This is a genomic window from Vreelandella andesensis, from assembly GCF_003989795.1.
Taxonomy (GTDB): domain Bacteria; phylum Pseudomonadota; class Gammaproteobacteria; order Pseudomonadales; family Halomonadaceae; genus Vreelandella; species Vreelandella andesensis.
This window is the reverse complement of sequence record NZ_RZHG01000021.1, coordinates 115,343-173,013: the sequence shown is the minus strand read 5'-3', so window position 1 is coordinate 173,013 and position 57,671 is coordinate 115,343. Positions and strand designations below refer to the sequence as shown.

The following is a 57,671-nucleotide window of genomic DNA, read 5'->3' as shown; positions in this document are numbered from 1 at the left end:
TTTGATAGGCGCGTCCTACCAGTCCGCCCAGGTTGTCTCCAGTTCCATTCACTGCACCAGAAGCGTAAGAATTTTTGATCGTTACCGCTTCCGCGCTACCAAGGAGGCCGCCTAGAGCATTATTACCGTTGACCTGAGCCGAGCTGTAGCTGTCCGCTATGTGTATTCGCAACCCATCTTCTGAATAGGCTTCGCCAATCAAGCCACCAGCATAACCGTTAGTTGCATTTATATTGCCTGAGGAATAAGTGGATTTAATCGATATGTCATTGGAATTCCAATTGTACCTGCCATCGTCATTCCAAAGGTAACCTATTAAACCGCCTGAAAATTCATCAGCATTTATTTCTATATTGCTAATAGCGATATTTTCAAAATTTGAATATTCAGCAGAACCAACTAAGCCACCGACCCTATCGCCGGTTATTTTTGCATTCATTACTCCAATATTTTTTATAGTCGTCGTGGGCGTTTCAGAATTGTTACTTACATACCCGAAAAGTCCCGCATACGATTCATCTGGCCGATTAATGTTAAGACTCGAAACCGAGTGGCCAAGACCATCAAAGGTACCAATGAAGCTGTTATCAAAATCAATACCAATTGGCTCCCAACCTTCACCACTATTAGCTGAGGCGCTGGCCAGCCCGGCATAGCCGCTGGTGTTGGTGTCCAGGTCATTTTTCAGCGCGTAGTAGTACCCACCAGATAACACGTCTGTATTGTGATTGATGTTCTGCAACTGCTGCCAGTCGGTGAGGGTGAAGGGTTCGTCTTCCGTGCCAAAGCCGCCGTCAAACAGCAGGGTTTGATCGGGGATATCTTCATCGCGGGTGACATTGGTTAAATAGGGATGTGAAACGCCGTAGCCGGCGGAGTCTGCCCCTGCCCCAAACGACCAGATGTTTTCATCCCAGCCGGCATCGGTAAAGGTGGAGCCTTGTCGCATCTCGACGAGGGTTTTACCGCTGCCAACGTCGCTGGTGTAGTCATTATCAATGGCGTCGCCGTTGGTATCGGTGGTGGTGTAAAAACTGTGATCAACACTCCCGTCATAGTTATTAGCGCCCACCAGACCGCCGACTCGGGATGTGCCCACCACTTTGCCTGTAGCGTAAGCATTTAAAATTTGGTTTTTATTAGTGCCTACTAGCCCACCGATATTGTTTTCAGAACCGTTGACGTCACCGGTAGCATAAGCATTGGTGATACTTGCGTTAAAACCATTAGAACCAACCAGCCCTCCGGTTGACGATCTGCCGGCCACGCTTCCCATGGCATAGGCATTACTGATACTACCCCCGTTGTTATCACCGACCAGCCCGCCGACCCTGGAGACAGAGCCTTCGACATTACCAGTTGCATGCGAATTTTGGATAACCCCGTTGTTTCGTCCGATTAATCCGCCAACATCAGATTGGCCTTCGACCATAACCGAGGCATAGGCATTGTTCACCAGACCCTTATTCTCTCCAGCCAGTGCCCCGACGACGCTGTCTGTACTCGCCACACTCCCTGTTATCAGGCCGATATCGCGGACCACACCACTACTATCTATAGATGCAAAAAGACCAGATTCATTGCTCGTTGTGTCGATGGTCAGGTTGCGAATCTCATGCCCCAACCCCGAAAAGGTGCCTGAGAAGGTGTCAATCAGCGCATCGTCATAGGTGTTGCCGCTGGCATCCAGATCTTTTGCCAAAGCGTAGCGGTGACCTCCGCCGGTTGCCGTGTCGATATCACCCAGCTCTTCCATACTGTGGATCAGGGTGTAAGCGTTGCTATTAATGCTCAGGCTGGCATTGGTGCCACTCAGGGTAACCGGTGCGTTGACGTAGTAATCGCTGCCGCCGAAGTTGAGTTCCAGTCCGGCATTATCACCAGTAGCGGTAATAGCCGCATTTATCTCGATATCCTGCTGGGCATCGAGCGTAAGAGTGTTGTCGCTGCTCCAGGTGACTTCGTCATTAACGAAGATATCGCCATTGCCGTCTTCTCCGCCATCAACGCTTTCGATCGTGACGTTGTTATCGGCGAGGTTGCTGGAAAGATCGCTCCCGGTCATGTCGCCGCCTTCCGCGGCAATAGTGTAATCCTGCGGATCAATCAGCCATTCACCGGTCTCGCCGTTATCGGCGCGGGTGGTGACGGTGGCTTCGTCCATAATGCTGACCTTGGCCGCGCTGGTTTCCACAAAACCGCCGTCGCCGCCTTCAGGGTTGAGAGAAGAGGGCGCGGATGCATCCAGCGTGCCTGCTACCTGGGTTTCGCCGCTGTCCATGTCGCCCATCAGCCAGATTTCACCCTGCTCGTTTTCAGCGAGGGTTCTGGCTTGGGTCACGCCGGTGTGGTTGATCACGCTGGCGGCGAGGTCGCCTGCGGCCTTGGCAGTCAGGTAGACACGCCCGCCATCTGCCTTGATGGCACCGCCTTGTTCGATGTAGGTGTCCAGCAGCGCTTCTTCGACCTCGATTTTGATGGGGCCACCCATATCCAGGGTTACCCGGCTGCCTGCGCCCATCATCACATCACCACGCGGGGCTTCAATGTTGCCACGGTTGATAATTTCGGTGGCAATTAGGGCAACGTAGCCATCCTCTGCGGTACGAATATTGCCCTGGTTGATGATGGCGTTACTGCTGCCGCCTTCAAAGGTGAAGTCGCCCGCCATAAAGTCTTCCGGGCTGATATCCAGCGTCGATGCGACGAGCCCGCCTACATCCACCTGGGCAGTGTCGCCAAATACCACGCCATTGGGGTTGACCAGAAAGACTTGGCCATTGGCGTTAATCGCACCGCGAATCTGCGAGATCTGATCGCCTGTCACGCGGTTAAGTGCCGCCGCGTCACGGCTGGGCTGGTTAAAGTCAACGCGATGGCCTTCCTCCACGGAAAAGTCATCCCAGTCCATGGCCATACGGTCGGTGGTCTGGTTGATCCGCATGGTATTGCCGGACTGCTCAATAGTGCCGCTACCAGCGCGTATTTCACCGCCTGAAGGCAAGCCCCCGCCCAAGGCGCTAAGAGGCAGCAATAGCAAGCTACCAGTGGCCAGGGAAGCCACCGTGCCCACAGACCGTGATCGACGCGTGACGCGCTTACTCCGGCTTTTTGCAGCCTCAGAAGCAACTTGCCAACGGCCCTTGGCGGCGTTCCAAACGGTGCGAAATATCCGGTTCATGGCATACCCCTTGCGAATAGCGGTTTGTTAAACAGTGTGACCTATGAAAAAAAGGCTGACTTCCACTCAGCGCTACATGGGCATGGTTAATTGCGAATAGTTAATTGCGCGTGCGTTAATTATCGAGGGGACGGAATGATGTTGCGTGCCTCGCCAGGCGGAACGCCAAAACGTTGTTTGAAGGCGCGGTAAAACCAGGAGAGGTGGTTGAATCCGGTGTGAAAGGCAATATCGCTGACGGATCGTGGTGATGGCTGTCGGTTTGTCAGTGCATCAAACGCCAGTTGTAAGCGTTGCTCAAGCAGATAGTCGGTAAACGAGGTGCCTTCATTACTGAATAGCGCGCGAATATAACTGGGCGACACCTGATGCCGTAACGCCAGGTCCTTCAGGCTTAATGGGGTGCGCGCCAGCAGCTTGATATCGGCCTTGATGGCTTTCAGACGGGCCTCTCTCAAGCCGCCTTGCTGAGATCGAATGCTTGCATCATGGGTAGCGCCCAGTGCCAGGCAGGCCAAGTCCATCAGCTGGCTGCTAAGCTGGAGAGATGAATACTCATCCATGGCATCAGCGCGCTGGGTAAGCGCCAGGGCGATGCGGGTGAGATGTTGCAGAGGTTCCCCAGGTGGCAGCAAACTTTTGGGCAAGTGGTCAAGACCATTAACAAAAGGCGCTAACTGCGCGCGTGAAAACGCTACGCTGAGAAAATTGACCCGCTCGCCATGAAAATCAACGCTGCCTGATTGATGATTAAGTACGATACGCGCTCGGCCTGGCGTGCAAGCCAGGGTGTCATGTGCCTGCAGATGAGATAGCCAGCCGCCTTGGCCACCAGGGTGAATCAGGAACGTGATGTCATCGTTGCCGTCGATAACCTGAGGCGATTTGCGTGCGGCATGCAGCGATGATGCGGTGACATTGGCAATTGATACGCCCGGTAATAGCCTGATACGCGTCTCGACATGAGGCGTCTGGTTTTTAGGCGCATCAAGCTGCACCTGGGCTATCGCGCTGTAGATATCCTGGGCAGCTTCAAGACGTTCACCGGGAGCAAAGTGGCGAGTTGAAAATGAGAAAAATGCCATAGCAAGTCAGCATAATGGGGAGTAAAAGTTGTAAGTATGACTTCATTAATAAACATTAAGGACGTTGAAGGCAAGTAAGCCGAAAAAGTTAGATTTATTGAATTCAGTCACTGTGGGTTGCGTCCCTAGAAACATGGCTGGAAACATAGCTAGCGGACGTTTTAGTGCAAGGGAACAGGCTTTTTCGTTTGCGCTATTGCTTATATTCCAAAATAAGCTATGTTTATAACCATTGATAAATTTAGGCATCGTGCTGCTAAGCAACATGGCAGTAAAACAACGCGAGGAGAAAAGCATGCAAACACAGCCGTTAGAAAAGGGCGTTGATATTACCTCGCAGCTCACGGTAGAAGGGCTTGAGCAAGTAAAGGCTCGGGGCTTTAAAACGGTGATCTGTAACTGCAAACCTGGCGAAAGCGCTGAGTTTCCAGGTGAAGATGCTTACCGCCGCGAAGCAGAAGCACTTGGGCTTCATTGGGTGCACATTCCAGTCACGCCCGGTGAGTATAGCCACGCGGACGTGGCTGCCTTCGCCGCAGCGCTACAGCAGCATCCTCGGCCAATTTTGGCGTTTTGCCGCTCAGGTAAGCGCGCCACTCATCTTTGGGCTTATGCCAAGCGCCACAACGAAAAGTGCGATCTGGCGGAACTGTTTTCCGCTGCCAAAGCAGCCGGTTTTGATTTGGAAGAGCACCGCCAAGGTCTTGAAAATCACAGTGCATAGGTGGTGATGCCGCTAATTGTTTACGGCGTGATTGGCCGTGATTAGTTTCACTATGATAACGAGTAGACCAGATGATGATTGAGCGTTGGGTGCCTTTGGTTGGCTGGCTACGTCGCTATAACCGGGCTTTGCTATCTAAAGATGTGTTGGCAGCCGTTATCGTCACATTGATGCTGGTGCCCCAGGCGCTGGCTTATGCTTTGCTGGCTGGGCTGCCGCCGGAAATGGGCCTGTATGCCAGCATGTTGCCGCTGGTGCTTTATGCCATCTTTGGTACTAGCGCTAGCCTTGCGGTCGGGCCTGTGGCTGTGGCGGCGTTAATGACGGCATCTGCCCTGAGTGGTTTTGCTACCCCAGGCAGCCCCGAGTACATAGGGGCGGCGTTAGTGTTGGCAGCGCTTTCAGGACTTATATTGGTTGCCATGGGTGTGCTGCGGCTGGGCTTTTTGGTCAATTTTTTAAGCCATCCGGTTATTTCAGGGTTTATTACCGCGTCGGGCATTTTGATCGCCATCAGTCAGCTCAAGCATATTTTTGGCGTAGAGGCCGCAGGGCATAATGTTATTGAACTACTGAGCGCGCTGTTGAGCCAATGGCAACAGGTCAACCTGCTTACGCTGTTGATTGGCGTGGGTGTGTGGGGCTACCTGCTGGTTTGCCGCAAGCGGTTACACACATGGCTGACAGCCATAGGCATCTCAGCCAGTGCCTCCGGGTTAATGGTAAAAGCCGCGCCAATTTCAGCGGTGGTCGTCACTACCTTACTGGCTTGGCAACTTAATCTTGGGCAGCGTGGCGTGGACTTAGTCGGCTTTGTGCCCAGCGGTTTGCCCGCTATTGCGCTGCCTAGCCTAGATCAGTCGCTGTGGCTTGGCCTGTTGCCTGCGGCGTTATTGATTAGTTTGGTGGGCTTTGTGGAGTCGGTATCCGTGGCGCAAACGCTAGCAGCTAAGCGACGTCAGCGCATCGACCCTAATCAAGAACTCATTGCTCTAGGGATGGCTAATTTGGGCGCTGGTGTCAGCGGTGGTTCGCCGGTTTCTGGTGGTTTTTCACGCTCGGTAGTCAACTTTGAAGCGGGCGCGGCAACGCCGTTGGCTGGGGCATTTACCGCCTTGGGTATCGTGCTTTCTACCCTGTTGCTCACGGGGCTATTGGCATTTTTGCCGACGGCGACGTTGGCCGCGACCATTATCGTGGCCGTGGGAACATTGATTGATCTGCCAGCGGTAAAGCGCACTTGGCAGTACTCCCGCAGCGACGGTGTGGCGATGGTGGCGACCTTACTGCTGACACTGCTCCACAGTGTGGAGGTCGGCATTATCAGCGGCGTAGTGCTTTCCTTAGGGCTTCACCTTTACCGTACAAGCCAACCCCACAGTGCCGTGATAGGGCGGGTGCCGGGTACTGAACACTTTCGCAATGTGAAGCGACATGATGTTGAAACTGATGAGCACGTGGCCATGTTACGCATTGATGAAAGTCTTTACTTTGCGAATGCTCGCTACTTAGAAGATACCGTGATGGCGTTGGCTGCTCGTTCACCCGCGTTAAAACATATTGTACTCACTTGCCAAGCGGTGAACGTGATTGATGCGTCCGCACTTGAAAGCTTAGAAGCTATCAATGGGCGATTAAAAGATGCTGGCGCGATGCTGCATTTGGCGGAGGTAAAAGGGCCAGTGATGGATCGCTTAACCCACACAGCGCTTTACCGCGAGCTAACGGGGAAAGTGTTTTTCACTACCTTCGAAGCTTGGCAAGCGCTGGCTATTCCCACACAGAATGAAAAGCCACAACCCTGCACTTAATGGTTAGCGCTAATTGGAGAAAACGATGTGAACGCGTTAGGTTAGCCGCTAACGTATGTTGACGCTCGTTTTTTGACTATCCAGGGAATGGCCATGACCTCGCTATCACCGCAGCAAACGCTTAAAGAAGTGTTCGGATTTGATGATTTTCGCGGCGGCCAGCAGGCGGTGGTATCCAGCGTCTTGGACGGCCACTCAACCGCAGCGATTTTTGCCACTGGCGCGGGGAAATCGCTCTGTTATCAATTGCCAGCGCTTCACCTTCCGCACCTGATCCTGGTGGTATCGCCGCTGCTGGCGCTGATGCAGGATCAACTCGCTTTTCTGGCGCGTCATGGTGTTGCGGCGGCCAGTATTGATTCCACCCAGGATCGCGATACGACCCGTGATGTGATGGAACGCGCCAAAAGCGGTGAGTTGAAAATCCTGATGGTGTCGGTAGAGCGGCTCAAGAACGAGCGTTTTCGGCACTTTCTACGCCAGGTACCGATATCGCTGCTGGTCATTGATGAAGCGCATTGTCTCTCTGAGTGGGGGCATAACTTCCGCCCCGATTACCTCAAGCTGCCGGATTATCAACGCGATTTCGCTATTCCCCAAGTATTGCTGCTGACCGCTACGGCCACTGCCGCGGTGATTGCTGATATGCGAGAGAAGTTTGCCATTGCGCCTGAAAATGTCATTACCACGGGCTTTTACCGCGCTAACCTGGCACTTCTGGTGGCGCCCGCCATGGAAAATCGTCAGCAGCAGTTGATTGATTGGCTTAAACCACAAATGCCGCCTGGCAACGAAGCACCCACGATTATTTACGTCACCTTGCAGCAAACCGCTGAGCAGGTGGCAAGCGCGCTGGCGGCTCAGGGTATTGCTGCCCAGGCGTACCACGCGGGTCTGGATTCAGCCCGCCGCGACGAGATTCAGCGTCAGTTTATGAGCGGCGAATCACCCTGCATTGTGGCCACCATTGCCTTTGGCATGGGCATTGATAAAGCCAATATCCGCAACGTTGTGCACTTTGATCTGCCTAAATCGATTGAGAATTACAGCCAGGAAATTGGCCGGGCGGGGCGCGATGGGTTGCCCTCGACCTGTTTGACGATTGCCGGACGCGACGGACTGCGGGTGCTGGAGAACTTTGTTTACGGCGACACGCCTGAATATGCGGGTATTTTGCGTTTACTGGAAGAAATCTCATCAGCCGGGCAAGCGCCAGACCGCCAGTGGGAAGTGCTGCTCAACACGCTTTCCCGCGATATCAATATCCGCTTGCTACCATTGAAAACGCTGCTGGTGCGGCTGGAAATGCACGGTATTATTGCGCCGCGTTTTGCATTCTTAGCCGAGTATCGGCTGCGCTACCATGTTGAACCTACTGCCCTGGTGGGGCGTTTTGAAGGCGAGAGGGCAGCCTTTGTTCGATTGTTGATCGACAATATTGCTATTGCCCGCACCTGGGGAACGGTTGATTTTGAACGGCTGCATCAGGCAGGGCAAACGCAGCGCATTGATGCTTCTCGGGCCCGCGTGATTACCGCGCTGGAGTACTTCCAGGATAAAGGCTGGCTGACCCTGGAAGGCAAGCGCATGACCGACGTGTATGACATTTGTCAGCCGAGATTTTCGGTCGAGGCGCTAGCGAGCCAGCTGTATAACGAGTGCCTGAATCGGGAGCAAATTGAAATTGAACGGCTGGGTTCCATGTTGGCGCTGTTTGAATCGGACACCTGTCTGACCCGACGGTTAGCCGAGCACTTTGGTGATAACACTTTCAGCAATAACACGTTTGAATCGCCATCACTTCCCGAGCAAGGGCGATGCGGTCACTGCTCGGTGTGTTACGGCCACCCGGTTCGGTTGCCGGATACACCGCCACAGTCCGCGCTATTGGATAACGACTTCATCCGCTACGCGACCCCGTTTATACAGCGCCATACCGAGCAACTAGGCCTGCCGCCCAATGCCCAGCGGCTGGCGCACTTTTTATGTGGCTTAACCATGCCGATTTTTACCCCACTCAAGGCGCGTAGCATTAATGGTTTCGCGGTATTTGAGCAGCGCTCTTACCCCGAGGTACGCGAGTGGGTAGCGGGATATTTAGAACGCTAAAAGTACTGTTGTGACACGGAAGGCCGGTTCTTGACTACGCTTAAGCTCTTTCAAGTAGATTAAAGCAGGGAGCAGCCATGCTAAGCGGAAGCGGGGCGGTCGTAATTATTACGGCGATAGCGGTACTGGCCAGTGTGCTGGTGCATTTTGAAGTGGCCATTCGGGTGAGCCGCAAACTTGAGTGCTGGTCGCTAGCGTTAAGATGGCGTTTTTTAGTACTCATGTTTTCGCTGTTTGGAGCGCATGTTGCCGAAATTTGTCTGTTTGCTCTCGCGCTGGTGGGTCTTCAATACCTCCCTGAAACGGGGCAGCTTTCGGGCAGCGAAGCGGTGACGCTTTGGGATTATATCTATGTGTCGGCAACAAGCTATACCACCCTCGGTTTTGGTGACCTAACCCCCGAGGGTGGTATCCGATTGCTACTCAGCGCTGAAGGCCTGATCGGATTTATGCTGATTACCTGGTCGGCGTCGCTCACCTTCCTGCAAATGCAGCAGCACTGGGCAGTGGGGGGTAAATAGCTTATTGCTTACTCCCAAGCGGGGAAAGGATCGGGCAGCTGCTTCCATGCTTCCATGCCTTCTAGTAGTTCAGCTTCACTTAGCAAGCAGGCGTCTAACGCCTCACGCATGTTCGCTTGGTCTAAGTTCTGGCCGATAAACACTAGCTCTTGGCGCATATCACCAAACGGCTCCTGCCACTTTTCCATAATGAATTGGCGAGTTTCAGGGTCTTCCGGCCAGTTAGCTTCGGGGATAGCTTTCCAGAACACGCCTGCTGGGCCGTGATGGGCAATACCGCCCGCTTGGCTCCATTGGCCTGCATAGCGCGGGCGTGTGGCGAGCCAGAAAAAGCCTTTCGAGCGTAGCAGCCCTTTACCAAACCATTCTTCGTTGAGTAGGTCGTTGAATTTCTGCGGGTGGAAGGGGCGGCGGGCGTGGTAAGCAAAGCTGCCAATACCGTACTCTTCGGTTTCCGGCACGTGCTCGCCACGCATTTCTTTTAACCAGCCGGGTGCTTGCTGGGCGCGCTCAAAGTTGAATTTTCCCGTATCTAGCACTTTCTCTAATGGCACGCCGCCTTGCGTAATGGGCACCAGCTCCGCCTCGCGGTTCAGCGAGCGTAGAATGGCTTTCAGTGCGTCCAGCTCTTTTTCGCTAATCAGATCGGTCTTACTGATCAGCAGCACATCGCAAAACTCTATTTGATCGACCAGCAGATCAGCAACGTTGCGCTCGTCGTCTTCACTTAGGCTTTCACCCGCTTCTGCGAGACTCTGCGCTTCGCGATACTGCTCAAGAAAGTTGGCGCCATCAACCACGGTGACCAGCGTATCAAGGCGCGCAACGTGGGAAAGGCTCTGGCCGCTTTCGTCTTCAAAGGTGAACGTTTCCGCCACCGGGAGTGGCTCAGATATACCGGTGGACTCAATGACTAAATAATCGAACTTGCCTTCCCTGGCTAACTGGCTCACTTCTTCGAGCAGGTCTTCACGCAGGGTGCAGCAGATGCAGCCATTGCTCATCTCGACCAAACGCTCTTCAGAGCGGTTCAGCGCCACCTCGCCATCTAATGTTGATTCACCTGGGCCGCCGCGCACTAAGGCGCCATCGATATTCACTTCGCTCATATCGTTAACAATTACCGCCACGCGTCGACCTTCGCGGTTAGCCAAAATATGATTGAGTACGGTGGTTTTACCGGCACCAAGAAAGCCCGAGAGCACCGTTACGGGCAGGGGAGAAAATGTGGTCATTGCGGAGTCATCTCTAAACGGGTCTATGTTATGTAATAATATAACAATAAAGAGATGATTAAAAAGGCCCGGTTAGAAAATAGCCATCTATCGTTTTTCGTTACGTGTGGGGACTAACGCTTATATTGCGTGGGGCAGTAACCGCGAATCACATCGGGTGAGCGAAGAGCCTTATGCTTGGTGTTGCGCCCAGTGACTCGCTTGCGCCATAGCCGAAATGAGGCGGGCTTGAGCTGGTGACGCATTACCTCAATGACGTCTGGCTCCCCCAAGCCAAATAGTGTGTCAATTGCTTCAAACGGGGTGCGATCTTCCCAAGCCATTTCGATGACGCGGGACTGTTCTTCTTCGGGTAAACGACGGAAGCGTTTCACGGCAGCTTTAGGCATAAGGCACCTTACGTGTTGAGGAAGCGTGCAAGTAACAAAGTGTCGTTTATTATACAGGTGTTGGACGGATAAATGTCTACTGTATTGGTGTTATAAGAGAATGCGCAGGTGTGTTACTCAGGCTATTTTATCGCTAAAAATGCACGAAACAGGCCATTCATCAATACGGGTTCGTCGCGGCGGATGTTAAAGCCTGCCTGCTGCAACAGAGGCGTTGCTTGACGGGTGATGTCGGTCGCGATCAATGAGGTGATGGCATTTAGTGCCCGCCGACTAGGGCCGGCAGTGTGGGTGTCAGGTTGAAACTTATCCATAACACATAATTGGCCATCGTTTTTAAGAACGCGATACGCTTCGGCGAGCCCTTGTTCAGGGTTGGGCATCACCGCCAAAATGAGATGCATGACGACAACGTCAAAATGCTCATCTGGATAGTCCAATGCAGCAGCATCCATCACACGACATACCACGTCACGTTGTCCACGTTCGGCACGTTCACGTGCTCGCTTCACCATGGCGGGGGTAAGGTCGGTCAAATGAATTTCCAGTTCACGTGGCAAATAGGGCAAGTCTAAGCCGGTGCCTGCACCTACTAACAGCACACGCATACCGGGCTCCCAGTCCACTTGGCCAAGCGCATTCCTGCGGGGTTTACGAAACGCATTAGTCGCCACCAGATCATATATTGGCGCATATATGCTATAACGCAGGCGGTTCCATGCGGTGGTGTTTACCATAGATTTACCTCGAAAGGGCTAATTCGAAAGGGCTACTTTGCGCGATTAATTAGTTGTGCTTAACGTCTGCGAAGGGCGTTCGCCAAACTGTCGCTTGTAGTCATGAGCAAATTGCCCTAAATGCCAAAAGCCCCAGTAGGTGGCAATTTCAGTAACCGTCTGGTGCGACTCAGCACTGCGCAGGGCGCGGCGCACCCGGTTAAGCCGGGTTAAACGAAGAAACTGCAGCGGACTAATACCTAGGATAGTCGTAAAACTGTATTGCAGCGTACGTCTGCTGACATGGGTCAATTCACACAGCGTCTCCATGGTCACTGGGCCTTCCAGGTGTTCATCAACATAGCGCTTTACTCGGTCAACCACGGCTTTTCGATGGGTATAGCTGGGTGGCAGCTCATGGCTTGTCTGGTTGGCTTTCAACACCTCAAGCAGCCCCGTTAGCAAAATATCTTGATGCACGTTTTCAGCGATGGCGCCCTGCTGATTTGAGAGTAAACGTTCAAGTAAAAACGACACCGCTCGAAGGGTTTCAGGCGCAACGCTGCGGCGCGGTGAACCGTGCCAATCATTATCAAGTATCACTCCTTGTCGCTGGGCGGTAGCTTGCAATAACGGCATACGTATTACTAACCCATAAATATCAAAGGGCTCTGGCGTTACCAGCTCAAAATCGTGGCCGCCTGGCTGGCACATCACTTCATGGGCTTCCAGCGCCTGCCCATTGATGCGCGACCCTAGCGCTTGAGTGGGAATGCCAAGCCACAGAGAATCAGCCCACACTCGACAGTCTTGGCGCAAGGCTTGCCCGGTATGTTCTTTAAATACCTGCATGGCAGGCAGTTCAATCTCATCCAGTCGCCCGTAAAAACGGCCGGCACTAAGTTGGTCATACTGCTGCTGCCAGCGGGTCAGATTTTGGGCATGCTCGTCGGCATCAAACGCCTCTTGCATGCACTTTTTTGGTGCGATGTCTTGGCTTGGCAACGTCATAAAGAACTCCTGTGAACACGAATAAAGCGCTATAACGTCGATTTTTTTATAACTTACTGTATTTGTTTGTTTTTTATAAATATGACAGGTTTGCCAAAACTCGATATTCCCCATTAAGTGATAGCGCTATTGTAGAAACAAGCAAATTTTGTTCCTCAACACGCGAGCTGCCTCGTTTTCTTTTAAATATAAAAACAGGAAGGTTCTATGGCTCAGACTTATCACACTACCGTGGGAAGTCGCCGCTATCGCTTTAATGGCTTGGCGGAATTGATGGCTAAGGCCACGCCGCCGCGCTCTGGCGACCGCTTGGCGGGCGTCATTGCGCAATCAGCCGAAGAGCGGGTGGTGGCGCAAATGGTGCTGGCGGAGCTGCCGCTTTGTACATTTTTGAATGAGGCGCTGATTCCCTACGAGCAAGATGAAATTACCCGCTTAATCATCGATGAACACGATGTTGATGCGTTTGCGCCGTTGAAGCATTTGACCGTGGGTGACTTTCGTAACTGGTTGCTTTCCGACCATGCTACGAGTGATGTATTAGCCGCGGCCCGCCCTGGCATTACGCCTGAAATGGCCGCCGCAGTTAGCAAGTTGATGCGCAATCAAGATCTGATGCTGGTCGCCAAGAAGTGCCACGTGACGACCGCGTTTCGCAATACGATCGGCCTGCCGGGGCGGCTATCCACACGTTTGCAGCCCAATCATCCCACCGATGACGTAACCGGGATTGCCGCTAGCATTTTGGATGGCCTGCTGTATGGCAGTGGTGATGCAGTTATCGGTATCAATCCTGCCACCGATAACGTCGCCCAAAGCATCAAACTGATGCGCCTGATGGACGACGTTATTCAGAAATATGAAATTCCTACCCAATCCTGCGTGCTCACCCATGTTACCAATACGCTAGAAGCGATCGAGCAAGGTGCGCCGGTAGATCTGGTGTTTCAATCCATTGGCGGCACCGAAGCCACCAACCGCAGCTTTGGCTTTGACCTGAGTACGCTGGCGGAAGCCGAAGCAGCCGCTCAGACGCTAAATCGCGGTACGGTCGGGCGCAATGTGATGTATTTCGAAACCGGCCAGGGTAGCTCGCTTTCCGCTGATGCCCATCATGGATTGGATCAGCAAACCTGCGAAGCCCGCGCCTATGCCGTTGCTCGCAAGTTTAATCCGTTGCTGGTGAATACCGTGGTGGGGTTTATTGGCCCAGAGTATCTGTATGACGGCAAAGAGATTACCCGAGCGGGTCTGGAAGATCATTTCTGCGGCAAGCTGTTAGGCGTGCCCATGGGCTGCGACGTGTGCTACACCAACCACGCTGAAGCCGATCAAAATGATATGGACAACCTGCTAACGCTGTTAGGAGTGGCGGGTTGTAGCTTTGTGATGGGCATCCCCGGCTCTGACGACATTATGCTCAACTACCAAACGACCTCCTTTCACGATGCCCTTTATGCGCGGCGGGTACTTGGGTTGAAGGCCGCCCCTGAGTTCGAGCAGTGGCTAGCGAAGATGCAAATCTTCCAAGACGTTGCATCCTATCAACTTAACGATCAACTGCCGGCCGCCTTCGCTAATAGCCTGCGCCACCTGCCAAAGGAGGCTGCCCGCGATGTCTGATAATAAATCGAAAGAAGCTCTACCCATCGTTATCACAAACCCATGGGAGCGGCTAAGAGCATTTACCGATGCCCGCATTGGGCTTGGTCGCGCGGGTATCAGTCTGCCCACGCATCAGCTATTGGCGTTTCAGTTGGCGCATGCCCAAGCCCAGGATGCGGTTCACTGCTCCCTTGAATGCGACACGTTAGCCAATGAGTTAAGCGCCGCGCTGAGCCTGAACCAGACACCGATTGCGGCACACAGCCAGGCGGTAGACCGCGCTACGTATTTGCAACGCCCTGATTATGGCCGTCGTCTTAACGACGCCTCGCGAGAAACGTTGCAGCAAGCGGCGGAAAGTGGCCAGCGCTTCGATTTAGCGGTGGTCATTGTTGACGGGCTTTCTGCGCTGGCGGTTCAGCAGAACAGTGTGCCATTTCTCACTGCGCTGTATCGCGCTTTTGAAAATGATCAGCGGGAATGGCAACTCGCGCCGTTAACCATCGTAGAGCAGGGGCGCGTGGCGATTGGTGATGAGATTGGCGCGCTGCTTAACGCCGATGCCTTGCTGGTGATGATTGGCGAGCGCCCAGGATTAAGTTCCCCCGATAGCCTTGGGTTGTATATGACCTGGGCACCCGAAGTGGGTTTAAAGGATGACCGCCGAAACTGCATTTCTAACGTTCGCCCGGCAGGGCTGAAACCGGAAGAGGCTGCGCGGCGATTATTGCTGCTATTAAACGAGGCTCGCCAGCGGAAACTTTCCGGTGTGCAGCTTAAAGATCGTAGCGAGGACAGCGTATTAGAAGGTACATCGGGTGGTTCAACACAAAACTTCCTGGTGGCCGATTAATAGGTGCTTATGCACTAAGAGCAACACGTTAACGACCTATTAATAACGATCTATTAACAACGACCTATCAATAACGACCTATCAATAACGACCTATTAATAACAACACTTACAGAAACGCCCCTAACAACACTTACATAGACACTCCTAACAACAATATGGAACCAACACCCTGATTCAGCACGCCGCTGACAACGATTGCGTTCCACACTTAAAAGGGCAAGACAATGACACAACCTTCTGTCGATCAAGCGTATCTGGCCAAGCGCCAGCTGAGAAAAGGAACCGCTGGCTGGCTATTACTGGCCGGGCTTGGGGTTTCATATGTTATTTCCGGTGACTTTGCCGGCTGGAACTTCGGTATTGCCGAAGCTGGCTGGGGCGGTTTTGCCATTGCCGCCTGTTTAATGGCGCTGATGTACCTTGCGCTGGTATTGGCGCTGGCGGAAATGTCCGCGGCGATACCCGCTGCGGGGGGTGGCTATAGCTTTGCCCGCCAAGCGATGGGGCCAGCTGGTGGCTATTTAACCGGGCTTGCGGTATTGATTGAGTATGCCCTTGCGCCTGCCGCGATTGTGATTTTCATCGGCTCGGCAGTCGAAGCGTTGCTGGGCATTAATGGGCCACTGGTGTATTTACTGTTCTATGCAGTGTTTATCGGTATTCACTTAGCAGGCGTGGGTGAAGCGCTAAAAGTCATGATGGTGATTAGCGGCCTGGCGGTGTTTGCGATTTTGGCGACCGCTGTGGCGCTGATTGGCGATTTCGATTCGGCGAACCTGTTTGATATTGCACCCACTGATGCCGCTGGCGCGAGCACCTTTATGCCCTATGGCTGGTACGGTATTTGGGCAGCGCTGCCGTTTGGCATGTGGCTGTTTTTAGCAGTCGAAGGTGTGCCGCTAGCCGCAGAAGAAGCCAAAGACCCCGCGCGTGATATGCCTAAAGGGATTATTGCTGCGATGCTGTTTTTGCTGTTCACCGCCTTGTTGGTTGTGGTGTTGCTGGCAGGCGCGTCTGGTGCTGAAATGATTGGTCAGAGTGGTGTACCACTGGTCGATGCGCTAAACGTTGCGGGCAACCCAACGCTTGCCACGCTGGTTAACGTGCTGGGCCTTGCAGGGCTGGTGGCATCATTTTTCTCGATTATCTATGGTTACAGCCGTTTGGTCTTTGCGCTTTCCCGGGCAGGTTACTTGCCAAAGCAGCTGTCGCTGACCAGCGGGCGTAAAGTGCCCTATTTAGCGCTGATCGTGCCCGGTGTGTTTGGCTTTTTAGTGTCGCTAAGCGGCGAGGGCGACCTTATTTTAGGGATGGCCGTTGTCGGCGCGACGCTCTCTTATGCATTAATGGCGCTTAGTCACATTCTATTGCGGGTTAAGCAGCCTGACTTACCGCGTCCTTATAGAACGCCGGGCGGCATTGTGACGTCATCCATTGCGCTGGTGCTGGCACTTGTAGCATTAACGGGCGTATACGCTTTCGACCCGCGTGCGTTTAATTACACCATTGTGCTGTTCATTGTCGGTGCGGCGTACTACTTCTTTTACAGTAAAAATAACTTGGTGGCGAAAACCGCAGAAGAGGAGTTTGCACTGGTGACCGCTGCACCGGAAGAAGTCGATATTAGCGCGCCAACGCCGGCCGCTGCTAAGCTGTAATGTTCGATGCCAATCGCCTAGGCTGACTAGGCAGCTTAAGCCTCTGTGCCCAACGGCCCAGAGGCTTTTTAGTTTATTTAGTAACGAGCAGCGAAACGTTGACTGCTCCAGGAGCCAACATGACGTTAACCTTTGAGCCCAGTGTGAGCGACCCTGGTTTTAATCAACACCACGAGAAGCAGCGCTGGTTTGCAGTGAATGATGGTGTAATGGGCGGCGTGTCTCACAGTACGTTTCAGATAGAGGCGGGGGCGGGCTGTTTTATCGGTGAGGTGTCGCTAGATAACGGAGGTGGTTTTGCCTCGGTACGTCGCGAGCCTGATCACTTTGAGCAATCTCTCACTAACGGTGAAGGCATTACCCTGCGGGTGCGTGGGGACGGCCGAACTTATCAACTGCGTTTGAAAAGTACCGCGTTGGACGATGCCAGCGCCTACCGAGTGACGTTCACGCCTGCCAAAGGTCAGTGGGAAACGCTGGAGTTTACTTGGAAGATGTTTCAAGCCGTAAGGCGTGGCACGGTACTTGATAATGCGCCGCCGCTTGCGCCTAAGAGCATTCATCAGTTTGGTTTCTTGATTGCTGATCGAACCGCCGGGCCGTTTCGGCTAGATGTTGTGTCAGTTGCGCCGCTTGTCATAAAGCAGCCCGAAAACTAGATGGGACATCCCCTTTTCGTGGTACCGCTCAAGTCTTTCAGGCCTCATTAAATAGTGTGAGCTGATTGCTTTGGATTCTGGATGCTGTTAATTTTTGCACTATTAACAATTATTAATAGTTTCCTGTATAGGTATGGTTTAACAAACCTGCCTGCAGACATTCAGAGAGGAGATCAGTAATGGCGATGGAAACAGTTCGCTTCGGCGGCGATGATATTGAAAATGCACTAGCCAATATGGATGACAAAAAGCTTGATACGCTGGCTTTCGGTGCCATCCAATTAGATGCTAATGGAAAAATCATTCAATACAACGCAGCAGAAGGTGGTATCACTGGCCGAGATCCTAAAAGTGTCATTGGTAAAAACTTCTTCACTGACGTTGCGCCCTGCACGCAAAGCAAAGAATTCCAGGGTCGTTTTAAGGAAGGCGTTAAAAGTGGTGATTTGAATACTATGTTTGAGTACGTATTCGATTACCAGATGACCCCCACAAAAGTAAAAGTGCATATGAAAAGGGCGATTTCCGGGGATACTTACTGGATCTTCGTTAAGCGCTTGTAACTTCGTTTGACCAAGAGCCGCCCGCTCAGTAGATCGTATGAGTGGGCGGTTTTGTGTTTGAACCGTACGTTCCTTTTGGCGTTATTAAGGATCATCAGATGCCTCAGTGGCTAAGCGAAGCCGATTGCAAAGCGGTACTGCAATCTCTGCTAAGCGCTGAACTCGCTGCCTATCGCGGAACTTCCGCGCCAGACTGGCAAAGTTCGCCCTCCATCGACTCCCTCGAAAGACTGCACCTTGCCGCCTGCGTGAACGAATTCTTTCGTTTACATGAGACCGGGGTGGAAGATCGTCTTCTCATGACTAAACACATCGATGGCTGGGCAGCCATTGTGACGCAGGCGCTCGATGATACGTCAGGCCTTACCTTTCGCACGTCAGGCAGCACAGGCGACCCCACTGCCCACTTACACCGTTGGGAAGATATAGAGGCGGAGGCGCAGGCGCTAATACAACGCTTAGCACCTGCGATGCCGATAAACCGTGTCATCGGTTGGTTACCGATACACCATCTTTACGGTTTCATGTGGGGGGTGGCGCTACCCCGGTTGATGGACGTAACACGAATAACCGTCGAGAAGGCTGCGCTGCCTGCTTTCGTGTCTGGCGACATGCTGGTGACCGTGCCGCCCTGCTGGGACTACTTAGCCAGCACGCGTAAGCGTTGGCCTGAAAACGTCACGGGAGTCTCCTCATCGGCTCCTCTTTCTGCTGCTACGTTTAACGCGTTGACCCAGCAAGGCTTAGCCAGTTTGCTCGATATTTATGGCAGCACAGAAACTGGTGGTGTGGCGACCCGCTGGCGAGTCCCCGAACCCTACCAATTGCTTGCCCACTGGCAACGCTTCGATACGCAGTACATTCAACGCGTTAACAGCGAACAACCAGTCCCGCTACTAGACGCCACGAAGTGGGTCGACGACACCCGCTTTATCGTGAAAGGCCGATTTGATGACGTTGTCATCATTGGCGGTGTCAACGTTAGCCCCCAACATGTGGCGCGAAATCTATGCGCGTTAACAGGGGTTGCCGACTGTATGGTGAGGGTGACAGGGTCTACCTCGTCGCCACGCCTAAAGGCATTCGTCGTTCCTGTGCAAGATGAACATGAAACAGCCAGTACGATTGCTCAAGCCACTTCCCAATGGCCAGCAGCAGAGCGCCCGGTAAGCGTTACTTACGGTGAATCGCTGCCAACCAATGCGATGGGCAAATTAACTGATTGGTAATTTTTGTACAGGAAGTGCTGATATGAGTGATGGCAGTCGGACGCTGGAAGAGATTGAAAAGATTTCGCTTGGGCGCCAAAAATTTGTTCTGTCGCTAGAAGAAAAACATGCAACCGCAAAAGCACATGATTTTCTATGTGACGCTATTGACCAGCGACGGCGCATTTATGGGGTTACTACGGGGTACGGGCCTTTAGCGACGACGGATGTAGACCCTAAACAGTCAGCGCTTCTACAGCAGAATTTGGTTTATCACCTATGTAGTGGTGTTGGAGAGCCGCTGGCACACACCCATGTCCGAGCCATGATGGTCGCACGCGTCGCTAGTCTTGTTCGCGGACACTCCGGCGCAAACCCTTTACTAATAGAACGGTTACTTGCATGGCTTGACGCTGACGTCGTTCCTGAAGTGCCCTCCCGCGGCACTGTGGGGGCGAGTGGTGATTTAACGCCGTTAGCGCACCTAGCGCGTGCATTAAGCGGTGAAGGACGAGTGAGCCTGCGTGGTGGCAGCTGGATAAGCAGTGCCGATGCCCATCGGTATCTGGGCTGGGAGCCTCTCGTCTTGCAAGGCAAAGATGCAATTGCGCTAGTAAACGGCACATCGACAACCGCTGGAATCGCGGCTCTGAACGCCACCGTTGCTCAAAGGGCAGTAAAGCTCAGTACCTTACTGGTATTGCTTTACTCGGAACTATTGGAAGGGCATCGCGAGGCCTTTCACCCGTTGATCGGCCAGCTTCGTCCGCATCCGGGTCAACGTCAGCTTCATCAGTGGCTTTGGTCGCTATCAGCAAGTAGCGAGGCATTAATACCTTGGAAGCCAACGTCAGAGCCGCTTTCTGACATGCCTAGTGATATTGCCCAGCACCAGCCATTACCCCAAGATGCCTATACATTGCGCTGCGCGCCTCAGGCGTTAGGTGCCGTGTGGGACGTTGTCGAGCAACATGCGCAAACGGTGCGTACTGAACTGGAAGCCGTCACTGATAACCCGCTGCTATTTGCCGATGACAGCCTGATTTTGCACGGTGGGAATTTCTTTGGGCAGCACCTAGCCTTTGCCAGCGACCACCTTAACAATGCGCTTATTCAGATGGCGCTTTACAGCGAGCGCCGCATCGCAAGAATTACTGATCCATTAAAAAATAAAGGGCTGCCCGCGTTTATGCAGCCGCTTCAAACGGGCCTGCATAGTGGTTTTATGGGGGCTCAGGTAAGTGCGACAGCGCTAGTGGCTGAATTGCGTAGCCATGCCATGCCCGCCTCAATTCAATCTATTCCTACGAATGCGGATAATCAGGATATTGTGCCGTTGGGAACCATTGCCGCACGCCGCGCAAGCGCGAGCTTGGAACAGCTTTATCAAATATTGGCGATTGAAGCATTGGTACTTGTTCAAGGTGCTGAATTAAAAAACACCCACTCACTTAGCCGTGCCTCTCAAGCATTGTGCCGTTGGGTTCGAGACATCATCCCTCCTCTTGAGCAAGACCGCCCTTTGTCAGAAGACATTTCCAAGCTCTCACAGGTGCTTGCTGATCCAGACCATGTTGCCCCGTTAATAATGTTACTGGATCTACACCCGCAGAAGGACAAAGGCTAACGTTAATACATGCCTCCACCAAGGTCTTCTCGCATGTAGTTTCCCGTTACGCGAAGCTGGAAGAAATAATCAGGAGGTGTTAATAGTAAATAAAAATATAGATACAGGTGCTTAAAAGTGTGCGTAATGCGTAGATACTTAAACAATGGAACGCGGCATGTACGCTATAGGCACTTTCGCAAAGATGCTGGGGAAGTCGGTAAAGACTCTGCAACGCTGGGATAGAGACGGTATCTTGGTGGTTCACCGTCATGCCAAGGGACGTCGTTATTACACCCACGACCAGTACCTCGCCTACATCGGTGTGAAGGCTGAAGCTGCTACCGGTGATACGGTGGTGTACACCCGTGTTTCTAGCTCAGCTCAGAAGCCTGACTTAGCTAACCAAGTGGCAGCGTTAGAGACTTTCTCTGCAGCCAGCGGCTATGCAGTGTCTTCATGGGTATCTGAGGTAGGTAGTGGGCTGAACTACAAGCGTGAGAAATTCAATCAGCTGATGATTGACATCGAGTCTGGGAAAGTTTCGAGACTGGTAATAGCGCACAAGGATCGCCTTGTACGCTTCGGTTACGAATGGTTTGAGCAATTCGCAGAACGTCACGGTTGTACAATTGTAGTCATGAATCACGAGAGCCTTTCACCCACAGAGGAGGTAACTCAGGATTTATTGACGATCATCAACTGCTTCTCGTCGCGACTGTATGGTCTCCGTAAGTACAAGAAGAAGGTTGCTGCACTCATAAGCGCCGAGGATGATGCACTGTGAAGGTCACGCGGGTTCTGCGAAGCGAAAACCTCAACCGTGGTAAGTATGCCGAGCTATTGCGTCAGGCAGAGCTGCTGGGAGGGCTCCGCTCTGAAGTGTGGCAGCGTTACGGGTCAGTTGCAGGTGTTGGTTTGGGTGATCGAAAGGTCCGCGACAGTTGGCTGCGTGAAGGCCGTAGTTTCACTGTTCCTGCCAACGCATGGAAAGAAACTCTCCGTGACGCCATGGCAGACATCAAAGCGTATCGAGAAGCTGCGAAGGACAAGGTCAAGCAGGCTATTCGTCTACGTACGACAAACGACACCGAGCAAAAGCGCTTGTACACACTCTTGAAAAGCGACAAGTGGTTGAGTGATCCGTTCCTGCGCCGCCAGATGCGTATACATTTCAAGCACGGCCGGAACAAGACCTTCAACCAGATCGTGGTTCGCTCCGACAACTACACCGTCTTTGAGCAGAACGGCAGGTGCTGGATCAAGGTCCCCAGCTTGGCCAAAGGACGGCGCTTAGCGATACCGTTGAAGACCACTATCGAACATGCCCCTACAGGTACGCTGAGATTGATCCTCAAAGGCAGTCGGGTCGAGGTACACTCACAGGTAGACGTTGCACAAGAGACGTCCTGCGGCGATCAGGTCGTTGGTATTGACAAGGGATACTCTGAGGTCTTCGTAGACTCTGATGGGGAGTCGTACGGAGAAGGTTTAGGTAAGCTGATTTCTAAAGAGTCAGATTACCTAAACCAGAAATACGTTCGACGGAACAAGCTGCGGGCAATTGCCCGTAAGAAGCCGCATAAACGCGTGGTTATTGAGCAGAACAATCTTGACCGGAAGAAACTCGACCGTCGTCAAGATCGTCAGGTGATGTGCCTAAAGATGCTGATCTACTCAGCAGCCCATGCACTGGTGAACAAAGCTGGGATGGTTGTCTGCGAAGACCTTACCAGTCCCATCGCCAGCAAAAAAAATTATGGTCGTGGTACGAACAGACGGCTGAACACATGGACCAAAGGCCTGATGGCCGAGGCCCTAGACACTGTATCTCAAAGGCGAGGTTCGTCTTTGCATTTGGTCAACGCTGCCTATACGTCGCAAGCGGACTCATTCAACCACGGGCTGTTTACCGGCACGCGAGTTGGAGATAAGTTTTACCGCGAAAGCGGGGACGTTGTACAAGCAGACCATAATGCCGCGAGAAACGTGCTTGCAAGACTCAGCGATCCCGAGATAGAGCGCTGGACACCGTTCACGAAAGTGAAGTCCATCTTGCAAGCCCGGACTGACCGCTACCGGACGGAACTGACCGTCCAAGGCTCTAGTTACACACCTGGAAACGGGGCATTAACAGAGTGCGAATTAGTCCTTAATCACGTTTAAGCACATTTTAAGGAACAGTCTAGCCCATGAAACACTCCCCAGCGTATCGCTTAGCGGCCACTATCCTGCATGGGTTTGATGGCTACCGTGCGCGCTTTAAGCAAATTACGTTTGATGCCAGCCGCCGTTTTCGAGAGGCCGCATGGAAAGAAGCTCAGCAAGCCTCGGCAGCGCGGATCAATCTTTATGAAGAGAAAGTAGGCGATACGCTGACACGTTTGCAGCGTACGTTTGATCATGAGGCGTTAACGTACTGTGAAACGTGGCGGGAAGCGCGTGAGCACTATGCGCAACTGATTAGCCAGCGGTTGGATTACGAGCTGGCAGAGACGTTTTTTAACTCGTTGTTTTGCTCAGTTTTTCACCACCGCCATATTCGCAACGATTGGATGTTTGTATACAGCTCTCGAGAAGATGCCGCTCATCATTCGGGAATTGAGCTGTGTCGGCGGCATTGGGTCAACCATGACTGGCCTCAGGCCCTTGCCTGGGCGCTTGAAGAAGCACCCTTTGATAACGCCTTTGCTGATTTAGAGCGCGACATTGAGTTAGGCGCAGCGTTGCTGGAAACTTTGCTACCCGCGGCAATTTTGCAGGCAGATGACGCTCAATTAGAGTTGTTGAAAAGTGTTTTTTACCGCAATAAGGGCGCCTACCTAGTGGGCCGTATTTCGGGTGGTGGCGAGCAGGTGCCGCTGGTGCTTCCCATTTTGCACGGCGAAGGGTTTGGCGAGCAGCAGGGCGGCGACCCCTGTTTGCACTTGGATACCGTGCTAACAGAAACCGATGAAGTCTCGATTATTTTCTCGTTTACCCGTGCTTACTTCCAGGTAGATGTGTCGGTGCCGGGGGAGTTTGTTCATTACTTAAAACAACTGATGCCTCACAAGCCTGAAGGTGAGCTGTATGCCGCAATCGGCTTTTTTAAACATGGCAAAACCGAATTTTTCCGTGGATTAAACCAGCAGGTAGCCAAGCGTGAAGATCAGTTTGTCATTGCACCTGGCGTGCGCGGGATGGTGATGGCGGTGTTTGTGCTGCCCAGTTTTCGCACCGTGTTTAAGATCATTAAAGATAAATTTGATCCGGCCAAAGACGTTACCCACGCGGTGGTGCGCGAAAAATACCGGTTAGTGAAGCGTCATGACCGCGTTGGGCGCATGGCTGATACCCAAGAGTTCTCAAATTTTATCGCGCGGCAGGATCATTTTTCACCAGAGTGTCTGGAGCATTTGCTGGAAGTGGCACCGTCTACCGTGTCGCTAAAAGATGACAAAGTGATCATCAAGCACTGCTACACCGAGCGTATGATGACGCCGCTGAATATCTACCTGGAGCAGTGCAGCGCGGATGAGCGCGTGATGGTGCTCAAAGACTACGGTAACGCCATTAAACAGATGGCAGCGGCCAATATTTTCCCTGGTGATATGCTGTTAAAAAACTTTGGGGTTACCCGTCATGGTCGCGTGATTTTTTACGATTACGACGAGGTGTGCTATCTCACGGAGTGCCGCTTTCGGCACATCCCTAAATCCTATGGCAATGACTTCATGTGCGGCGGTGGCGACAGCTTTTCTATCGGTCCCAACGATATTTTCCCCGAGGAGTTCGGCCCCTTTATGTTTGCCAATCCGGAACTACGCGGTATTTTTATGCAGCAGCATCCAGAGTTATTTGACCCCGATTATTGGCTGGAGCTACAGCAAGCCATTGTGGATGGGCGGATAATTGATGTTTATCCGTATCGCAACAAGCAGCGTTTCGCGGGCACGATAGGGCAGCTGGTATATTAGCAAATTGTACGCAGTGATTTGCGCGAGGAAAACATGACAGCATCACCGCATTTAGTGGTTTTTACGGGTTCTGGGATTAGCGCTGAAAGCGGAATTAAAACGTTTCGTGCCAGCGATGGCCTTTGGGAAGATCACCCGGTCGAGGAGGTCGCCACCCCAGCAGGTTGGCGTCGAGACCCTCAGCGCGTGCTTGAGTTTTATAACCAGCGCCGGGAGCAAATTCGTAAGGCGAAACCCAATGCTGCCCATAAAGCCCTGGCGGCGCTTGAAAAAAATGGCTTTAGAGTGAGCGTTGTAACGCAAAATATTGATGATCTGCATGAGCGTGCAGGGTCGCGTGATGTGTTGCATCTGCATGGTGAGATTTTGAAGGCGCGCTCATCAATAGATGTGCGGCTGCGTTATCCACTGCCGAAAGGCGGCATCGCGTTGGGCGATATTTGTGACAAAGGCAGCCAGCTACGCCCGGATGTGGTGTGGTTCGGAGAGTCGGTGCCGCTGTTTGAAGATGCTTGCGAACTTGTTAGCCAAGCGGATTTTTTGCTGGTAGTGGGCACGTCCTTGGCGGTAATGCCGGCGGCATCGCTGCTGTCGTATATTGATCTGAATACCCCGTGTGCGCTGGTCGACCCCGACGCTGATGCACTGACACCGCCGGGGGTGCTGGCGATCAATACTACCGCAGGTGAGGGCGTTCCAGCGCTGGTGAACCGCTGGAAGCAGCAGGGAAATCTGCTGTTGCCTTGAAGCGTCAGCCTTCCTGTTACTTACCCACTGACATCAACCGCAAGCTCAGCTGCCCGTTCTGCCTGGGCGCGCTGCTGAGCTTGTTGGGTGAGGCGCTCGGTGTGAGCGGTTTCATCTTCGCAGGTATCGCGGCGCTCTGGGTGTAAGCCTAATTTGGCAAATAGTGCGCGGTCGCGGTCTGCTTGAGGGTTGCCGGTGGTTAGCAGTTTGTCGCCATAGAAGATCGAGTTGGCTCCTGCCAGAAATGCCAGCGCTTGGGTCGATTCGCTCATCTGCTCGCGGCCAGCGGAGAGCCGAACATGACTTTGCGGCATCATGATACGCGCCACAGCGATGGCGCGAATAAACTCAAGTGGGTCCAGGTCTTCGACGTTCTCTAGCGGTGTCCCCGGCACTTTGACCAGCATATTAATGGGCACGGATTCTGGATGCGGCGACAGCTTCGCCAGTTGCTGTAACAGCGCGCTGCGGTCTTGCGCGCCTTCGCCCATGCCTAAAATGCCGCCGGAGCAGACTTTCATGCCCGCTTCACGCACGGTGGCCAACGTGTCTAGGCGGTCGCTGAAGGTACGGGTGGTGATGATTTCACCGTAGAAGTCGGGGGAGGTATCCAGGTTATGGTTGTAGTAATCGAGCCCAGCCGCCGCCAAACGGTTGGCTTGGTTGCTGTCGACCATACCTAGCGTCATGCAGGTTTCCAGCCCTAGCGTTTTCACTTGGCGAACCATCTCTTCGACCAGCAGTAAATCTTTGTCCCGAGGGCTACGCCAGGCCGCGCCCATACAAAAACGGCTAGCTCCGGCTTCCTTGGCCGCCTTGGCTTGGGCAACTACGTTTTCGATTTCCAGCAGCTTCTCTTTTTCGAGCTGAGTATTGTAGTGGCCGGACTGGGGGCAATACTTGCAGTCTTCCGGACACGCCCCCGTTTTAATCGACAGCAGGGTAGAGACCTGCACCGCGTTAGCGTCAAAGTGAGCGCGATGTATTTGCTGGGCTTTAAACAGCAGGTCGTTGAAGGGCAGTGCGAATAGCGTATTGATCTCTTCCAGCGTCCAGTCGTGGCGCGGGGCGTCGGCATTGAAAACGGCGGTGGTCACGGGTAAACCTTTTTTCTTTTGAAAGTTGACAAGACTCTAGCGGCGTTACGCTTTTGGTGTCAACTAGAGAAAATATTTTGGTTTACAGCTGATGATTTTAGCGAGGCTAGGTTCGTCGTGGTGGCCGGGCTGCTTTATACTCTTCGTCCTTTCTTAAGCACACTTTCTCAAACCCTTTCTAATCGTTGGAGCGCGGATGTCTGACGCTACGTCAAAGCCCCTTGAGCCTACTTCATTGACTGACGACGACCCGGCGACGGGGCATCCGCGTCCACCTCGGCGTGAATTTAAAGCACGCGGCAGTTTTGTCACGCGTTGCCAAGGGTGCAATCTTCCCGAGCTTAACTGCTTATGCCCTTACCAAGTGAAAGCCGATAGCACCGCCCAGGTGTGGTTGTTGACCCACCCTATTGAGCATTTTAAACCGACCAATACGGGGCGGTTGATTGGTGATGTGTTGACGCAAACCAACGTATTTACCTGGTATCGCACCGCACCGGACAAAGCGCTAGTCGCACTCCTTGAAGATCCGCGCTACGCGCCTTTTGTGATCTTTCCAGATGACCAGCCCGACTACGCAGACCGGGTGGTCGACATTCATGCTGTACACGCAGTGAAGCAGCACGGGCGTATTCCGGTGTTTGTGATTTTAGATGGCACCTGGCGTCAAGCGCGACGGATGTTCCGTAAAAGCCCTTACCTGGATGCGCTGCCGGTACTGCCGTTGCGTACCGAGCGGGAGACCCGCTATCGGCTGCGCAAACCTGCCTCAAAAGCGCACCTGTGCACGGCGGAAGTCGCCATCGAATTGCTGCGCCAAAGTGGCGACGAAAATGCCGCTGACGTGCTAGACGATTACTTTGATGTATTTAACGATAGCTACGCCGAGAGCCGGTACTATCGCAAAATTGTTGAACCAACCGCTGCTATGCAACGGTTGTTGGATCGAAAGGGTTAGCGCTGGGTGCCAGGTAGCCAGCGCAACATCACTTTGCGTACCCAGTACCAGCGGTTAATCAGTAAGGCGGTAAAAATCAGGCTACAGCCAAGCAGCTGTAAGAGGGTCATGGTTTCGCCAAACCACCACGCGGCAAACAGCGCGGTCCACACGGCTTCGAGCATTAAAATGACCGCCGCATGGCTGGGTGTCGTCATGCCTTGGGCTTTAATTTGCACAAAGAAGCGTAGAGAGCTTGCCAGCAACACGCTGGCCATAAACCACCCTAGGATAGAAGGGCTGAGCGATAGTGGTTGATGCTCGACGACCAAGGATAGGCACGTCAGCACGCCGCCCACTGAGAGCAACTGTAGCGTGGTTAATGGCAGTGCAGGCACGTTGCGCACCACGCGGGTGTTGACATTGATCAGTAGCGCAAAGCAGAGCGCTGCACCTACCATCAGCAGTTGGCTGGCTTCAATTCGAAACCCTGCGTTTAGTGACAATAGAGCAAAGCCAAACAGGGCGACCGGGAGTGCAATCCAGGTTGAGCGAGGCGGGTGGTCGCCAAACAGCAATCGCGCTACGACCGGTACCAGTAAAATTCCTAGGCTGTTAATAAACGCGCTTTCACCCAGATGGTCAGAGTAATTTAACCCCAGGACCCAGAAGGCAATGGCGGCGCTGAACAAAAAACCTACTAGTACACCACGCCTTATTCTTCGGGCAGGCATGCGCCGCAAGGCGGGCCAAGAGAAGGCCAGCAGTATCAGCCCAGCCAGTAAAAAGCGCGTACCGATAAACAGTAGCGGCGGCATGCCTGCCAACGCTTCTTTAGAGAAAATCCACCCGCTTGCAGCCACCACCGTTACCAGCAGGAGCAGCGCATCGGCTTGCCATGGCGCCTGTTTTATTGCGCTCATTTGTTCGTGCTCAAGCAGCACCACTGCCAAACAGCGCGCCAGCAATTCTAAAGCCCGCTACCCAAGTGCCCACCGCAGAGCCTAACGTTGCCAGAATGAAGACGAGCAGAGTGCGTGAGACGCGGTTTTTCCACCACCCTTTAAGTTGGGTGACATCATGGCGCAGCGTTGAAAAATCGCGCACTTTCGGCTTGCGCATATAAAGCTCTACCCCAGCGGCTACGAAGCCTGCCCCAATGGTGGGGTTAAGCGATGTTAGCGGGGCGGCGAAGAAGGTGGCGATCACTGTCACGGGGTGTGCAAGAGCCGCTATGGTCGCGCCGCCGGACAAAATGCCATTGATCAAAAACCACTCCAGGACCAGTTGCCAGCCAAGCTCCGTATTACGTGAAAAGCCGATCACAAAGCCGGTCAGCACCAACGCGGTAATTACCCAAGGAGCGGCTTTCCATACCTTAGACGTAGGCGGCGTTGCCTCAAGCGACTGGCGTTCGGCGGTAGGGCTTTCGGGAAGTGGTGCTTCCAGGTGCTCTCCAGTGCCTTTTAAATGCCCTGCACCGAGCACCACTAACACGTTTTGATAGCGCCCAGGCGGGGCTTCTTCAACTAAGCGTAGCGCCATATAACGGTCGCGCTCGCGAATAAGAGGGGTATAAAGAGCTTCTGACTCGGCAGCAAACTCACTGAAAGTGGCTTCCAGCATATCGCCTTCTTTGAGCTTTTCGATATCTTCTTTAGAAACATCCTGGCGCGACATTACGCTGCCAATCAGTCCTGAAAATAGCGCAAAACGTTGCCACCAGGGAACGTTGCGATAAATGCGTTTTAACGTAATACCGACGTCGCGATCGACCAGCAATAGCGGTAGCTTTCGAGTTCGGCACTCTTCTATTGCTGCGCGCATTTCAGCGCCGGGCTGTATGCCGGATTGTTCGGCAATCCGTTGTTGAAACGCACCAAGCGCCAGGCTTGCCGCTACCATGCCTGCTTTGCCCTGTTTAAATACTTGAAAAAGATCCTGCTCGCCCATTGCATCGGGGTTGTCCATGCTGTGATGGCGAGCGTCGCATAGCTCAATGGCAACAGCATCAAAGTTGCCAGTAGTGATTAACTGACGAACATCGTCGGCACTTTCGGCAGAAACGTGTGCGGTGCCGAGCAGGGTGTAACGGGTGCCGCCAACGGTGACGGTTTTTAACGGGCCGCTGGTGGTGGGCAGCGCGTCGGGGTCTTGCGCCAGCGGTGTTGCATCGTCATGAATCATTAAGGTGTCTCAATTTAAATAGAAAGCATTGATACGTGTTTAACGACGCCAGAAGGCGGGTGTAAATAGCACGAGTACCGTGAAAATTTCCAAACGGCCCAACAGCATGGCTAGCACTAATATCCATTTGGCTAGGCTTGGCAAGTCGCCATAATGGCTGCTGGCTTCCCCCAGCGCCGGACCCAGATTGTTTAGCGCAGAACCTACGGTTGACCAGGCGGTAACTTGGTCTACACCGGTGGCCATAACGCCCACCAGCATCAAGAAAAACAGCATGACGTAGGCAGAGAAAAAGCCCCAGACTGCCTGGGCGATGCTATCGGGGACACTGACTTTGCCCACCTTAACGGCAATCACTGCGTTAGGATGAATAAGGCGCATGACTTCGCGCATCCCCTGCTTCAAGATCAGAATAATACGGATCACTTTCATGCCGCCGGCGGTCGAGCCGGAGCAACCGCCTACAAAAGCGGCGACAAATAATAGAAACGGTAGCGCACCTGGCCAGCCTGAAAAGTCAGCGACAGCGAAGCCCGCGGTTGTTGCAACGGAAACTACTTCAAATAACGCGTGACGTAGTCCGACGCTATCGTTGTAGGTACCGGTGAGCCACAGCGTGATCACCGTAACAATGGTGAGACCCGTTAGAAAAAGAAACAAAAAACGCGCTTCAGGATCCTGGAAATAGTGCAGCAGGCTTTTTTCGCGCCAAGCAATAAAGTGCAGGCTAAAGCTCACCGCCGAAATCAGCATAAAACCAACGCAAATCAGCTCAATGGCGGCACTGTTAAAATAGCCGATGCTGGCGTCATAAGTAGAAAATCCGCCAATCGCGACGGTAGAAAAACTGTGGCCTAGGGCATCGAACCAACTCATACCTGCCAGCATGTAGGCAACCATGCAAGCAAAGGTCAGCGTCGCGTAGATGTACCACAGTGCTTTGGCGGTTTCGGTAATTCGTGGCGTTAGCTTTGAATCCTTCAGCGGCCCAGGAATTTCAGTGCGGTACAGGGCCATCCCCCCGACGCCCAGGGTGGGCAAAATGGCCACCGCCAACACCACGATCCCCATGCCGCCTAACCACTGTAGTTGTTGACGATAATAGCGCACCGATTCTGGCAAAAAATCGATGCCAGTAATGACGGTTGCCCCGGTCGTAGTAAGCCCAGAAAAGGATTCAAATACCGCATCGGTGATGCCGAGCGAGCCTTCACCAAACAGCATCATCGGTAGCGAGCCGAAGAGTGCCAGCACCGTCCAAAACATGGCTGCAATAATGAAGCCGTCGCGAATACGCAGCTCTTTATGAGCGCTGCGGTTTGGCAGATAAAGCAGTAAGCCGGTGATAACCGTAATAGCGATGCCGCTCATGAAAGCGTGCCAAACACCGTCGCGAAACCAAAGCGACATCAGCATGGGTGGCAACATGGTGAGGCTAAATAGCATCAACAGTAGCCCTAAAATGCGCAGTATGACCCGCAGACTCATAGCAGTGGTTGCCTCATAGCGGTGGCTTGGTCTCTCGAAGAGCGATTCCTAGAAGAACGTTAAACCGACTTGGAATAGGCGCTCCACATCATGAATGCGCCGCTTATCGATCACGAACAGGATAATGTGGTCGCCGCTTTCTACCATCACATCGCCATGGCCAATGATGACCTCTCTGCCCCGTACAATGGCACCAATGGTAGTGCCTTCTGGTAGGTTGATTTCAGCAATGGTGCGGCCCACAACCTTAGAAGATTGCTTGTCACCATGGGCAATGGCTTCAATGGCTTCCGCAGCGCCACGCCGCAGTGAGTGCACATTGACGATATCGCCCCGGCGCACGTGGGTAAGCAGGCTGCCGATAGTCGCTTGTTGGGGTGAAATGGCGATATCGATTTCGCCCCCCTGGACCAAATCCACGTAGGCTGCGTTATTGATCAGGGTGAGTACCTTTTTGGCTCCTAATCGTTTGGCCAGTAACGACGACATGATATTTACCTCGTCGTCGTTGGTCAGGGCACAAAAAATATCGCAGTCTTCGATATTTTCTTCTTCCAACAATCGCTTGCTGGTGGCGCTGCCGTGGAGAACCACCGTACGATCAAGCCGCTCGGAAAGGGTGGTGCAGCGCTCCAAGCTGTGTTCGATAATTTTAACTTGGTGGCTATGCTCCAGGTGTTCGGCAAGGCGTTCACCAATATTGCCGCCACCGGCAATTACCACGCGACGAAAATCCCGTTCAACACGGCGTAATTCGCTCATTACCGCGCGAATATCGCGCCGTGCCGCCAGGAAAAAGACTTCATCATCGGCTTCAACAACGGTGTCACCACGGGGAATGATCGGCCGGTTGCGGCGATAAATTGCCGCTACACGCGTTTCCACATTGGGCATGTGTTTGGCAAGAAAGGCTAAGTCTTGCCCTACCAGCGGGCCACCGTAGTACGCTTTTACCGCCACTAGCTGTACCAGGCCGCCGGCAAACTCTAATACTTGCAGCGCACCGGGGTGCTCAATCAGGCGGCGGACATGATCCGTCACCACCTGTTCGGGGCTGATTAGCACATCAATAGGAATCGCTTCGTTGGCAAACAGCCCCTTCCGCGTGAGGTAGGCGGTTGAGCGCACGCGGGCGATTTTAGTGGGGGTGCGAAACAGGGTATGCGCTACTTGGCAGGCGATCATGTTGATTTCATCGGTGTTGGTCACCGCAATCAGCATGTCAGCATCTTCGCAGCCCGCCTGACGCAGCACGATGGGATATGAAGCCGCGCCCGTGACGGTGCGAATATCTAGCTTGGTGTGCAGTTCACGTAATTTCGCACCGTCGGTATCGACGACGGTGATATCGTTTTCCTCGCGGGCGAGGTGCTCCGCTAAGGTGCCGCCGACCTGGCCGGCGCCGAGAATGATGATTTTCATTGCTGAGCATCGGTTCCGTTATAAGCGCCAGCGCGTTCTCGGCAAGAGATGTGTGCGCTGCAATAAATACGGCGGCTAGTGTAAACCAGCCGCCATTGAAAAGCAGGTCGGGATTATTCGAGCGTGAAGCCGACTTTTATCGTGACCTGCCAGTGAGCGACACGGCCATCTTCAATATGGCCACGCGTGTCGGTGACTTCGAGCCAGCGCAAGTTTTGAACGGTTTCAGATGCTTTGGCGAGAGCATTTTGGACAGCATCTTCAATTCCCTTTTCAGAAGAACCGGTTAGCTCGATATGCTTGTAAGTGTGATTACTCATAGTGTCTTCATCCTTGTTATCTATTCACCGCCCTGTCTAAGGGCAGTATGTTAAGCAGTACGCTTCTCTAGTCTGGCATAAAAAAAGCCATCATGACTGCTTTGCGCGGGAAACAGTTGGCGACCCTGACCGCTAGGTTCTCCCCAGGCTACGTCGTGAGGTGTCGTTACCTTTGCGTTTGGTGTACGGGCAAGAAATGCATCGATTTGCTCTGCGTTTTCTTCGGGCAGTACCGAGCAGGTGGCGTACAGCAATGTGCCACCGGGGCGAAGTAATGACCATAGGTTATCGAGCAGTTGGCGCTGTAGCTTGGCGAGCTGACGAATATCGTCTTTCCGGCGTAACTTTTTAATGTCGGGATGACGACGAATAACGCCGGTGCCAGAACAGGGGGCATCTAGCAAGATTGCGTCAAAAGGCATGCCGCTCCACCAGTCTTTTTGGGTGGCATCAGCATGCTGTAGTTCGGCCGTTAAACCCAGGCGATTCAATGTATCGTCGACTCGGCCTAGACGCTGGTTGTCACTATCTATGGCCGTCAGAGCAATATCGAACTGCTCCAATAGATGGGCTGTTTTACCGCCAGGTGCACAACAAGCATCGAGGACATGGGCGCCTGGACGGGGCGCTAATACAGGGCCTAGCAGTGCGGCGGAGAGCTGAGCCGCTTCGTCTTGAACGCTGACATGACCGTCTTCAAAACCGGGAAGAATGCTGACATCACAGGGCGCATCCAGAGTAATGCCATCCGGCGCATGTAGACAAAGATGCCCGCTTAACCCCTGTTTAGTGAGTTGTTGTAAGTAAGCTTCACGATCGTTGTGGTGCTGATTAACTCTCAGCGTCATGGGGCCTGGCTCATTGTTCGCTTCGGCAATGGCGCGCCACTGTTCAGGCCAAGCGGTGCGCAAGGCATTAAGCAGCCAGGGTGGGTGCTCCAGGGCAACGCTTTCGTCGCGATCGACGGCGGCTTGCAGTTCGTCAGCTTCTCGCTGGAGGCGGCGCAGGCAGCCGTTAAGCACCCGTGTGGCCCACTCTTTGCCGAGCAGCCGAGCAGCGCCAGCGGTTTCGCCAACCGCTGCGTGGGCAGGAATACGCATATAAAGCAGCTGATAGATTCCCACCAGTAGCAACGCATGAATATCGCTATCGCGTTTTTTAAAAGGCTGTTTTAGCAGTGAATTGGCCAACGCTTCAAGACGCGGCAAGCGTCGGCAAGTGCCGTAACAGAGCTCTTTTAACAGGCTGCGGTCGCGGGCAATCACGCTATGCTCATCTAGCCCGGCCAGGGAGCCTCGATCGGTTAACACAGGCACTAGCGCACGGGCGGCAGCGGCGCGAACTTCCTGGCCGCTGCCGCCTTTGGGTGGGCGATTCTGGCTCATTCACTAACTCCTTGATGAGCGGCGGCGTGCCCAAGGCGTGCGCCGACGGTAAGCGGGGTCTGGCGGGCGTTCAGCAGGTCGCGCACGGCCATCGCTTTACCTCCAGGCAACTGGGCGTGGCTAACGCACAGGACGTCTTGGCCTTGTTCGCCGCAGGCGATGCGCAGATGATCCTCGCCATGGTCTAGTAGGGTGCCGGGCAGAGAGGGAGGTTGTTCGCCTGATTCCACACTGGCCATTAACAACCGTAGGCGATCATTGCCTAATGTGCACCAAGCCACTGGCCACGGATTAAAAGCACGAATTTTGCGTGCGAGCTGTTCAGCGGGTTGGTAAAAGTCCAACTCGGCTTCCGCCTTGCTGAGCTTGGCGGCGTAGGTGATGCCCTCGTCAGGCTGCGGCGTGGCTTCCAAGTCGTTGCTGTCTAGCGCATCCAATACGCTAATCAGTGCATTCGCCCCTTGAATGGCCAACCGATCATGTAAGTCACCGCCAGTGGTGTGGGGCGTGATCGGCGTGCAAACGTCATACAGCATTTTACCGGTGTCCAGCCCTGCATCCATTTGCATAATGGTGACGCCTGATGCGTCATCACCAGCTTCAATGGCACGCTGGATGGGGGCAGCACCTCGCCAGCGTGGCAGCAGCGACGCGTGTACGTTGATGCAGCCTAAGCGAGGAATGTCGAGTACGGCCTGTGGTAGTAATAATCCGTAAGCAACCACAACCATTACGTCGGCATTCAATGCCGCCAATTCTGCTTGGGCGTCAGTGTCTTTCAAGCTGACGGGTTGATAGACAGGTAGCCCATGCTCAAGCGCAAGCTGCTTAACGGGGCTTGGGGTAAGTTTTCGCCCACGGCCCGCTGGGCGGTCAGGTTGGGTGTATACCGCCACGACCTGGTGCTGACTTCCGAGCACGGCAGCAAGGCTTGAGGCGGAGAAATCAGGCGTGCCCGCAAAAACAACGCGCAACTGTGACATGGTGATGGCTACCTAGCGTTGAGTGGGAAAATAAGCGAGCCGTGCGTGAAATAAATAAAGGCCGAGGCGCAACATTACTTGGCACGTTATGAATATTCTGTGCGTTTGCAACGTGTCAGCTCGGCCAGTCATGCCAGCAATCACACACGGCGTAAGTCGGTTTACGCGTCGTGTAATAACTTGTGGCGTTTCTGCATCTTTTTCATCACACGATCGCGCTTAAGAGGTGATAAATAGTCAACAAAAAGCACACCTTCCAGGTGGTCATACTCATGCTGAATGCAGTGGGCTAATAGGCCATCCGCTTCCAACTCATAGGGCTCACCGCTGCGATCCAAAGCGTTCAGGGTTACTTTTAAATAACGTGGTACTTCAGCGTAGTACTCCGGAATCGATAGACAACCCTCAGAAAGGGGCTCTTTTTCTTCCCCCGCCGGTTCGTAGCGCGGGTTAATAAGCACCAGCGGCTGCGAGTTGTCGTCGCTGACATCCATCACCACAACGCGGCGATGAACATCGACCTGCGTCGCAGCAAGGCCGATGCCTCGCGCGTCATACATGGTCTCCAACATATCGTCGACGAGCTGACGTATCTCATCGTCAACGGTTTCCACCGGTGCAGCCTTAGTGCGCAGGCGCTCGTCGGGAAATTCGAGAATAGGAAGTTTGGCCATGGCGTTACAATCACCGTTATGCTGAGTCTTTAATATTAGCAGACCTTGCCATCTGTGTTGGCAGGCCTAAGTGCTTTACTATCAGCCACTATACCATGCTGTAAGTGTTCCTGGGCACGCACAACGCCATGCAGCTCCTCACAAAAGCTTCACCAATAACTGGCAAGGGAGATCAGGATGGTGGTGAAAAGAATAGTAGCCAAAAAACTTCTTTATTATAGCGTGTCGTTGGCCTGTTTGACGCTTATGACGTCAGTGGCATGTGCGTGGGAATCCCCGCAACGCGTGGTGAAGCTTTCACCACAGATGCGCGCCGTTCCACAGCAAGAGACAATGGCGCCGCTTCCTATGGATACGGTTCGGGCATTTTTACGTGAACACCGAATCATAGAGCCGGACGCGCCCACACGAGAGCTGGCCTACGTGGTTGGAGGTGAGAATCAACGATTGATGAGTGGAGCTGGCGATACGCTGTACGCGCGCGGCGAACTGCCGACCAGAGTGCGTTTAGGCATTTATCGACTGGGTGAACATTATGTTTCTGCTGCTGGTGTACCGCTGGGTACGGAGTTAATTAATATTGGCGAAGCGCGACAGCTTGGCAGTGAAGGGGAAATTGTCCGCCTAGAAGTAGTTAGTGCTTACCAGGAAGTGCGTAATAACGATATTTTGCTGCCGCTTGAAACCCAATTGTTTGAATCTCAGTCGTCAGAAAATAGCTTTCAGCCTCGTTCACCGTTGAATGACCTCGTTGGCCAGATTATTGCGGTGCCTGGTGGAGTACGCTTTATTGGACGTCTCCAGATGGTTGCATTGGATATTGGTACTCAGGACGGTTTACAGCCGGGTCATGTGTTGCGCGTTGGGCAGCAGGGAGAGCTTGTTAACGACCCGCGTACCCAAGAGCTTCTGCAACTACCTGCCACCGAAGCGGGAACGGTGATGGTGGTTAAGCCATATAGCCAGATGAGCTATGCCCTGGTGATGCAGGCGTCGAGTGTTTTAGCCATTGGCGATACGGTCCGAACGCCAGCGCACTAGAGGCTACATAGTTAAGCATCACACAGCTAAACATCACCCAGCTAAACATCACACAGCTAAACATCACACAGCTAAACGTCGCACAGCACATAGGGAGACACATATGTACGCCAAGGAGTGGCTAGCGGTGAATGAGCTGCCCGGTATGGGGGCGCTTCGCACGGCAGCGCTGGCTGCCAAACAGCCGCAATGGCCTCATGGATGGCTTGCTGGTATGCCCAGCAACGCCGCAAGTGCGCTGCGTCTTTGGCTAGCGCAACCTGAGCGAAGCCCGTTACAGCAGGCAATCGATCACACCTTTGCTTGGCTTGAGGCCGCTCCCAATCGACATGTACTCCATCGCAACCATCCGGCATGGCCCGAGTTGCTCAACCAACTGCCGGACCCGCCTGTGGTGCTATGGGCGCAAGGTGATCTCAGTGCATTGGATGGCCCGAAACTTGCCATGGTGGGCACCCGGCGGCCCACATCGGAAGGCAGCGGTAATGCTCAGGCGTTTGCCCGTGAACTTGTTAATCGCGGCTGGTGCATTGTTAGCGGTATGGCGCTGGGGGTTGATGGCATTGCACAGCGCGCAGCGTTAGCGGCAGGTGGCCAGTCGATTGCTGTACTTGGCTGTGGCGTTGATGTGATTTACCCGCCACGCCACCGTGATTTACATGAGCAACTCAGTACTCTCTCGGGTGGTTTGCTGTTATCTGAACATCCGCCAGGCACTGTGGCTCGACCGGCTTTTTTCCCTCGTCGGAACCGAATTGTGACAGGCCTTTCATTAGGTACGTTAGTGGTCGAAGCAACTGAGAAAAGTGGTTCGTTGGTCAGTGCACGATTAGCCCTAGAGCAAGACCGCGAGCTGTTTGCACTGCCAGGCTCGCTGCATAATGTACAATCCCGCGGCTGCCTGCAGCTATTACGTAGTGGTGCGACACTCGTGCGTCATGTGGATGATATTCTTGAAGAATTGCAGCACTGGGCTGAACGCTACATGCCCACCAGCGTAAGCACTGTCGCTGACCAAACCAGCCTCGATTTGCCGATCGATAACGACGCCCCTAAGGACAATGTGTTAAACGCTTTGGGTGCAACGCCAACGCCAATTGATGTGTTGGTGCAGAGCGCGGACATTACGGTCAGTGAATGCCAACAACGGTTATTGATGTTGGAACTCGATGGCAAAGTGGCACAGCAAGCGGGCGGCTGGGTGCGTGTGACGCGGCCATGGTAGAATATGCGTAACCTTTTTTCATCTACTGAGGCGGTATTAAACCCAGGTGATGAAGAGCCGCGTTTGTGACGAGGAGCATCTATGAAATCGGCTGTTGACGTGAAAGAGGCGGTACGTGCATTGAAAGAAGGGGGCGTTATCGCTTGCCCCACTGAAGCAGTCTGGGGGCTGAGCTGCGACCCAGATAACGATGAAGCGCTTGCGCACTTGATGCGCATGAAGGAGCGCGACCCTGCCAAAGGCGTCATTCTTGTCGCTGCGAGTATTCAGCAATTTCAGCCCTGGCTAAGCCAACTGCCGCTTGCCTTACATGCGCCCTTAGCGGCTAGCTGGCCAGGCCCTAACACCTGGCTGGTGCCCGACAATGGCCGAAGTCATGGTTTGGTGCGCGGTGCTCACCAGAGCGTTGCACTGCGGGTAACCGACCATCCGCTCATTAAGTCGCTCTGCGAGGCCTTTGGTGGCCCGCTTGTCTCTACCTCTGCTAATCGCGCAGGCAACCCACCCGCCATGAGCGCTGACGAAGTTGCATCTATTTTCGGAGATGAGATCGCCGCGATTGTCGAGGGCGAGCTTGGGGGAAATGCAAAGCCTAGTACCATTAAAGACTTGGTGACAGGCAAAGTAATGCGGGCTTAGCGCGGCGTCTCAAACTGCCTCGGTTATTTACTATTCACTCATCATACTCATCATACTTATCTTCGACCTCTTTGGAGTTACTGTGGCTCACGAGCACCTAAGCGACGTTAGAAATTACCTTCTGGACCTGCAGGAACGGCTGTGCACAGGACTTGCCGCTGCTGACGGAAAAGCGGCGTTTAAAGAAGATAGCTGGCAGCGTGAAGAAGGCGGTGGCGGGCGTTCAAGAGTTATCGAGGAGGGCGCTGTTTTCGAAAAAGGCGGTGTTAACTTCTCCCATGTTCACGGTGCTCAGTTGCCGCCTTCGGCAACAGCTGCACGACCGGAACTTGCCGGACGCAGCTTTCATGCAGTTGGTGTTTCCTGGGTGCTCCATCCCGAAAACCCGAATGTGCCGACTAGCCACGGAAACGTACGCTTTTTTATTGCTGAAAAACAGGGAGAAGCCCCAGTATGGTGGTTCGGTGGCGGCTTTGATCTAACGCCTTACTATCCGGTGTTTGAAGATGTCGTGCACTGGCATCGAGTTGCCAAGGCTGCCTGCGCGCCATTTGGTGATGAAGTTTATCCGCGCTATAAAACGTGGTGCGATGAGTACTTCTATCTCAAACATCGCGAAGAAACACGCGGTGTGGGTGGGCTGTTTTTCGATGATTTAAATGAAGGCAGTTTTGACGACTGTTTTGCCTTCCAGCGTGCAGTGGGTGACAGCTTTCTGGATGCCTACGTACCTATCGTTGAACGCCGCAGGCGCGATGCATGGGGAGAAAAAGAGCGTGATTTTCAGCTTTATCGCCGTGGCCGCTATGTGGAATTTAACCTAGTGTGGGATAGAGGGACATTGTTTGGCCTACAAAGCGGTGGACGTACTGAATCCATCTTAATGTCGATGCCGCCGCTTGCCCGTTGGGAGTACGCATTTACACCGCTAGCGGGCAGCCGCGAGGCTAAACTGCATGAGTACCTGGTACCACGCGACTGGCTAGCCGAAGCTACCCAGTCGGGTAAAGCGTAAGGAGCTTGTATGACTGATCGCTACTGTGTCTTTGGTAATCCGATTAAGCACTCTAAGTCGCCGTTAATACACGAAGAGTTTGCTAATCAAACCCAGCAGCCCATGACCTATACTGCTGAACTTGCCCCGGTGGAAGGTTTCGCCAGTGCCTGGCGAGCGTTTGTAGCAGAGGGAGGTCGTGGGGCGAACGTAACCGTACCGTTCAAAGGCGATGCCTTTGCGCTGTGCGATACCCTTAGCCACCGAGCCAAGCGTGCCCAAGCAGTGAATACGCTGATTGTGGGTGGCAATGGCCGCACTTACGGTGACACTACTGATGGCATTGGGCTGGTGCGAGACCTTGGATACCATCACGTACCCATTAAGGATAAACGGGTGTTAGTGATCGGTGCCGGTGGCGCGGTGCGTGGCGTGCTTGAACCGCTGCTTGCCGAGCAACCCAGCGACGTCGTTATTGTCAATCGAACAGCGGAGAAAGCCACTCAGTTAGCTGACGCATTTGCCGATTTAGGCACCCTTCATGGCGGTGGGTTTGACACGGTAGAAGGTCAGTTTGATTTGGTGATCAATGGCACCAGCGGCAGTCTTTCTGGTGATGTGCCGCCGTTGCCGGATAATCTGTTTAACCAAGGTGCTTGGGCCTATGACATGATGTACGGCTCGGAACCCACGGTGTTTTTGCAATGGGCAGGGCCACGCGGCGCTAAGCTGCTCGATGGCCTGGGTATGCTGGTAGAACAAGCCGCCGAATCCTTTTTCCTATGGCGCAACATACGCCCTAAAACTGCCCCGGTGCGCACATTGCTAAGGCAATCTTTAAACATTGCTAGCGACTAGCTCCCGCTTTCGCATCGTTAAAGAAGAAACAACAAAAAGGCAGCCATTGCGGCTGCCTTTTTCGGTTAATGCTGGTGGCCCTCTCGTGTTTAGCGAGATTTGGTGTAAAAGCCAATCATACACATAACAAGGCCGACCACCGAGACCAGCATGCCGCCGTTGACTAGCAGCGGAGAGCGCTCAAGCCACGATACAAAGGGTTGTGGCGTGTCGCGGCATGCACTTGCCAAGTAATCCCAATGCCCCCCGTCGAGCTGGCAAGCACGGACGTCTCCTAGTTCCCAGAAGTAAACGCCGAGTAACACCAGAATCGGCAGGACAAGCAGCAATAAACCAAGTCGAATCATTCAAACCTCAATGGTAAGGTGCCTAAGGGCGAGGGCAGTTGGGAGTGCGGCCACTATTGCGCGCCTGCTCGTAGCTTGCCATGGCGTTATTCATATTGGCTTGAAGCCCTTGAATACGCTGGCCTTCGTTTGGGTGAGTGGACATCCAGGCGGGCGGTGAGCCTCCGCTAGAAGCTGCCTGCATATTTTCCCAAACGGTAACACTTTCTCGTGGGTCAAAGCCGGCCTGGGCCATCAACTGGAGGCCGATAACGTCGGCTTCAGTTTCGTGACGACGAGAGAATGGCAGCGCAATTCCATACTGTGCTCCCATGCCAAGAACGCCCATTAGCTGTTGGCCGCCAGGTGTTTGCATTCCCGATGCGCTGGAAAGTACCGATAAACCGAGTGACGTCGCACTTTGGGTTGAAGCGCGCTCATTAGCATGATTCGCAATGACGTGACCAATTTCGTGACCGACAACCGAGGCTAGTTGGTTTTGAGTGGTTGCAATATTGAGCATGCCAGTATTCACGCCCATATAGCCACCCGGTAGGGCAAAGGCATTGGGTTGCTCAGATTCAAAGACACGGATTTGCCAATCAAGATTACGCTGTTCGGCCGGCAACACCCTTACGATAGCATCTGTAATGCACTGTACATAACGGTGGCTTGCTTGACCGGCAGTGGGAATATCTTGTTGATACTGCGCAAAAGCTTGCTGGCCCATTTGGTTGAGCTGGTCATCTGAAAGCAGCAACAACTGGGAGCGACCGGTAGGTGACGTGGAGCATGCTGCAACAGAAGCACACAGTAAAGTAACAGCTAGGGGGCGAAGCCAGCGCATAAATGGTTTCCTTATAGACGAGCAGGGATCCTTGCACACAAGATAACCACTGTCAGTGGTAAATCAACCCACATCATAACGCACTTTGAGGACAATTATGGATGCTGAATTGAGCCAACGTTTAACGCGGCTGCTGGATCATGTAGAACATTGGTTGCCACCTGCGCCAATTCAAGTGGATTGGCATAAGCATGTAGCGGCCATTTGGCAGCGTCATCCCTTAGGCGGGCGCTTGGTTCCCGTGCCACCGCGAGACACGATGACGTTGGACGACCTGTTAGGCATCGAGCGTCAAAAGTTAGCGTTAGTCGATAATACCCGGGCTTTTTTACAGGGGTTACCCGCCAATCATGGCTTGCTATGGGGGGCTAGGGGCAGCGGGAAGTCATCGGTGATCCGCGCGCTGCTTAACTCATTAGCAAGTGATGGGCTGCGCTTAATTCAGGTCGATCGCCATGATCTGGGTAGCCTGCCGATGTTGGTAGAGCAGTTGCGCGATACGCCGCATCGGTTTGTAGTGTATTGCGACGATCTTTCGTTTGAAGGCAATGACGACGCGTACAAGGCGTTAAAAAGCGTGTTAGATGGCGCATTGACGGGGCCGCCGGAAAACGTTTTGTTGTATGCCACTTCCAATCGGCGTCATTTGTTGCCGGAATCCATGGAGGACAATAGCGGTACGCGTCTCGTGGGTGAAGAGCTACATCACGGTGATGCTGTTGAGGAGAAAATCTCGTTGTCGGACCGTTTTGGCTTGTGGTTAGGCTTTCACCCGTTTAGCCAAGCGACTTATTTAGAGGCCTGTGAGCACTGGGTTGCTCGTATTGGTGATAAGCAGGATTGGAGCGATGCTGCGCGCGCAGAAGCGGTTAGATTTGCAACGTTAAGAGGCGGGCGCAGCGGCCGGACGGCTTGGCAGTTTGCAGCCCAGTGGGTAGGTCGAAAACGGCTTCATGAAGGGACTACGTAGTCAGCGTTTAACGCACAACCAAAACGCCTGCTGATATGAGTCAGCAGGCGCTTGATAGGTTCAATTAATGAGAAAGCGTTAGCGGCGGCTTTTACGTGCTTCTTTTGTACGGTTAAGTTCGCGTTTTTTAGCTTTCTCTTTATCGCTTGCCCCTGCCATGTGGTCAAACGGATTGCTGCCCGAACGGAATTCAAAGCGCATCGGCGTACCGCGCACCTTTAACACTTTACGGAACGTGTTGGTTAGGTAGCGGCGGTAGGCTTCCGGCAGTGATTCAGTCTGGTTGCCGTGCACCACGATAATGGGTGGATTGCTGCCACCTTGGTGCGCCATGCGTAACTTGATACGCCGGCCGTTGACCATGGGCGGCGGATGTTGGCTGACCGCATCTTGAAGCAGTGTGGTCAATCGATTGGTCGACCAGTGGGCGTTAGCGGCATCAAAAGCCCGTTCGATCGAAGGATAAAGATCACCCACAGCGGTGCCATGTAGTGCAGAGATAAAATGCATCTCCGCATACTCAGCAAAGCCTAAGCGGCGCTTGATTTCTGCGCGCATCTTCTCTTTCGCGTCGCTTTCCAGTCCATCCCACTTGTTGATTGCCAGCACTAATGCGCGGCCAGAGGTAAGTACGTAATCAAGCAGGTGTAGATCTTGCTCAACCAAACCGCTACGCGCATCCAGTACCATCACCGCAACGTGACACTCTTTGATAGCATCGAGGGTTTTGATGATGGAAAACTTTTCAGCGATCTCGCTTACGTTTTTACGCCGCCGAATACCTGCAGTATCAATCAATACATAGGGCTTGCCACGACGTTCGAAAGGAATTTCAATCGCATCACGGGTAGTGCCTGCCTCATCGAATACGACAACGCGCTCTTCGCCCAGCAGCCGGTTAACCAGCGTCGATTTACCCACATTGGGGCGGCCAATAACGCCTATGCGAATGCCTTTGGTGCCCGTATCCCCAGGAATGCTGGGGTCACGCTCGGGAAACGGTTCTAGTACCGTATCAATTAGCAGCGACACATTGCGGCCGTGGGCGGCAGCAATAGGCCATGGGTCGCCAAGCCCTAAGGCCCAGAAGTCGGCCATGGCCGAGTGTTCTTCCAAGCCATCGGTTTTGTTGACTACCAGCCAGGTTTTTTTCTGATTGACGCGCAGATGGTTAGCAATGGCTTCATCAGCCACATTAAGCCCCGCGCGGGCGTCTACCAGAAACAGCACAATATCGGCCTCATCAATCGCAGCCAGGGACTGCTCGGCCATGGCCGCATCGATCCCCTCTTCGTCACCGCTGATACCGCCGGTATCAATCACCGTATACGCTTTGCCGCCTAGCATTCCGTTCCCGTATTTACGGTCACGGGTAAGGCCAGGAAAGTCCGCTACGAGCGCATCGCGTGAGCGGGTTAGGCGGTTAAACAACGTCGATTTGCCCACATTGGGCCGACCGACTAAAGCAATGACGGGTGTCATGGGGTTACTTCCAGGGTTTCCAGGCGACCATTATTGGCCTGGACATGAATGGTGCTGCCTTCAGTGGCAGGACGCACGCTGATGCCAGATTTGTGCACGCGTGTACGACCGACTAACGTACCTTCGCGGGCGTCGAGTAAATGCACGTAGCCTTCGAAGTCACCAACGACCACGCGACCATCTGCAAACGCAGGCGCTGTTAACCAGCGGTCTTCTAGGTCATCGTTACGCCACAGCTCCTGCCCGCTGTCGGCATCTAGGCCTACAACGTGGCTATCGTCAGTGACCACTAGCAGAATATTACCTACCAAAATAGGGGTATGGCGGCTAGATAAGCTGCTTTCCCATAGAACGCCGCCGCGCGTCGCTTCCAGAGCAACAACGTTGCCGTTATAGCTAGTAACGAAAAGTCGGCCATCGGGCGTTACGACCGGCTGACCGGCAAGATCAACTAGCCTGTCGACATCGCTACGCCCACGAGGGGTCGCAACCTGCAGTTCCCAAAGTGGCTGGCCATTGCGGTTATCTAACGTCGCTAATCGTCCGTTAGCAAAGCCAACAAAGCTCACGGGGTCAATGACCATTGGTGTGCCGGTACCGCGAAGAGTAAGCGAAGGCTGTGAACTGGCATATACCCAGCGCTCCTCGCCACTGGCGCGGTCGAGAGCGGTGATTTGGCCATCAACGCTTTGTACCAGTAGTAGTTGTTGATTCGCTTGAGGCGCAGCCAGTACTTCACTGGAAACGCGTGAGCGCCAATTAACGCTACCGTCGCGCTGATCCAGGGAGATCACTTCACCGTTGCGGGTGCCTAAATAAAGCTGGCCTGCAATGGCGTTCAGCGCGCTTGAAATAGGCGTTTCTAGCTCAATTTCCCACTCGCTGTTGCCGTTATCAGCGTTAAACGCGGCAACCAGACCATTGGCATCCGCGGCAAACACGGTGTCGCCTTCGCGAGCCGGTGCAATGGGGTAACGAGCGTGACCAAGTCCATCGCCTACATTCCTGCTCCATACACCTTCTAGTGATGACGTTTCAGCGAAACTCCGCAGTTCTTTCGGTGTATAAGCTGGTTCGCCCTTACTGGCGCAGCCTGCTAGCAACGCTAACGCAACAGCACCAACGGTAATGCGTAAAGACGGCTTGGAAAAAAGCGATTTAGGCAGGCTGGTCATGATCATTGTGTCACCTCTTCGACGCCGAGATCGTCAAGCTTGAACTGTACGCCGTAAAGCGGCTGATTCTGGGTTTGGGCCAGTTCTAGCGCAGTTTGCCAAGCGTCTCGCGCTTGTTCTGTTTGTTCCAGCGCGGCATAGGCATCACCACGCACATTGGCTCGCTGAGCTGCCAGAGCATCGGTGATGGACTCATCCAACAAACTCAGGGCTATCTCAGGATTGCCGTTTGCAATCTCAATCCGCGCTAATCTTAACCATGCGAGGCTTCGTACATAGCGACGAGATGATTCGCTAGCCACGTTCTCAAGCGCGTTTTTTGCTGCTTCAAGGTCACCCTGTTGAACGGCTAAACGTGCTTCAAGCAACTGTGCTAGCTCTGCGTAGAGCGTGTTGCCATGGTCGCTGGTGATTTCGCTAATGAGCTCACGGGCATTGGCTAGCTGATCATCAGCTAATGTGTTGCCAGCCGTCATGTTAACGAGTTGCTGGTAGCGCACGGAGGCCGCTTCTGCTTGGCCTTCTTGATAGTTCTGCCATGCATTCCAGCCAAACACGCCCGCCGCCGCAAGAACAGCCCCTGCTATAAGAGAGGTTCCGTTCTCTTTCCACCAGCGTTTAATTACCTCTAGCTGTTCTTCTTCGCTTCTCAGCTCCGCCACGGGCGGCCTCCTGTTCTTTAGCCCAGCCGCTAAGGCGGCTGGCGAGTGTTCGTCTGCCAGATAGTAGGCAGTGAGGTTAGTGGGACATTAGGTTTTGCAGTGTCGCGGCCAGCTCAGCCTGAGATACGCGCAACTGTTCGCGATCGTCTCGCAGGAACTTAAGCGTTGCGGTTTGCTCTGCTAGCTCATCTTCGCCCAATAAGACTGCAACAGGTGCGTTGCTTTTGTCCGCTTTTTTCATACGGCTTTTAAAACTGCCGCCGCCACAGTGTAGTTGCAGCCTAAGGGTTGGCAGTTCACTACGCAGTTTTTCGGCCAGTGTGAGGGCGACAATAGTAGCGTTGTCGTCCATGGGGAGTAGATAAACATCACAGCCACCTAAGGCTTCTTCTGGAACCAGACCTAACGTTTCCAGTAGCAATATTAAGCGTTCGATACCCATGGCAAAACCAACGGCGGGCGTGGGTTTTCCACCTAGCTGTTCAACGAGACCATCGTAGCGGCCGCCAGCGCATACTGTGCCTTGGCTGCCTAGGGCAGTGGTTGTCCACTCGAACACCGTACGGCAGTAGTAATCAAGCCCCCGTACCAAACGCGGATTGACGACGTAGTCAATGCCCGCCGCATCCAGCATTGCTTTGAGTTGCTCGAAATGTGCGCGCGACTCATCGTCCAAATGATCCATTAGCTGCGGCGCACGGTTTAGCATGTCCGCCATTGCTGGGTTCTTGGCGTCTAAAATGCGCAGCGGGTTGGTGGTGAGGCGACGCTTGGAGTCGTCATCAAGGACATCGTGATGCTGTTCAAAATAAGCAACGAGTTTGTCGCGATAGGCTGCCCGCGCGTCGGTGGAACCTAGTGAGTTAAGCTCTAGCGTCACGTGTTCCAGTAAGCCCAGCTCTTGCCATAGGCGAGCTGAAAGCAGAATGACTTCGGCATCAATATCTGGCCCATCAAAGCCGTACGTTTCTACGCCTACCTGATGGAATTGGCGATACCGGCCCTTTTGGGGGCGCTCGTGGCGGAACATGGGGCCTTGATACCATAACCGTTGCGTTTGGTTATGTAGCAAGCCATGTTCCATCGCTGCCCGCACACAGCTGGCGGTACCTTCGGGCCGCAGCGTCAGGCTGTCGCCGTTACGGTCGTCGAACGTGTACATCTCTTTTTCGACAATATCGGTAACTTCGCCAATGGAGCGAGCAAATAGCGCCGTTTGTTCAACAATGGGCGTACGGATTTCATCGAAGCCATAACGGTGCATGAGCTGGCGCACCTTGGCTTCAAAAAATTGCCAGCGAGGACTCTCGCTAGGCAACAGGTCGTTCATACCACGAATCGCTTGAATTTTTTTTGCGGCGGACTTGCTCAATGAAAACTCCTTGTATGGGAGACAGCGCTGGAGGGGGAGGTCAATGTTATGTCCGCCTCCAGGCTGGGTATCTCTTGCTCGGTCTTACACGCTGCGAGCAATCATATCGTCTTGTTGCTGCTGTTTTTGGCGGACTTTGTCGCGGATTAGCTTTTCAAGGTCATCTACCAAGTGGTCGTTACGCAGCTTACTAGCAGGTTTGCCATCGATATAAACCAAGTTGGCAGGTGAGCCGCCGGTGAGACCGATATCGGTTTCTTTCGCTTCACCTGGGCCATTCACGACGCAGCCAATCACCGATACGTCCAGCGGGGTCATGACGTCTTCAAGCCGTTCTTCTAGCTGGTTCATCGTGCTGATAACGTCAAAGTTTTGCCGTGAGCAGCTGGGGCAGGCAATAAAGTTAATCCCCTTCGACCGCAGCCGTAGGCTTTTTAACATGTCAAAGCCCACCTTGATCTCTTCAACCGGGTCGGCGGCGAGTGAGACGCGAATGGTGTCGCCAATGCCATCCATAAGCAGCATGCCAAGGCCAATTGACGATTTTACCGTGCCAGCGCGTAGGCCGCCTGCTTCGGTAATGCCCAGGTGAAGTGGCTGCTCGATACGAGTAGCCAGGTCGCGGTAAGCTGCTACCGCCATAAATACATCTGAGGCTTTTACACTGACTTTAAATTCTTGAAAATCGAGGCGGTCCAGATAATCGATATGACGCATTGCCGACTCCACTAACGCTGCGGGAGTAGGCTCGCCATACTTTTTCTGTAGGTCTTTTTCCAGTGATCCGGCATTGACGCCGATACGGATTGGTATGCCGTTATCGCGTGCTGCGCTAACGACCGCGCGCACCCGGTCTTCTCGGCCAATGTTGCCTGGGTTAATACGCAAGCAGTCGACGCCCAGTTCGGCAACACGCAGGGCAATTTTGTAGTCAAAATGAATGTCTGCCACCAGCGGTACATCGACGCGCTGCTTGATTTTGCCGAAGCTTTCAGCGGCATCCATATCGGGCACAGAAACGCGAACGATATCGGCACCCGCTTTTTCCAGCTGCTGAATTTGTGCCACGGTGGCGTCGACGTCCAGCGTATTCGTGTTGGTCATACTTTGAACGGCAATGGGTGCATCACCACCCACAGCAACGTTACCAACGTGTATCTGGCGTGAAAAACGGCGTTTAATCGGAGAAGGGGCGTGCATAAGACGGGTCACTCTCCCAGGGAAAAGCGGGCAACATTGTTAGCACCGGCGCGCTGGACAAGATTAACGTCCTTGCCTTCATAGCGCAGTGCTACACCGGTGGCATTGCCGATAGTTAAACGAAAAGGCGGTTCGCCCTCAACACTGGCTGTGGTACCAGGCGTTTGCAGGCCAACGAACACCCGCTGGTTATTGGCATCAAAAATTTCAGTCCACGACTGCTCGTTAAACGTAAGCTCAAGCAAGTTGGGGTTCGTTGCGGGGGGCGTTTGGGTCGCGTTGTCTTCGCTGTCGGTGACGGCGTCCGCTTGCTCTGCGGTATCTGCCGAGGCCAGCTCAGCCTCTTCTGTTGCTTCGGAAGAAATAGACAACTCTGATGCCGACTCAACGGCTGTCGCCGCGGCATTAGCCGCTTCCTCATTAACGCCCTCAGCGGTATCCGCTTGCTGTGCAGGTGCGTTGTTCGGCAGCTGAGGTGCAGCGGCCAGCGTTTGCTCAGTCGGTGTTGTATTGCCGGCCAGCGTACCTGTAGAGCCACTACCATCTTCTAGAGAGGCGTTGCTTCCCATGCTGGGTGGCTCACTGCCACCACGGCTTTGCCACCACATAACGGTGACGGCAATTAAGGCAATAATTACCAGTAGGGTGACTAGCTTAAATAACCACGCGCCAATTCGTGACGGTGGCCGAGAGACGGAAACGGGGGTCACTCGACGATCTGTCTCTGCATTGCCGTGGTTAGCCTGATAGGCCTCGAGTACTAAACGGTCATCCATGTCGAGGTATCTTGCATAAGCACGCAAATAGCCACGGCGATAAGCGGCAACAGGTATTTCTTCGTAATTATCTTGTTCTAAACCGTCGACGACGGCAGGGCGTAAATTAAGCGCTCGTGCGGCATCAGTAAGCGGTATGCCGAGTGCTTCGCGTTGGCGTGAGAGAAGCTCGCCAGGTGTGGCCGTTGGGCTAGAGGTTGTAACATTATCGTGTGATTGTGTATCGCTCATAGCTGAGCATCCTTCAATAATTAGGTGGTCAGGGCACCGTTAGTCAATATTCAATAAGCGCTGGTAGTTCGCAGCCGCAGCGTGATCACCACGGGCGTGGGCGATATCGATCGCCATTTCCAACGCCATCGGATCTTGCCCGGCAAGCTGCAAATAGCTCTGCAGCGGCTCCCAGGCTTGACCGTAATTGCCCTGTGAAACTTCAAGTTCGGCTAATAATAAATATCCACGCGGTCTACGTGGATCAATGCTTACTGCGCGCAGTAGGCGTTTGCGCGCTTCATCAATGTTATCGGCTGCCAGATAGCATTGCCCTAGGTTAGTAAACAACTGGGCACGATTAGCATACTGGGCATCGTGAGATGCGGTTTCTAACTGCTCGCAGGCGGCGTTAAACTGCCCCTGCTGATATAAAAACGCCGCGTAATTGTTACGCGCACGTGTAAAAGAGGGCGCTGATTTAATCGCTTGCTGAAAATAACGACGTGCAAGCTCATATTCGCTTTGCTGTTGATAGACCAGTGCGAGCGCCTGAAGTGCCTCGGCATTGCGTGGATTAATTTCAAGTGCACGATCCAGCGCGCTAAGTGCCCGGGGTAGGTTGTCACGTTCTAGGTAAGCAACCCCAAGCTGTGTGTATGCGTCCGCAGCGCCATCGTCAGCTTGAGAAGGCGCACTACCAGACGTGGCACAGCCGGCTAACAACATGCTGCTTACTAGCACGCACAGCATGGGGGCCCTTAGTGGGCAAAAATGCCTGCGGTGACCGGTCATGTACACCCTCTTGTAGTAACTAATTTCAGTAACTATTTTTAGTAACTATTTGTTGTAGTAACTATTTTCTAGCAACCATCTTCTAATAGCCATCTTCTAGTAGCCATCTTCTAATAGCCATCTTGCAGTGACCATCAGACATGTCGTTATTCGGCAACATTGCGATAATGGTGGTTTGAAAACCTGTCCATCAAAGCGCTGCATACAGCGTAAGTCAAGATAATGGCGGTTTAGTCCGCATCAAGCTGCACGGACTGAATATAGCGTGCACTTCGCTTAGTGCGGTCTTTCACACGCCCGACCAATTGGCCACAAGCAGCGTCAATATCATCGCCTCGTGTTATGCGGACGGTAGCGTTATAACCCAGGTCATATAGCCATTGCTGAAAGCGCATCACTTGGTTGCGCGAGGGCTTTTCATAGCCTGAGTTAGGGAATGGGTTAAACGGTATCAAATTGATTTTACAGGGCAGTTCTTTCAATAGCGCCGCCATTTGCTCGGCATGCTCCTGCTGGTCGTTCACATCTCTAATGAGTGTGTATTCAATGGTAACCTGACGATTATCCGGGCATTTGGAAAGGTAACGGTGACAAGCGTCCAGAAGTGCGCGGATATTATATTTACGATTAATCGGTACTAGCTCGTTGCGTAGCTCATCGGTAGAGGCATGCAACGAAATGGCTAAGCTAACGTCAATTTCATCGCCAAGCTTATCTATCATCGGCACAACGCCTGAGGTTGAAAGCGTGACGCGGCGTTTAGAAAGTCCATAGCCGTTATCGTCTAGCATCAGCTTCATTGCTGGCACAACGTTATCAAAGTTGAGCAGCGGCTCGCCCATGCCCATCATGACTACGTTGGTCACCGGGCGATTGGCGGTGTCGCGACGCGGGCCAACGCTACGCTGGGCGACCCACACTTGGCCGATAATTTCGGCGGCGGTCAGGTTGCGCTGGAAGCCTTGTTTGCCTGTCGAGCAAAAGCTGCAGTCTAACGAGCAGCCTACTTGGGATGAGACGCAGAGTGTACGGCGCTTGCCGTTCTCTGCAGGAATCAGCACCGTTTCCACGTAACTGCCATCTTCTACTTCCAAGACCCACTTGCGTGTGCCGTCGGTAGAAGTCCCTTCATAGACAACGCCAGGACCACGAATCTCAGCCACGGTTGCAAGTTTTTCTCGCAACGGCTTCGATAGATTGGTCATCAAGGAAAAGTCATCGCTACCTTCCTGGTGAATCCACTTCATTACCTGGGCAGCGCGGAATTTCTTTTCACCAATCGACAAAAAGAAATCCTCCATCTGCTCACGAGACATACCAAGCAGGTTCTGGCGCTCTGGCGCGTTAGTGGCGGCAGGTTCGCTTTCAGTCGAGGAGCGAGAGGAAGGCGTATGTTGAGCTACGGTAGTGGTCATGGCGGTCAGCGTTCAGAGAAAAGGCGGGGGCATAACCCCCGCGAAAATGGCCGGCAACGGATGTTGAATCGGCGGCACGCTTGGTTTAGCGCGGGCAAATTTCATCGTTACCGAAGAAGTAGCTAATTTCGCGTTCAGCGCTTTCCGGAGAATCAGAACCATGGACAGCGTTAGCGTCAATTGTTTCCGCAAAGTCAGCGCGGATAGTGCCGGGTGCCGCTTCTTTCGGGTTAGTAGCGCCCATCAAATCGCGGTTTTTAGCAATAGCGCCTTCGCCTTCCAATACTTGAACGACGACGGGGCCAGAGGTCATGAAGCCAACGAGGTCTTTAAAGAAAGGACGCTCTTTGTGTTCGGCGTAGAAACCGCCAGCTTTATCTTCAGAAAGATGAACCATCTTAGCCGCAATAACGTTCAAGCCTGCTTTTTCAAAGCGAGAAATGATGTCGCCAATCGCATTTTTAGCAACGGCATCAGGCTTGATAATAGAAAGGGTACGTTCAATAGCCATGGTGGAATCTCCTTAAGAGGCATAAACCAGAAGTGCCGCCCCGGAAAGCCGAGGCGGCGCAGGAAAAATGAGTCGGCAGTACTGCTTTTGCATTACCGGTTGCCGAGTGGGCGCGATTATAGCGCCTCAAGGGGATGATGAATACCGGTGATGCAGCGCTAACCACTTAGACCGTGAAGCTTTCGCCACAGCCGCACTCATCTTTCACGTTAGGATTGTTGAAACGGAAAAACCGATTCAGTCCTTCGCTTACATAGTCCACTTCACTGCCGTTGAGTATTTCTAGCGCGTCCGGAGCGACATACACGCTGGCGCCATGCTCCTCAAAGCGGATTTCGTCATCGTTGACGTCATCGGCAAAATCGAGCACGTAGCTATAGCCTGAGCAGCCGCTAGGCTTAACGGAAACACGCAGCCCAAGGCCCTGGCCACGCTCATCGAGAACGTGACGGATTTGCTGAGCAGCAGAAGGGGTAATGTTGAGAGTTGCCATTGGGGCGTCCTCCTTAAAGAAGTCGGTAGGCTGGTTGCTTAGTGGTGGCATCAGCCGTTTAACGCGTTGAGCGTAGTCCGCATAACGCGTGGCGCAGTAGTGTCAGCGCGTAATCAATGTCGGCATCGGTGGTAAAACGCCCAAAGCTAAAACGCAACGACGAGAGTGCAAGGGCGCGCGGCGTACCAATTCCCAATAAAACATAGGAAGGGTCGACGCTAGCAGAGTTACAGGCAGAGCCGGTTGACACGGCCACATCGCGCAGTGCCATCAATAGGGATTCGCCATCTACCCCTTGAAACGCCAGATTTAAAATATTGGGAACGACATTTTCCAATGGGGAATTGGCAAAGACGCCATCAACATCTTCTAGCCCCTTTAGGAAGCGTTCACGTAGCTGAGCAATATGGGCTTGATCTTCCTGCTGTTGGTGTTGCATAAGTGCAAATGCTTCACCCATGCCCGCAATTTGATGGGTCGGAAGTGTTCCGGAACGCATGCCCCGTTCGTGGCCGCCGCCATGGATAAGTGCTTCTATGCGTATATCGGGATGGCGCTTAACATAGAGCGCCCCAACCCCTTTAGGGCCGTAAGTTTTGTGACCAGACAGCGACATTAAATCGATCTGTTGCGCCACCACATCTAATGGAATGCGCCCCACGGCTTGTGCCGCATCGGTGTGAAAAACGGCACCAAACTCATGGGCAACGTCTGCCAGCGCGGCAATATCGTTAATGCTGCCCAATTCATTATTGACTGCCATTAACGACACCAGTGCCGTGTCATCACGCATGGCTGCGCGCAACTGTTCAGGGGAAGTGCGGCCGTCTCGTCCTGGCGTTAGCCACGTCACCTCAAAACCTTCGCTTTCTAAGGCGTGGGCAGTATCGACAATCGCTTTATGCTCAATGGTAGAGGTAACTAAATGCATGCCGCGCTCACGGTTGGCGCGCATATAGCCAATCAGCGCTAGATTGTTGGCTTCAGTGGCACCACTGGTCCAAACCATTTCACGTGGGTCCGCGCCAACGGTGTCTGCTACTTGGCGACGGGCCTGCTCTACCACCTGTTCTGCCTGCCAGCCCAGCATATGGCTGCGCGAGGCGGGGTTGGCGAATAGCTGGTCAACGGTTAAGTAGCGCTGCATGACGTCAGCCACGCGGGTATCTACCGGTGTCGTCGCGGCATAGTCCAAATAAATCGGCAGCGAAGAGGGGGAAGTCATCGTCATAGAGTCCAACGTGCGGTGAAGGCCGTTAAGGGGATGAGGCGAGAATGCCTGCTTCTACGCGCTGCTTCTGCCGAGAGGCAATGCGTATTACATCGGGGCGCTGCATGAGTTGTGCAAGGCTAGTGTCATCAAGGAAGTTACGAATCTGTCCTGACAGCTCACACCACAGATGGTGGGTTAGGCAGGTATCGCCTTGTTGGCAGTCTGAAAGCCCTTGGCAACGTGTTGCATCCACGGTCTCATTTACGGCATCAATCACTTGGGAAACACTGATGTCTTCGGCCGGCTTAGCCAGTAAATAGCCGCCACCTGGGCCGCGCACGCTGTTAACGAGGCCTGCACGGCGTAAGTGTGCAAATAGTTGTTCAAGATAGGAGAGCGAAATTTCCTGACGCTGCGAGATATCCCCAAGGCTAGTAGGGCCTTGAGGAGTATTTATCGCCAAATCGAGCATGGCGGTAACGGCGTAACGGCCTTTAGTGGTCAAGCGCATAACAGGCACCTCGACGCTGAACCTCAGCGCACTTACGGCAAATGTAGCGCCATTATGGAAATCCTGAGTGCTTTGGTCAACTATTGCGCGATGTCGTTGAGTCAGTCTCTGGATTAGTAGTGGAATTGTGAGCGGTTTGTTGGGTGCTAACGGCGTCTGTCTTGTTCGCCCCGGCGCTGACGTTAGAGGCGTGGCTGTTTTTGCCAACGCCTGGGCAGCCGGTGTCGTTTTCGTCCAAAATATCCGCGAAGTCTTCATCCCGCAGGGTCGGTAATTGGCCGTCGCGGTAGTTGGCATCTAGTTTGCGCAGTGTCGAGCACATACGCTCAATGCGCTCATCGACGGCGTGCATATGGTCAAGCATCGCCTGCATCGAACGTGCCACGGGGTCGGGCATATCTTGGCTAACACCATACGCATCGAAGCCAAATTTTTGGCAAATCGCTTCTCGCCGAGCCGGGTCAACGTCTAACGCTTCCTCGACATCGGGGTCCGCGCGTTTAACGATTTTGCCCGGAATGCCAACCACCGTCGCGCCTGAAGGGACTTCTTTGGTAACCACGGCGTTAGAGCCAATCTTGGCTCCCGCGCCAACGGTGAAAGGACCAAGAATTTTAGCGCCAGCGCCAACAATGACCCCATCTCCCAATGTAGGGTGTCGCTTGCCTTTATTCCAACTGGTGCCGCCTAAGGTAACGCCTTGATAGAGAGTTACGTTGTTGCCAACCAACGCCGTTTCACCGATCACCACGCCCATGCCGTGATCAATAAAGAAGCGTCGGCCAATGGTGGCGCCTGGGTGGATCTCAATACCGGTCAACCAACGTGAAAACGTCGATAGCGTTCGCGCCAACCATTTAAGGTTTTTCTTCCATAACCAGTGACTGCAGCGGTGAAGCAGCAAGGCGTGCAGGCCGGGGTAGTTGGTCAGCACCTCGAGAAAGTTACGTGCCGCGGGGTCGCGGTCGAATACGCTATTAATGTCTTCACGTAGGCGTTGAAACATAAGTGATCCTTGGGCGTTAAAAGGCGGCAATCATCATTTTTTGGAATATGGTTAGTGCAACATAGGGTTCAGGAAAATAGCTTGGGGCACACTGATGCGACTTCAAGTTTAGGTTGCTCAGTCTGCTGTTATTATCAAGATCGTGGGCGATGTTGGTCTGCCGCTTTTTCGGTTGCTGAAAGAATGCCACGCAGAATATTCATTTCCATTTTTTCAGGGCGAGCACGTAGGTAAAGACGGCGCAGTCTAGCCATCAACTGTCGCGGCTGCGCTGGGTCATGAAATTCAATAGCAATCAGTGTGCGTTCCAGGTGCTCAAAGTAGCGCTCTAGCTCGATGTGAGTCGCCAGCGCGTCATTATCTTCCTGTGCGGTGTTGACGGTGCCTTGTTGACTAAGCCATGCCATACGGCACTCGTATGCGATGACCTGAACGGCGGCGGCTAGGTTTAGCGAGCTGAAATCTGCATTGGTAGGGATATGCACATGGGCATGACAGCGCTGCAATTCGGCATTCGTTAAGCCGCTGTCCTCGCGACCGAATACCAGAGCGACATGTGAGTTTTCAGGCTGGCATTCACCGGGCAGACGTTCGGCCAGTTCGCGGGGGGATATCATCGGCCAAGGGAGCGTGCGCGAGCGGGCGCTGGCACCCACGGCAAGCGTGCAGTCAGCAACAGCGTCTTCAAGGGTAGGGTAAACCTTTGCCTCATGAAGCAGGTGGTCGGCCCCCGAAGCGCGGGAAATGCTGTCTTGGGTAATCACCTCACAGCGCGGTGCCACCAGGGCCAAATCGGCTAAGCCCATGTTGTGCATGGCGCGGGCGACGCCGCCAATGTTACCAGGATGACTAGTGCCAATAAGAACAATACGGATGCGCTCAAGCATAATGGGCTCGGTAATCAAGTGCGGGAAATGCGCAGTTTAGCATGAGTCGATGGCATGCCCGAGGGGGCTCTGTTAGAATTGCGCGCCAAAGCAGTCCTGCCACTGCCCCCGTTCTTTAACATCACTGTGACAAGGCCCGATCATGAACCCTATGGTCCAATTTACGCTGCGCGCTGCGCGTGGCGCTGTTGAACACTTTTTACGTGTTCGTGAGCGCATTGAAAATGCTCACGATGAATTTAACCTCGACCGCTTGCTAGAAGACACAGCTCGCAAAGCAGAGGCTACCATTGTTCAGCAGTTGCAGCGAGGGTACCCCCTGCACGGCTTCAGTGGCCGCTATACGCCCCATAAAGCGGGCGAAGGCGAAGGTGCTGATGTTGTCTGGAAAATTGAACCAATGCACGGCTATTCCAATTTAGCGGTGGCAGGAAAAGGCTTTGCTCTCTCAGTGGTGTGTCTCGTTAAAGGTCGTCCCGAGCATGCGGTGCTTATCTGCCCTTTTGCTGACGATGAGTATATCGCCAGCCGCGGCCGTGGCGCCCAGTACAATGACAAGCGCATGCGCGTTAGCAAGCCTACCGCCATTAGCGGTACGCGTGTAGCAATGAGCCTGCCGGAAACCTGGTTGCGCCCAAATCATTTACCGACTTACTTAACCGTTACTCAACAGCTAGCGCCCCAGGTAGACGCCATGTTGGCTTCTGGCAGCGGCCTGCTGGATATTTGCGAGCTTGCCTGTGGCCGTGTAGACAGTGTTTTTGTCCTAGGTCTTGAAGAGCAGGATATGCTGGTGGGTACGTTATTGCTGAAAGAGGCCGGGGCGTTGATGGGTACGCCTGATGGCAAGCCATCAGTGAATGCTGAAGGCCAGTTAATGGCCGCCGGGCCGCGACTGTACAAGGCCTTGATTAAGCAATTGGCACCG

General features: G+C 53.5%; 54 protein-coding genes (2 of these 54 running past the window's edge). 23 read left to right on the top strand and 31 right to left on the bottom strand.

Annotated features, from left to right (window positions below):
• Positions 1-3,181: part of an MBG domain-containing protein coding region (locus tag ELY33_RS12665; protein ID WP_126948278.1), annotated on the bottom strand (this coding region is incomplete at its 3' end). Its footprint begins 4,019 nt before the window's first position; the window shows 3,181 of its 7,200 annotated nt.
• 119 nt (positions 3,182-3,300) lie between these two features.
• Entirely contained in the window at positions 3,301-4,266 is a 966-nt protein-coding gene (locus ELY33_RS12660) for a helix-turn-helix transcriptional regulator (protein ID WP_126948277.1), read from the bottom strand.
• 295 nt (positions 4,267-4,561) lie between these two features.
• On the opposite strand from ELY33_RS12660, the gene ELY33_RS12655 reads away from it, so the two are divergent.
• The 4 genes from ELY33_RS12655 (at position 4,562) to ELY33_RS12640 (ending at position 9,431) form a co-directional block, all read left to right on the top strand.
• Positions 4,562-4,990, top strand: coding sequence for a protein tyrosine phosphatase family protein (locus ELY33_RS12655; RefSeq protein WP_126948276.1), 429 nt, complete (start codon positions 4,562-4,564; stop codon positions 4,988-4,990).
• A gap of 71 nt (positions 4,991-5,061) precedes the next feature.
• The gene (locus ELY33_RS12650; protein WP_126948275.1) at positions 5,062-6,801 is read left to right on the top strand and encodes a SulP family inorganic anion transporter; all 1,740 of its coding nucleotides are present in this window, start codon (positions 5,062-5,064) and stop codon (positions 6,799-6,801) included.
• Between the two features lie 93 nt (positions 6,802-6,894).
• Entirely contained in the window at positions 6,895-8,910 is a 2,016-nt protein-coding gene (locus ELY33_RS12645; RefSeq protein ID WP_126948274.1) for a RecQ family ATP-dependent DNA helicase, read from the top strand.
• Positions 8,911-8,987: 77 nt separating this feature from the next.
• Positions 8,988-9,431, top strand: coding sequence for an ion channel (locus tag ELY33_RS12640; protein WP_126948273.1), 444 nt, complete (start codon positions 8,988-8,990; stop codon positions 9,429-9,431).
• Between the two features lie 8 nt (positions 9,432-9,439).
• Here the strand turns inward: ELY33_RS12640 and zigA are convergent, their stop codons facing one another.
• From zigA to ELY33_RS12620, 4 genes are all read right to left on the bottom strand, one after another.
• Entirely contained in the window at positions 9,440-10,666 is a 1,227-nt protein-coding gene (gene zigA, locus ELY33_RS12635; protein WP_126948272.1) for a zinc metallochaperone GTPase ZigA, read from the bottom strand.
• A 113-nt stretch (positions 10,667-10,779) separates the two neighbouring features.
• The gene (locus tag ELY33_RS12630) at positions 10,780-11,055 is read right to left on the bottom strand and encodes a TIGR03643 family protein (RefSeq protein WP_126948271.1); all 276 of its coding nucleotides are present in this window, start codon (positions 11,053-11,055) and stop codon (positions 10,780-10,782) included.
• A gap of 122 nt (positions 11,056-11,177) precedes the next feature.
• Positions 11,178-11,792, bottom strand: coding sequence for a class I SAM-dependent methyltransferase (locus tag ELY33_RS12625; protein WP_126948270.1), 615 nt, complete (start codon positions 11,790-11,792; stop codon positions 11,178-11,180).
• A 45-nt stretch (positions 11,793-11,837) separates the two neighbouring features.
• Positions 11,838-12,782, bottom strand: a complete 945-nt coding sequence (locus ELY33_RS12620) for a helix-turn-helix domain-containing protein (RefSeq protein WP_126948269.1) — start codon at positions 12,780-12,782, stop codon at positions 11,838-11,840.
• A 207-nt stretch (positions 12,783-12,989) separates the two neighbouring features.
• On the opposite strand from ELY33_RS12620, the gene ELY33_RS12615 reads away from it, so the two are divergent.
• The 11 genes from ELY33_RS12615 (at position 12,990) to ELY33_RS12565 (ending at position 25,642) form a co-directional block, all read left to right on the top strand.
• The gene (locus ELY33_RS12615) at positions 12,990-14,405 is read left to right on the top strand and encodes an ethanolamine ammonia-lyase subunit EutB (RefSeq protein WP_126948268.1); all 1,416 of its coding nucleotides are present in this window, start codon (positions 12,990-12,992) and stop codon (positions 14,403-14,405) included.
• On the top strand, positions 14,398-15,240 hold the full coding sequence (gene eutC, locus ELY33_RS12610) for an ethanolamine ammonia-lyase subunit EutC (protein ID WP_126948267.1): 843 nt from the start codon (positions 14,398-14,400) through the stop codon (positions 15,238-15,240). Before ELY33_RS12615 ends, eutC begins: the two co-directional genes overlap by 8 nt.
• 226 nt (positions 15,241-15,466) lie before the next feature.
• The gene (eat, locus tag ELY33_RS12605) at positions 15,467-16,900 is read left to right on the top strand and encodes an ethanolamine permease (RefSeq protein WP_126948266.1); all 1,434 of its coding nucleotides are present in this window, start codon (positions 15,467-15,469) and stop codon (positions 16,898-16,900) included.
• A 119-nt stretch (positions 16,901-17,019) separates the two neighbouring features.
• A complete protein-coding gene (locus tag ELY33_RS12600; protein WP_126948265.1) occupies positions 17,020-17,559 on the top strand; it encodes a CIA30 family protein in 540 nt (179 codons plus the stop codon).
• Positions 17,560-17,738: 179 nt separating this feature from the next.
• On the top strand, positions 17,739-18,122 hold the full coding sequence (pyp, locus tag ELY33_RS12595; protein WP_126948264.1) for a photoactive yellow protein: 384 nt from the start codon (positions 17,739-17,741) through the stop codon (positions 18,120-18,122).
• A 98-nt stretch (positions 18,123-18,220) separates the two neighbouring features.
• Entirely contained in the window at positions 18,221-19,351 is a 1,131-nt protein-coding gene (locus tag ELY33_RS12590; RefSeq protein WP_167470085.1) for an AMP-binding protein, read from the top strand.
• A 22-nt stretch (positions 19,352-19,373) separates the two neighbouring features.
• Positions 19,374-20,957, top strand: a complete 1,584-nt coding sequence (locus tag ELY33_RS12585) for an HAL/PAL/TAL family ammonia-lyase (RefSeq protein WP_126948262.1) — start codon at positions 19,374-19,376, stop codon at positions 20,955-20,957.
• A gap of 157 nt (positions 20,958-21,114) precedes the next feature.
• Entirely contained in the window at positions 21,115-21,723 is a 609-nt protein-coding gene (locus ELY33_RS12580; RefSeq protein WP_126948261.1) for an IS607 family transposase, read from the top strand.
• A complete protein-coding gene (locus ELY33_RS12575; protein WP_126948260.1) occupies positions 21,720-23,102 on the top strand; it encodes a transposase in 1,383 nt (460 codons plus the stop codon). Before ELY33_RS12580 ends, ELY33_RS12575 begins: the two co-directional genes overlap by 4 nt.
• Before the next feature lie 26 nt (positions 23,103-23,128).
• Positions 23,129-24,895 carry a bifunctional isocitrate dehydrogenase kinase/phosphatase gene (gene aceK, locus ELY33_RS12570; RefSeq protein ID WP_126948259.1) on the top strand — a complete coding sequence of 589 codons (1,767 nt, stop codon included), beginning with the start codon at positions 23,129-23,131 and terminating at the stop codon, positions 24,893-24,895.
• Positions 24,896-24,928: 33 nt separating this feature from the next.
• On the top strand, positions 24,929-25,642 hold the full coding sequence (locus tag ELY33_RS12565; RefSeq protein WP_126948258.1) for an SIR2 family NAD-dependent protein deacylase: 714 nt from the start codon (positions 24,929-24,931) through the stop codon (positions 25,640-25,642).
• 20 nt (positions 25,643-25,662) lie between these two features.
• Here the strand turns inward: ELY33_RS12565 and bioB are convergent, their stop codons facing one another.
• On the bottom strand, positions 25,663-26,739 hold the full coding sequence (bioB, locus tag ELY33_RS12560) for a biotin synthase BioB (RefSeq protein ID WP_126948257.1): 1,077 nt from the start codon (positions 26,737-26,739) through the stop codon (positions 25,663-25,665).
• A gap of 196 nt (positions 26,740-26,935) precedes the next feature.
• Between bioB and ELY33_RS12555 the strand changes: the two genes are divergently transcribed.
• Positions 26,936-27,697 carry a tRNA-uridine aminocarboxypropyltransferase gene (locus ELY33_RS12555; protein WP_126948256.1) on the top strand — a complete coding sequence of 254 codons (762 nt, stop codon included), beginning with the start codon at positions 26,936-26,938 and terminating at the stop codon, positions 27,695-27,697.
• Here the strand turns inward: ELY33_RS12555 and ELY33_RS12550 are convergent.
• From ELY33_RS12550 to def, 8 genes are all read right to left on the bottom strand, one after another.
• The gene (locus tag ELY33_RS12550; protein ID WP_126948255.1) at positions 27,694-28,599 is read right to left on the bottom strand and encodes a DMT family transporter; all 906 of its coding nucleotides are present in this window, start codon (positions 28,597-28,599) and stop codon (positions 27,694-27,696) included. The two genes, ELY33_RS12555 and ELY33_RS12550, sit on opposite strands and share 4 nt — an antisense overlap.
• 10 nt (positions 28,600-28,609) lie before the next feature.
• The gene (locus ELY33_RS12545; protein WP_126948254.1) at positions 28,610-29,863 is read right to left on the bottom strand and encodes a TraB/GumN family protein; all 1,254 of its coding nucleotides are present in this window, start codon (positions 29,861-29,863) and stop codon (positions 28,610-28,612) included.
• A 39-nt stretch (positions 29,864-29,902) separates the two neighbouring features.
• Positions 29,903-31,351 (bottom strand): TrkH family potassium uptake protein, encoded by a 1,449-nt coding sequence (locus ELY33_RS12540; protein ID WP_126948253.1) that lies wholly within the window; start codon positions 31,349-31,351, stop codon positions 29,903-29,905.
• A 48-nt stretch (positions 31,352-31,399) separates the two neighbouring features.
• Entirely contained in the window at positions 31,400-32,773 is a 1,374-nt protein-coding gene (trkA, locus tag ELY33_RS12535) for a Trk system potassium transporter TrkA (protein WP_126948252.1), read from the bottom strand.
• A 113-nt stretch (positions 32,774-32,886) separates the two neighbouring features.
• Entirely contained in the window at positions 32,887-33,093 is a 207-nt protein-coding gene (locus tag ELY33_RS12530) for a dodecin (RefSeq protein ID WP_126948251.1), read from the bottom strand.
• A 50-nt stretch (positions 33,094-33,143) separates the two neighbouring features.
• The gene (gene rsmB / locus ELY33_RS12525; RefSeq protein ID WP_126948250.1) at positions 33,144-34,478 is read right to left on the bottom strand and encodes a 16S rRNA (cytosine(967)-C(5))-methyltransferase RsmB; all 1,335 of its coding nucleotides are present in this window, start codon (positions 34,476-34,478) and stop codon (positions 33,144-33,146) included.
• A complete protein-coding gene (fmt, locus tag ELY33_RS12520) occupies positions 34,475-35,461 on the bottom strand; it encodes a methionyl-tRNA formyltransferase (protein WP_126948249.1) in 987 nt (328 codons plus the stop codon). The genes rsmB and fmt overlap by 4 nt, the downstream gene beginning before the upstream one ends.
• Positions 35,462-35,622: 161 nt before the next feature.
• A complete protein-coding gene (def, locus tag ELY33_RS12515) occupies positions 35,623-36,135 on the bottom strand; it encodes a peptide deformylase (RefSeq protein WP_126948248.1) in 513 nt (170 codons plus the stop codon).
• A 285-nt stretch (positions 36,136-36,420) separates the two neighbouring features.
• Here def and ELY33_RS12510 point away from each other — a divergent pair, with 285 nt between their 5' ends.
• The 5 genes from ELY33_RS12510 (at position 36,421) to aroE (ending at position 40,892) form a co-directional block, all read left to right on the top strand.
• Positions 36,421-37,176, top strand: coding sequence for a peptidoglycan-binding protein (locus ELY33_RS12510; protein ID WP_340148123.1), 756 nt, complete (start codon positions 36,421-36,423; stop codon positions 37,174-37,176).
• Positions 37,177-37,279: 103 nt separating this feature from the next.
• Positions 37,280-38,401 carry a DNA-processing protein DprA gene (gene dprA, locus ELY33_RS12505; RefSeq protein ID WP_126948246.1) on the top strand — a complete coding sequence of 374 codons (1,122 nt, stop codon included), beginning with the start codon at positions 37,280-37,282 and terminating at the stop codon, positions 38,399-38,401.
• 81 nt (positions 38,402-38,482) lie between these two features.
• Positions 38,483-39,040 carry an L-threonylcarbamoyladenylate synthase type 1 TsaC gene (gene tsaC, locus ELY33_RS12500; RefSeq protein WP_126948245.1) on the top strand — a complete coding sequence of 186 codons (558 nt, stop codon included), beginning with the start codon at positions 38,483-38,485 and terminating at the stop codon, positions 39,038-39,040.
• Positions 39,041-39,122: 82 nt separating this feature from the next.
• Positions 39,123-40,055, top strand: a complete 933-nt coding sequence (gene hemF / locus ELY33_RS12495) for an oxygen-dependent coproporphyrinogen oxidase (protein WP_126948244.1) — start codon at positions 39,123-39,125, stop codon at positions 40,053-40,055.
• 9 nt (positions 40,056-40,064) lie between these two features.
• Positions 40,065-40,892, top strand: a complete 828-nt coding sequence (gene aroE / locus ELY33_RS12490) for a shikimate dehydrogenase (RefSeq protein WP_126948243.1) — start codon at positions 40,065-40,067, stop codon at positions 40,890-40,892.
• Positions 40,893-40,981: 89 nt separating this feature from the next.
• On the opposite strand, the gene ELY33_RS12485 is transcribed toward aroE, so the two are convergent.
• Entirely contained in the window at positions 40,982-41,239 is a 258-nt protein-coding gene (locus ELY33_RS12485; RefSeq protein WP_126948242.1) for a hypothetical protein, read from the bottom strand.
• A gap of 22 nt (positions 41,240-41,261) precedes the next feature.
• Positions 41,262-42,065 (bottom strand): M48 family metallopeptidase, encoded by an 804-nt coding sequence (locus tag ELY33_RS12480; protein WP_126948241.1) that lies wholly within the window; start codon positions 42,063-42,065, stop codon positions 41,262-41,264.
• A gap of 97 nt (positions 42,066-42,162) precedes the next feature.
• Between ELY33_RS12480 and ELY33_RS12475 the strand changes: the two genes are divergently transcribed.
• Positions 42,163-43,035, top strand: coding sequence for an ATP-binding protein (locus ELY33_RS12475; RefSeq protein WP_126948240.1), 873 nt, complete (start codon positions 42,163-42,165; stop codon positions 43,033-43,035).
• 78 nt (positions 43,036-43,113) lie between these two features.
• Here the strand turns inward: ELY33_RS12475 and der are convergent, their stop codons facing one another.
• The 14 genes from der to trmJ form a co-directional block, all read right to left on the bottom strand.
• Positions 43,114-44,517, bottom strand: a complete 1,404-nt coding sequence (gene der, locus ELY33_RS12470) for a ribosome biogenesis GTPase Der (protein ID WP_126948239.1) — start codon at positions 44,515-44,517, stop codon at positions 43,114-43,116.
• Positions 44,514-45,698, bottom strand: a complete 1,185-nt coding sequence (bamB, locus tag ELY33_RS12465; protein WP_126948238.1) for an outer membrane protein assembly factor BamB — start codon at positions 45,696-45,698, stop codon at positions 44,514-44,516. Before bamB ends, der begins: the two co-directional genes overlap by 4 nt.
• Positions 45,695-46,354 carry a YfgM family protein gene (locus ELY33_RS12460; protein ID WP_126948237.1) on the bottom strand — a complete coding sequence of 220 codons (660 nt, stop codon included), beginning with the start codon at positions 46,352-46,354 and terminating at the stop codon, positions 45,695-45,697. Before ELY33_RS12460 ends, bamB begins: the two co-directional genes overlap by 4 nt.
• A gap of 76 nt (positions 46,355-46,430) precedes the next feature.
• Positions 46,431-47,726 (bottom strand): histidine--tRNA ligase, encoded by a 1,296-nt coding sequence (gene hisS, locus ELY33_RS12455; RefSeq protein WP_126948236.1) that lies wholly within the window; start codon positions 47,724-47,726, stop codon positions 46,431-46,433.
• Positions 47,727-47,810: 84 nt separating this feature from the next.
• Positions 47,811-48,926: a flavodoxin-dependent (E)-4-hydroxy-3-methylbut-2-enyl-diphosphate synthase gene (ispG, locus tag ELY33_RS12450; protein ID WP_126948235.1), complete on the bottom strand. Its 1,116-nt coding sequence runs from the start codon at positions 48,924-48,926 to the stop codon at positions 47,811-47,813.
• A gap of 8 nt (positions 48,927-48,934) precedes the next feature.
• Entirely contained in the window at positions 48,935-49,933 is a 999-nt protein-coding gene (locus ELY33_RS12445) for a RodZ domain-containing protein (protein ID WP_126948234.1), read from the bottom strand.
• A 39-nt stretch (positions 49,934-49,972) separates the two neighbouring features.
• On the bottom strand, positions 49,973-50,707 hold the full coding sequence (gene pilW / locus ELY33_RS12440; protein ID WP_126948233.1) for a type IV pilus biogenesis/stability protein PilW: 735 nt from the start codon (positions 50,705-50,707) through the stop codon (positions 49,973-49,975).
• A gap of 230 nt (positions 50,708-50,937) precedes the next feature.
• Positions 50,938-52,122 (bottom strand): dual-specificity RNA methyltransferase RlmN, encoded by a 1,185-nt coding sequence (rlmN, locus tag ELY33_RS12435; RefSeq protein WP_126948232.1) that lies wholly within the window; start codon positions 52,120-52,122, stop codon positions 50,938-50,940.
• An 85-nt stretch (positions 52,123-52,207) separates the two neighbouring features.
• Positions 52,208-52,633 carry a nucleoside-diphosphate kinase gene (ndk, locus tag ELY33_RS12430; RefSeq protein WP_126948231.1) on the bottom strand — a complete coding sequence of 142 codons (426 nt, stop codon included), beginning with the start codon at positions 52,631-52,633 and terminating at the stop codon, positions 52,208-52,210.
• A gap of 166 nt (positions 52,634-52,799) precedes the next feature.
• A complete protein-coding gene (locus ELY33_RS12425; RefSeq protein WP_126948230.1) occupies positions 52,800-53,126 on the bottom strand; it encodes a HesB/IscA family protein in 327 nt (108 codons plus the stop codon).
• A gap of 58 nt (positions 53,127-53,184) precedes the next feature.
• Entirely contained in the window at positions 53,185-54,351 is a 1,167-nt protein-coding gene (locus tag ELY33_RS12420) for an aminotransferase class V-fold PLP-dependent enzyme (protein ID WP_126948229.1), read from the bottom strand.
• 31 nt (positions 54,352-54,382) lie between these two features.
• Positions 54,383-54,850: a Fe-S cluster assembly transcriptional regulator IscR gene (iscR, locus tag ELY33_RS12415; RefSeq protein WP_126948228.1), complete on the bottom strand. Its 468-nt coding sequence runs from the start codon at positions 54,848-54,850 to the stop codon at positions 54,383-54,385.
• Positions 54,851-54,926: 76 nt separating this feature from the next.
• Positions 54,927-55,856, bottom strand: a complete 930-nt coding sequence (gene cysE / locus ELY33_RS12410; protein WP_126948227.1) for a serine O-acetyltransferase — start codon at positions 55,854-55,856, stop codon at positions 54,927-54,929.
• A gap of 134 nt (positions 55,857-55,990) precedes the next feature.
• Positions 55,991-56,743, bottom strand: coding sequence for a tRNA (cytosine(32)/uridine(32)-2'-O)-methyltransferase TrmJ (gene trmJ, locus ELY33_RS12405; protein WP_126948226.1), 753 nt, complete (start codon positions 56,741-56,743; stop codon positions 55,991-55,993).
• Positions 56,744-56,885: 142 nt separating this feature from the next.
• Here trmJ and ELY33_RS12400 point away from each other — a divergent pair, with 142 nt between their 5' ends.
• Positions 56,886-57,671, top strand: the 5' portion of a protein-coding gene (locus ELY33_RS12400; protein ID WP_126948225.1) for an inositol monophosphatase family protein. Its footprint extends 9 nt past the window's final position; only the first 786 of its 795 coding nucleotides appear in the window; it begins with the start codon at positions 56,886-56,888; the stop codon falls past the right edge of the window.

Coding starts and splice junctions, on each gene's coding strand:
- ELY33_RS12660 (WP_126948277.1), bottom strand. CDS start 4,266: ATGGCATTTTTCTCATTTTCAACTCGCCACTTTGCTCCCGGTGAACGT.
- ELY33_RS12655 (WP_126948276.1), top strand. CDS start 4,562: ATGCAAACACAGCCGTTAGAAAAGGGCGTTGATATTACCTCGCAGCTC.
- ELY33_RS12650 (WP_126948275.1), top strand. CDS start 5,062: ATGATGATTGAGCGTTGGGTGCCTTTGGTTGGCTGGCTACGTCGCTAT.
- ELY33_RS12645 (WP_126948274.1), top strand. CDS start 6,895: ATGACCTCGCTATCACCGCAGCAAACGCTTAAAGAAGTGTTCGGATTT.
- ELY33_RS12640 (WP_126948273.1), top strand. CDS start 8,988: ATGCTAAGCGGAAGCGGGGCGGTCGTAATTATTACGGCGATAGCGGTA.
- zigA (WP_126948272.1), bottom strand. CDS start 10,666: ATGACCACATTTTCTCCCCTGCCCGTAACGGTGCTCTCGGGCTTTCTT.
- ELY33_RS12630 (WP_126948271.1), bottom strand. CDS start 11,055: ATGCCTAAAGCTGCCGTGAAACGCTTCCGTCGTTTACCCGAAGAAGAA.
- ELY33_RS12625 (WP_126948270.1), bottom strand. CDS start 11,792: ATGGTAAACACCACCGCATGGAACCGCCTGCGTTATAGCATATATGCG.
- ELY33_RS12620 (WP_126948269.1), bottom strand. CDS start 12,782: ATGACGTTGCCAAGCCAAGACATCGCACCAAAAAAGTGCATGCAAGAG.
- ELY33_RS12615 (WP_126948268.1), top strand. CDS start 12,990: ATGGCTCAGACTTATCACACTACCGTGGGAAGTCGCCGCTATCGCTTT.
- eutC (WP_126948267.1), top strand. CDS start 14,398: ATGTCTGATAATAAATCGAAAGAAGCTCTACCCATCGTTATCACAAAC.
- eat (WP_126948266.1), top strand. CDS start 15,467: ATGACACAACCTTCTGTCGATCAAGCGTATCTGGCCAAGCGCCAGCTG.
- ELY33_RS12600 (WP_126948265.1), top strand. CDS start 17,020: ATGACGTTAACCTTTGAGCCCAGTGTGAGCGACCCTGGTTTTAATCAA.
- pyp (WP_126948264.1), top strand. CDS start 17,739: ATGGCGATGGAAACAGTTCGCTTCGGCGGCGATGATATTGAAAATGCA.
- ELY33_RS12590 (WP_167470085.1), top strand. CDS start 18,221: ATGCCTCAGTGGCTAAGCGAAGCCGATTGCAAAGCGGTACTGCAATCT.
- ELY33_RS12585 (WP_126948262.1), top strand. CDS start 19,374: ATGAGTGATGGCAGTCGGACGCTGGAAGAGATTGAAAAGATTTCGCTT.
- ELY33_RS12580 (WP_126948261.1), top strand. CDS start 21,115: ATGTACGCTATAGGCACTTTCGCAAAGATGCTGGGGAAGTCGGTAAAG.
- aceK (WP_126948259.1), top strand. CDS start 23,129: ATGAAACACTCCCCAGCGTATCGCTTAGCGGCCACTATCCTGCATGGG.
- ELY33_RS12565 (WP_126948258.1), top strand. CDS start 24,929: ATGACAGCATCACCGCATTTAGTGGTTTTTACGGGTTCTGGGATTAGC.
- ELY33_RS12555 (WP_126948256.1), top strand. CDS start 26,936: ATGTCTGACGCTACGTCAAAGCCCCTTGAGCCTACTTCATTGACTGAC.
- ELY33_RS12550 (WP_126948255.1), bottom strand. CDS start 28,599: ATGAGCGCAATAAAACAGGCGCCATGGCAAGCCGATGCGCTGCTCCTG.
- ELY33_RS12545 (WP_126948254.1), bottom strand. CDS start 29,863: ATGATTCATGACGATGCAACACCGCTGGCGCAAGACCCCGACGCGCTG.
- ELY33_RS12540 (WP_126948253.1), bottom strand. CDS start 31,351: ATGAGTCTGCGGGTCATACTGCGCATTTTAGGGCTACTGTTGATGCTA.
- trkA (WP_126948252.1), bottom strand. CDS start 32,773: ATGAAAATCATCATTCTCGGCGCCGGCCAGGTCGGCGGCACCTTAGCG.
- ELY33_RS12530 (WP_126948251.1), bottom strand. CDS start 33,093: ATGAGTAATCACACTTACAAGCATATCGAGCTAACCGGTTCTTCTGAA.
- rsmB (WP_126948250.1), bottom strand. CDS start 34,478: ATGAGCCAGAATCGCCCACCCAAAGGCGGCAGCGGCCAGGAAGTTCGC.
- fmt (WP_126948249.1), bottom strand. CDS start 35,461: ATGTCACAGTTGCGCGTTGTTTTTGCGGGCACGCCTGATTTCTCCGCC.
- def (WP_126948248.1), bottom strand. CDS start 36,135: ATGGCCAAACTTCCTATTCTCGAATTTCCCGACGAGCGCCTGCGCACT.
- dprA (WP_126948246.1), top strand. CDS start 37,280: ATGTACGCCAAGGAGTGGCTAGCGGTGAATGAGCTGCCCGGTATGGGG.
- tsaC (WP_126948245.1), top strand. CDS start 38,483: ATGAAATCGGCTGTTGACGTGAAAGAGGCGGTACGTGCATTGAAAGAA.
- aroE (WP_126948243.1), top strand. CDS start 40,065: ATGACTGATCGCTACTGTGTCTTTGGTAATCCGATTAAGCACTCTAAG.
- ELY33_RS12485 (WP_126948242.1), bottom strand. CDS start 41,239: ATGATTCGACTTGGTTTATTGCTGCTTGTCCTGCCGATTCTGGTGTTA.
- ELY33_RS12480 (WP_126948241.1), bottom strand. CDS start 42,065: ATGCGCTGGCTTCGCCCCCTAGCTGTTACTTTACTGTGTGCTTCTGTT.
- ELY33_RS12475 (WP_126948240.1), top strand. CDS start 42,163: ATGGATGCTGAATTGAGCCAACGTTTAACGCGGCTGCTGGATCATGTA.
- der (WP_126948239.1), bottom strand. CDS start 44,517: ATGACACCCGTCATTGCTTTAGTCGGTCGGCCCAATGTGGGCAAATCG.
- bamB (WP_126948238.1), bottom strand. CDS start 45,698: ATGATCATGACCAGCCTGCCTAAATCGCTTTTTTCCAAGCCGTCTTTA.
- ispG (WP_126948235.1), bottom strand. CDS start 48,926: ATGCACGCCCCTTCTCCGATTAAACGCCGTTTTTCACGCCAGATACAC.
- ELY33_RS12445 (WP_126948234.1), bottom strand. CDS start 49,933: ATGAGCGATACACAATCACACGATAATGTTACAACCTCTAGCCCAACG.
- pilW (WP_126948233.1), bottom strand. CDS start 50,707: ATGACCGGTCACCGCAGGCATTTTTGCCCACTAAGGGCCCCCATGCTG.
- rlmN (WP_126948232.1), bottom strand. CDS start 52,122: ATGACCACTACCGTAGCTCAACATACGCCTTCCTCTCGCTCCTCGACT.
- ndk (WP_126948231.1), bottom strand. CDS start 52,633: ATGGCTATTGAACGTACCCTTTCTATTATCAAGCCTGATGCCGTTGCT.
- ELY33_RS12425 (WP_126948230.1), bottom strand. CDS start 53,126: ATGGCAACTCTCAACATTACCCCTTCTGCTGCTCAGCAAATCCGTCAC.
- ELY33_RS12420 (WP_126948229.1), bottom strand. CDS start 54,351: ATGACTTCCCCCTCTTCGCTGCCGATTTATTTGGACTATGCCGCGACG.
- iscR (WP_126948228.1), bottom strand. CDS start 54,850: ATGCGCTTGACCACTAAAGGCCGTTACGCCGTTACCGCCATGCTCGAT.
- cysE (WP_126948227.1), bottom strand. CDS start 55,856: ATGTTTCAACGCCTACGTGAAGACATTAATAGCGTATTCGACCGCGAC.
- trmJ (WP_126948226.1), bottom strand. CDS start 56,743: ATGCTTGAGCGCATCCGTATTGTTCTTATTGGCACTAGTCATCCTGGT.